Annotated in this window: 55 protein-coding genes and 1 riboswitch; of the genes, 31 read left to right on the top strand and 24 right to left on the bottom strand. The window is 56.4% G+C overall.

The features are described from left to right. Positions 1-114: 114 nt before the first annotated feature. The gene (locus tag INF68_RS03350) at positions 115-1,698 is read left to right on the top strand and encodes a phosphoethanolamine transferase (protein WP_126786558.1); all 1,584 of its coding nucleotides are present in this window, start codon (positions 115-117) and stop codon (positions 1,696-1,698) included. A 132-nt stretch (positions 1,699-1,830) separates the two neighbouring features. Here the strand turns inward: INF68_RS03350 and ompX are convergent, their stop codons facing one another. Next, positions 1,831-2,349, bottom strand: coding sequence for an outer membrane protein OmpX (ompX, locus tag INF68_RS03345; RefSeq protein WP_023310884.1), 519 nt, complete (start codon positions 2,347-2,349; stop codon positions 1,831-1,833). Positions 2,350-2,703: 354 nt separating this feature from the next. Between ompX and rhtA the strand changes: the two genes are divergently transcribed. The 6 genes from rhtA (at position 2,704) to ybiO (ending at position 9,302) form a co-directional block, all read left to right on the top strand. Then, a complete protein-coding gene (gene rhtA / locus INF68_RS03340; protein WP_023334998.1) occupies positions 2,704-3,591 on the top strand; it encodes a threonine/homoserine exporter RhtA in 888 nt (295 codons plus the stop codon). Positions 3,592-3,890: 299 nt separating this feature from the next. Continuing rightward, positions 3,891-4,394, top strand: a complete 504-nt coding sequence (gene dps / locus INF68_RS03335) for a DNA starvation/stationary phase protection protein Dps (protein WP_010428924.1) — start codon at positions 3,891-3,893, stop codon at positions 4,392-4,394. Between the two features lie 362 nt (positions 4,395-4,756). Beyond that, positions 4,757-5,500, top strand: a complete 744-nt coding sequence (gene glnH, locus INF68_RS03330; protein WP_023310880.1) for a glutamine ABC transporter substrate-binding protein GlnH — start codon at positions 4,757-4,759, stop codon at positions 5,498-5,500. An 84-nt stretch (positions 5,501-5,584) separates the two neighbouring features. Further along, complete coding sequence (glnP, locus tag INF68_RS03325) at positions 5,585-6,244, top strand: glutamine ABC transporter permease GlnP (protein ID WP_003858462.1); 660 nt, start codon at positions 5,585-5,587, stop codon at positions 6,242-6,244. Beyond that, positions 6,241-6,963: a glutamine ABC transporter ATP-binding protein GlnQ gene (glnQ, locus tag INF68_RS03320; RefSeq protein WP_023310879.1), complete on the top strand. Its 723-nt coding sequence runs from the start codon at positions 6,241-6,243 to the stop codon at positions 6,961-6,963. The genes glnP and glnQ overlap by 4 nt, the downstream gene beginning before the upstream one ends. A gap of 125 nt (positions 6,964-7,088) precedes the next feature. Next, positions 7,089-9,302, top strand: coding sequence for a mechanosensitive channel protein (gene ybiO, locus INF68_RS03315; RefSeq protein WP_126786557.1), 2,214 nt, complete (start codon positions 7,089-7,091; stop codon positions 9,300-9,302). A 48-nt stretch (positions 9,303-9,350) separates the two neighbouring features. Here the strand turns inward: ybiO and rlmF are convergent, their stop codons facing one another. Further along, the gene (gene rlmF, locus INF68_RS03310; RefSeq protein WP_185874189.1) at positions 9,351-10,262 is read right to left on the bottom strand and encodes a 23S rRNA (adenine(1618)-N(6))-methyltransferase RlmF; all 912 of its coding nucleotides are present in this window, start codon (positions 10,260-10,262) and stop codon (positions 9,351-9,353) included. Between the two features lie 243 nt (positions 10,263-10,505). Here rlmF and mcbA point away from each other — a divergent pair, with 243 nt between their 5' ends. From mcbA to ybiJ, 3 genes are all read left to right on the top strand, one after another. Next, positions 10,506-10,772 (top strand): DUF1471 family periplasmic protein McbA, encoded by a 267-nt coding sequence (gene mcbA / locus INF68_RS03305; protein ID WP_032661263.1) that lies wholly within the window; start codon positions 10,506-10,508, stop codon positions 10,770-10,772. Positions 10,773-10,894: 122 nt separating this feature from the next. Then, on the top strand, positions 10,895-11,161 hold the full coding sequence (locus INF68_RS03300) for a DksA/TraR family C4-type zinc finger protein (RefSeq protein ID WP_029739810.1): 267 nt from the start codon (positions 10,895-10,897) through the stop codon (positions 11,159-11,161). Positions 11,162-11,446: 285 nt separating this feature from the next. Beyond that, positions 11,447-11,707, top strand: coding sequence for a DUF1471 family protein YbiJ (gene ybiJ / locus INF68_RS03295; protein WP_023310874.1), 261 nt, complete (start codon positions 11,447-11,449; stop codon positions 11,705-11,707). A gap of 115 nt (positions 11,708-11,822) precedes the next feature. Here the strand turns inward: ybiJ and ybiB are convergent, their stop codons facing one another. Then, complete coding sequence (gene ybiB, locus INF68_RS03290; protein WP_126786555.1) at positions 11,823-12,785, bottom strand: DNA-binding protein YbiB; 963 nt, start codon at positions 12,783-12,785, stop codon at positions 11,823-11,825. A gap of 266 nt (positions 12,786-13,051) precedes the next feature. On the opposite strand from ybiB, the gene INF68_RS03285 reads away from it, so the two are divergent. The 5 genes from INF68_RS03285 to INF68_RS03265 all read left to right on the top strand — a co-directional run bounded on the left by INF68_RS03285 (position 13,052) and on the right by INF68_RS03265 (position 18,413). After that, on the top strand, positions 13,052-13,588 hold the full coding sequence (locus tag INF68_RS03285; protein WP_109846315.1) for a fimbrial protein: 537 nt from the start codon (positions 13,052-13,054) through the stop codon (positions 13,586-13,588). 68 nt (positions 13,589-13,656) lie between these two features. Next, positions 13,657-14,331 carry a molecular chaperone gene (locus tag INF68_RS03280; RefSeq protein WP_109846314.1) on the top strand — a complete coding sequence of 225 codons (675 nt, stop codon included), beginning with the start codon at positions 13,657-13,659 and terminating at the stop codon, positions 14,329-14,331. Positions 14,332-14,356: 25 nt separating this feature from the next. Continuing rightward, positions 14,357-16,900, top strand: coding sequence for a fimbria/pilus outer membrane usher protein (locus INF68_RS03275; RefSeq protein WP_126787460.1), 2,544 nt, complete (start codon positions 14,357-14,359; stop codon positions 16,898-16,900). Positions 16,901-16,920: 20 nt separating this feature from the next. After that, positions 16,921-17,913 (top strand): fimbrial protein, encoded by a 993-nt coding sequence (locus tag INF68_RS03270; protein ID WP_193525264.1) that lies wholly within the window; start codon positions 16,921-16,923, stop codon positions 17,911-17,913. Then, positions 17,910-18,413, top strand: coding sequence for a fimbrial protein (locus INF68_RS03265; RefSeq protein ID WP_126787459.1), 504 nt, complete (start codon positions 17,910-17,912; stop codon positions 18,411-18,413). The genes INF68_RS03270 and INF68_RS03265 overlap by 4 nt, the downstream gene beginning before the upstream one ends. Here INF68_RS03265 and dinG read toward each other — a convergent pair. Together dinG and rhlE are read right to left on the bottom strand one after the other, a co-directional pair. Continuing rightward, positions 18,400-20,577, bottom strand: a complete 2,178-nt coding sequence (gene dinG, locus INF68_RS03260) for an ATP-dependent DNA helicase DinG (protein ID WP_126787458.1) — start codon at positions 20,575-20,577, stop codon at positions 18,400-18,402. The two genes, INF68_RS03265 and dinG, sit on opposite strands and share 14 nt — an antisense overlap. 97 nt (positions 20,578-20,674) lie before the next feature. Beyond that, positions 20,675-22,060 carry an ATP-dependent RNA helicase RhlE gene (rhlE, locus tag INF68_RS03255; protein WP_109846310.1) on the bottom strand — a complete coding sequence of 462 codons (1,386 nt, stop codon included), beginning with the start codon at positions 22,058-22,060 and terminating at the stop codon, positions 20,675-20,677. Between the two features lie 207 nt (positions 22,061-22,267). Here rhlE and cecR point away from each other — a divergent pair, with 207 nt between their 5' ends. From cecR to INF68_RS03230, 5 genes are read left to right on the top strand one after another with little or no spacing between them, the layout of a single operon-like run. After that, complete coding sequence (cecR, locus tag INF68_RS03250; protein WP_109846309.1) at positions 22,268-22,945, top strand: transcriptional regulator CecR; 678 nt, start codon at positions 22,268-22,270, stop codon at positions 22,943-22,945. Continuing rightward, complete coding sequence (gene hlyD, locus INF68_RS03245) at positions 22,942-23,937, top strand: secretion protein HlyD (RefSeq protein WP_109846308.1); 996 nt, start codon at positions 22,942-22,944, stop codon at positions 23,935-23,937. Before cecR ends, hlyD begins: the two co-directional genes overlap by 4 nt. After that, positions 23,930-25,669, top strand: coding sequence for an ATP-binding cassette domain-containing protein (locus INF68_RS03240; RefSeq protein WP_126787457.1), 1,740 nt, complete (start codon positions 23,930-23,932; stop codon positions 25,667-25,669). The genes hlyD and INF68_RS03240 overlap by 8 nt, the downstream gene beginning before the upstream one ends. Beyond that, positions 25,659-26,792: an ABC transporter permease gene (locus tag INF68_RS03235; RefSeq protein WP_109846306.1), complete on the top strand. Its 1,134-nt coding sequence runs from the start codon at positions 25,659-25,661 to the stop codon at positions 26,790-26,792. Before INF68_RS03240 ends, INF68_RS03235 begins: the two co-directional genes overlap by 11 nt. A 9-nt stretch (positions 26,793-26,801) precedes the next feature. Beyond that, the gene (locus INF68_RS03230; protein WP_109846305.1) at positions 26,802-27,908 is read left to right on the top strand and encodes an ABC transporter permease; all 1,107 of its coding nucleotides are present in this window, start codon (positions 26,802-26,804) and stop codon (positions 27,906-27,908) included. Here INF68_RS03230 and INF68_RS03225 read toward each other — a convergent pair. Next, complete coding sequence (locus INF68_RS03225) at positions 27,870-28,280, bottom strand: YbhQ family protein (protein WP_014883088.1); 411 nt, start codon at positions 28,278-28,280, stop codon at positions 27,870-27,872. The two genes, INF68_RS03230 and INF68_RS03225, sit on opposite strands and share 39 nt — an antisense overlap. Before the next feature lie 133 nt (positions 28,281-28,413). Here INF68_RS03225 and INF68_RS03220 point away from each other — a divergent pair, with 133 nt between their 5' ends. From INF68_RS03220 to INF68_RS03210, 3 genes are read left to right on the top strand one after another with little or no spacing between them, the layout of a single operon-like run. Next, complete coding sequence (locus INF68_RS03220) at positions 28,414-29,175, top strand: endonuclease/exonuclease/phosphatase family protein (RefSeq protein ID WP_023334979.1); 762 nt, start codon at positions 28,414-28,416, stop codon at positions 29,173-29,175. Continuing rightward, positions 29,172-30,410: a cardiolipin synthase ClsB gene (gene clsB / locus INF68_RS03215; protein WP_126787456.1), complete on the top strand. Its 1,239-nt coding sequence runs from the start codon at positions 29,172-29,174 to the stop codon at positions 30,408-30,410. The genes INF68_RS03220 and clsB overlap by 4 nt, the downstream gene beginning before the upstream one ends. Then, positions 30,410-31,372: a YbhN family protein gene (locus tag INF68_RS03210; RefSeq protein ID WP_023310857.1), complete on the top strand. Its 963-nt coding sequence runs from the start codon at positions 30,410-30,412 to the stop codon at positions 31,370-31,372. Before clsB ends, INF68_RS03210 begins: the two co-directional genes overlap by 1 nt. Positions 31,373-31,477: 105 nt before the next feature. On the opposite strand, the gene INF68_RS03205 is transcribed toward INF68_RS03210, so the two are convergent. From INF68_RS03205 to moaA, 6 genes are all read right to left on the bottom strand, one after another. Then, positions 31,478-32,185: a Bax inhibitor-1/YccA family protein gene (locus tag INF68_RS03205; protein WP_109846303.1), complete on the bottom strand. Its 708-nt coding sequence runs from the start codon at positions 32,183-32,185 to the stop codon at positions 31,478-31,480. A 64-nt stretch (positions 32,186-32,249) separates the two neighbouring features. Then, the gene (gene moaE / locus INF68_RS03200; protein WP_029742165.1) at positions 32,250-32,702 is read right to left on the bottom strand and encodes a molybdopterin synthase catalytic subunit MoaE; all 453 of its coding nucleotides are present in this window, start codon (positions 32,700-32,702) and stop codon (positions 32,250-32,252) included. 1 nt (position 32,703) lies between these two features. Then, complete coding sequence (gene moaD, locus INF68_RS03195) at positions 32,704-32,949, bottom strand: molybdopterin synthase sulfur carrier subunit (RefSeq protein WP_025757247.1); 246 nt, start codon at positions 32,947-32,949, stop codon at positions 32,704-32,706. Beyond that, entirely contained in the window at positions 32,942-33,427 is a 486-nt protein-coding gene (gene moaC / locus INF68_RS03190) for a cyclic pyranopterin monophosphate synthase MoaC (protein ID WP_109846302.1), read from the bottom strand. The genes moaD and moaC overlap by 8 nt, the downstream gene beginning before the upstream one ends. A 3-nt stretch (positions 33,428-33,430) precedes the next feature. Further along, positions 33,431-33,943, bottom strand: coding sequence for a molybdenum cofactor biosynthesis protein B (moaB, locus tag INF68_RS03185; protein WP_047648328.1), 513 nt, complete (start codon positions 33,941-33,943; stop codon positions 33,431-33,433). A gap of 24 nt (positions 33,944-33,967) precedes the next feature. After that, positions 33,968-34,957 (bottom strand): GTP 3',8-cyclase MoaA, encoded by a 990-nt coding sequence (moaA, locus tag INF68_RS03180; RefSeq protein WP_126787455.1) that lies wholly within the window; start codon positions 34,955-34,957, stop codon positions 33,968-33,970. Continuing rightward, a riboswitch (molybdenum cofactor riboswitch) is annotated at positions 34,945-35,078 on the bottom strand. (Overlaps the previous gene by 13 nt.) A gap of 225 nt (positions 35,079-35,303) precedes the next feature. On the opposite strand from moaA, the gene yvcK reads away from it, so the two are divergent. Further along, positions 35,304-36,212 (top strand): uridine diphosphate-N-acetylglucosamine-binding protein YvcK, encoded by a 909-nt coding sequence (gene yvcK, locus INF68_RS03175; RefSeq protein WP_023310851.1) that lies wholly within the window; start codon positions 35,304-35,306, stop codon positions 36,210-36,212. Between the two features lie 72 nt (positions 36,213-36,284). Here yvcK and uvrB read toward each other — a convergent pair whose 3' ends face one another. Next, on the bottom strand, positions 36,285-38,300 hold the full coding sequence (uvrB, locus tag INF68_RS03170; protein WP_109846300.1) for an excinuclease ABC subunit UvrB: 2,016 nt from the start codon (positions 38,298-38,300) through the stop codon (positions 36,285-36,287). A 752-nt stretch (positions 38,301-39,052) separates the two neighbouring features. On the opposite strand from uvrB, the gene INF68_RS03165 reads away from it, so the two are divergent. Further along, the gene (locus INF68_RS03165) at positions 39,053-39,775 is read left to right on the top strand and encodes an ABC transporter ATP-binding protein (RefSeq protein ID WP_126787454.1); all 723 of its coding nucleotides are present in this window, start codon (positions 39,053-39,055) and stop codon (positions 39,773-39,775) included. On the opposite strand, the gene bioD is transcribed toward INF68_RS03165, so the two are convergent. From bioD to bioB, 4 genes are read right to left on the bottom strand one after another with little or no spacing between them, the layout of a single operon-like run. Then, positions 39,738-40,439 (bottom strand): dethiobiotin synthase, encoded by a 702-nt coding sequence (gene bioD, locus INF68_RS03160; protein WP_185874214.1) that lies wholly within the window; start codon positions 40,437-40,439, stop codon positions 39,738-39,740. The two genes, INF68_RS03165 and bioD, sit on opposite strands and share 38 nt — an antisense overlap. Continuing rightward, positions 40,432-41,187 (bottom strand): malonyl-ACP O-methyltransferase BioC, encoded by a 756-nt coding sequence (gene bioC / locus INF68_RS03155; RefSeq protein WP_126787452.1) that lies wholly within the window; start codon positions 41,185-41,187, stop codon positions 40,432-40,434. Before bioC ends, bioD begins: the two co-directional genes overlap by 8 nt. Continuing rightward, positions 41,171-42,328, bottom strand: coding sequence for an 8-amino-7-oxononanoate synthase (bioF, locus tag INF68_RS03150; RefSeq protein WP_126787451.1), 1,158 nt, complete (start codon positions 42,326-42,328; stop codon positions 41,171-41,173). Before bioF ends, bioC begins: the two co-directional genes overlap by 17 nt. Further along, positions 42,325-43,365, bottom strand: a complete 1,041-nt coding sequence (bioB, locus tag INF68_RS03145; RefSeq protein WP_033144975.1) for a biotin synthase BioB — start codon at positions 43,363-43,365, stop codon at positions 42,325-42,327. Before bioB ends, bioF begins: the two co-directional genes overlap by 4 nt. 68 nt (positions 43,366-43,433) lie before the next feature. On the opposite strand from bioB, the gene bioA reads away from it, so the two are divergent. Both bioA and INF68_RS03135 read left to right on the top strand, forming a co-directional pair. Then, complete coding sequence (gene bioA, locus INF68_RS03140; protein ID WP_126787450.1) at positions 43,434-44,741, top strand: adenosylmethionine--8-amino-7-oxononanoate transaminase; 1,308 nt, start codon at positions 43,434-43,436, stop codon at positions 44,739-44,741. Positions 44,742-44,789: 48 nt separating this feature from the next. Beyond that, on the top strand, positions 44,790-45,266 hold the full coding sequence (locus INF68_RS03135) for a kinase inhibitor (RefSeq protein ID WP_008501131.1): 477 nt from the start codon (positions 44,790-44,792) through the stop codon (positions 45,264-45,266). Between the two features lie 98 nt (positions 45,267-45,364). Here INF68_RS03135 and hutH read toward each other — a convergent pair whose 3' ends face one another. The 5 genes from hutH to hutI form a co-directional block, all read right to left on the bottom strand. Continuing rightward, a complete protein-coding gene (hutH, locus tag INF68_RS03130; protein WP_126787449.1) occupies positions 45,365-46,885 on the bottom strand; it encodes a histidine ammonia-lyase in 1,521 nt (506 codons plus the stop codon). Next, complete coding sequence (hutU, locus tag INF68_RS03125) at positions 46,885-48,570, bottom strand: urocanate hydratase (protein ID WP_126787448.1); 1,686 nt, start codon at positions 48,568-48,570, stop codon at positions 46,885-46,887. The genes hutH and hutU overlap by 1 nt, the downstream gene beginning before the upstream one ends. 127 nt (positions 48,571-48,697) lie before the next feature. Then, complete coding sequence (locus INF68_RS03120) at positions 48,698-49,432, bottom strand: histidine utilization repressor (RefSeq protein ID WP_023310841.1); 735 nt, start codon at positions 49,430-49,432, stop codon at positions 48,698-48,700. A gap of 19 nt (positions 49,433-49,451) precedes the next feature. After that, positions 49,452-50,390 (bottom strand): formimidoylglutamase, encoded by a 939-nt coding sequence (hutG, locus tag INF68_RS03115; protein ID WP_126787447.1) that lies wholly within the window; start codon positions 50,388-50,390, stop codon positions 49,452-49,454. Further along, complete coding sequence (gene hutI / locus INF68_RS03110; RefSeq protein ID WP_126787446.1) at positions 50,387-51,610, bottom strand: imidazolonepropionase; 1,224 nt, start codon at positions 51,608-51,610, stop codon at positions 50,387-50,389. Before hutI ends, hutG begins: the two co-directional genes overlap by 4 nt. Positions 51,611-51,836: 226 nt before the next feature. On the opposite strand from hutI, the gene INF68_RS03105 reads away from it, so the two are divergent. Beyond that, positions 51,837-53,120 (top strand): putative acyl-CoA thioester hydrolase, encoded by a 1,284-nt coding sequence (locus tag INF68_RS03105; protein WP_033144970.1) that lies wholly within the window; start codon positions 51,837-51,839, stop codon positions 53,118-53,120. Between the two features lie 77 nt (positions 53,121-53,197). Here the strand turns inward: INF68_RS03105 and pgl are convergent, their stop codons facing one another. Next, positions 53,198-54,193, bottom strand: a complete 996-nt coding sequence (pgl, locus tag INF68_RS03100; protein WP_109846289.1) for a 6-phosphogluconolactonase — start codon at positions 54,191-54,193, stop codon at positions 53,198-53,200. Between the two features lie 140 nt (positions 54,194-54,333). Between pgl and INF68_RS03095 the strand changes: the two genes are divergently transcribed. The 3 genes from INF68_RS03095 to INF68_RS03085 all read left to right on the top strand — a co-directional run bounded on the left by INF68_RS03095 (position 54,334) and on the right by INF68_RS03085 (position 56,428). Next, positions 54,334-54,555, top strand: a complete 222-nt coding sequence (locus INF68_RS03095) for an HAD-IIB family hydrolase (protein WP_370552415.1) — start codon at positions 54,334-54,336, stop codon at positions 54,553-54,555. A gap of 153 nt (positions 54,556-54,708) precedes the next feature. After that, a complete protein-coding gene (locus INF68_RS03090) occupies positions 54,709-55,545 on the top strand; it encodes a pyridoxal phosphatase (RefSeq protein WP_032674400.1) in 837 nt (278 codons plus the stop codon). A gap of 22 nt (positions 55,546-55,567) precedes the next feature. Further along, positions 55,568-56,428: a hypothetical protein gene (locus INF68_RS03085; protein ID WP_126787445.1), complete on the top strand. Its 861-nt coding sequence runs from the start codon at positions 55,568-55,570 to the stop codon at positions 56,426-56,428. 29 nt (positions 56,429-56,457) lie between these two features. Here the strand turns inward: INF68_RS03085 and INF68_RS03080 are convergent, their stop codons facing one another. Beyond that, positions 56,458-56,718 (bottom strand): hypothetical protein, encoded by a 261-nt coding sequence (locus INF68_RS03080; RefSeq protein ID WP_046852894.1) that lies wholly within the window; start codon positions 56,716-56,718, stop codon positions 56,458-56,460. Between the last annotated feature and the right edge of the window lie 74 nt (positions 56,719-56,792).

Below are 56,792 nucleotides of genomic sequence, written 5' to 3'. Positions count from 1 at the left end.
ACAATTTGCGGCTCGCTGAAGCGGACCCTCATTCCCTCTCCACGCACTGTCAGGCAGGTTATGACCCTTGACGCCAGGGTGAGCACATGGCGTTTTCATCCATGATAGTGACCTATGAATGTAACCCTGATAGATACCGTTGTGACCCGCAGCCGGGCCTTAAGCCCGTGGACGGGTTTTTACTTTTTGCAGTCATTACTGATTAACTTTGCGCTGGGTTATCCCTTTAGTTTGCTCTACGCGGTGGCTTTCACCTGCATTCTGCATGTGCTGTGGCGAACCGCACCGCGCGTGCAAAAAGCATTAATCGGCATCTGTTCGCTGGTCGCTGCACTCTATTTCCCGTTTGGCCAGGCTTACGGCGCGCCAAACTTTAATACCCTACTGGCGCTGCACTCGACCAATATGGAAGAGTCAACGGAGATCCTGACGATCTTCCCGTGGTACAGCTACGTGGTCGGGATCTTTATCTTCGCGTTGGGCGTTATCGCCATCCGCCGTCAGTCGGGCGAGAAAAAATCCTGGGGTAAGATCGAAATACTCTGTCTGGTGTTCAGCGTTGCCGTGGCGTTTGTCGCCCCCATCCAGAATATTCCCTGGGACGGTAAGCTCAGGCTCACCAATATCGGCTATCCGGTTTTCCGCTTCGTGAAGGACGTCGTTGTCAATAATAAAGAGGTTCTCGACGAGCAGGCGCGCATGGCTGAGCTTTCCAATATGAAAGACACCTGGAACGTGCTGGCCGTTAAGCCGAAGTATCACACCTATGTGGTGGTGATTGGGGAAAGCGCGCGTCGCGATGCAATGGGAGCCTTCGGCGGACACTGGGATAACACACCGTTTGCCAGTTCGGTTAAAGGCACGCTGTTCACCGATTATGTCGCGGCCAGCGGCTCGACGCAGAAATCGCTCGGCCTGACGCTTAACCGGGTCGTCGACGGCAAACCTCAGTATCAGGATAATTTTGTCACCCTGGCAAACCGCGCGGGTTATCAGACCTGGTGGTTCTCCAATCAGGGGCAAATTGGCGAATACGATACGGCCATCGCCAGTATCGCCAAACGTGCCGACGAAGTGCAGTTCCTGAAGAACGGCGACTTTGAAGCCGACAAAAATACCAAAGACGAAGCGCTGCTGAAAATGACGGCACAGGTCTTCGCCACTCCGCGCACCCAGCCTCAGCTGATCGTCCTGCACCTGATGGGGTCGCACCCGCAGGCCTGCGATCGGACGGGCGGGAAGTACGCGGAGTTCGTGCAGTCCAAAGAGACCTCATGCTATCTCTACACCATGACGCAAACCGACGACCTGCTGAGCAAGCTGTACGATCAGCTACGCAATACGGGCGACAGCTTCTCAATGGTCTATTTCTCGGATCACGGGCTGGCGTTTAAAGAGCGTGGTAAAGAGGTGCAGTACCTGGCGCACGATGACAAGTTCCAGCAGAACTTCCAGGTGCCGTTTATGGTGCTGTCGAGTGATGATAAAACGCATCGCGTGATTAAAGCGCGCCGTTCGGCAAATGATTTCCTGCAGTTCTTCTCGCAGTGGACGGGGATTACAGCCGAGCAGATAAAAACGGCTTACCCGTTTGTCTCTAACAAGAAAGCTCCCCCAGTATACGTTACCAACTTCAAGTTACAGAAAGTTGACTATAACCATCTGGGAACGGATATTTTCGATATTAAGAATAAGTAGCGGTCCGATACCCTGACCCACGGGGAGAGGGAACATCACTAAAAACGGCAACCTGGGGTTGCCGTTTTGCTTTTACTTCCCCAAAAAAAATCCGCCACATTGGGCGGATTTTTTATTAGCTCACCGGAGTGATTAGAAGCGGTAACCTACGCCCGCGATCCAGGTGCCAACGTCAACGTTGCGGATACGGCTCTGCTCATAGGAGAAGTCCAGAGCAACGTCCTGGATTGGGTTGAACTGCAGGCCTGCGCCATAGGAGAAGCCATAGTCGCTGTTGCTTGCAGTGCGGCTTTCGCTCTGGTTTTCAGTCTGCTGGAATTTACCGTAGCCAACACCTACAACACCGTAGATGCTCGCCCAGTCATTCAGACGGTAAGCTGGACCAGCGGTGATACCGTAGTACTGGCCTTTGTTGTATGCGCCGTTTTCAGAACGATCTTTCTCGGTGTAGGTGAAAGAACCGATCACGCCCAGTGGGTTGTTATCCTGCTCGTAGCGATACTTCAGGTTGAAACCGTTAGCTTTGTTCATCACGCCCTGATAGTCGCTCTGAGCGTAACCACCAGTAACAGTAGAAGTAGCAGCTACAGCGGTACCTGCGGAAACAGCCAGTACAGCGGCCAGTGCTGAAAGACATGCAATTTTTTTCATAACCACCTCAAATGTGCTTCAAGTAAGTCCGTAAGTTTTAAATATATCAAAAAAATTTGCGAAACTCTTTGTGATTCGTGATGTCTAATGAAACCTTTCCTGTAACAGAACGTTTCCAGCGTCAGCTATCTCTTTCAAATCACATGCAATTTTCACTACTAAATGCGCATAGTGCGCGCAAGCGCAGTTACATTCATCCAGATTATTCCTAATCTATCAGGCGATAAATCCACCAGCGCTTAACCATTTTACGGATTTCACGAGGTTTTTTTTCAACAGCACCTCAACCGTTGCCGCTTATTTCCTTTACACTGCAACCTTTACCTCATTTGACATAAGCTGACAGGAGAAAGGATGCCTGGGTTATCCCGCACGTCGTCGGTCTGGTTGCCGGTAGCAGTCATACTCATTGCCATGTTGTCCATTCAAAGCGGTGCTTCGCTTGCAAAATCACTTTTTCCGCTGGTCGGTGCGCCTGGTGTGACTGCCCTGCGTATCGTGCTGGGCACGGCGATACTGGTGGTCATTTTCAAACCCTGGCGTCTGCGCTTCAAAAAGGAGCAGCGTTTACCCCTGCTGTTTTATGGACTCTCCCTTGGGGCAATGAACTATCTGTTCTATCTCTCTATTCAGACGATACCGCTGGGGATCGCCGTCGCGTTGGAGTTTACCGGCCCGCTGGCTGTGGCGCTTTTCTCTTCGCGACGTCCGGTCGATTTTATCTGGGTCGTGTTAGCCGTTCTGGGTTTATGGTTCCTGCTGCCGCTGGGCCAGAGCGTCGCTGAGATCGATCTGACGGGTGCAGCCCTGGCGCTGGGTGCAGGCGCCTGCTGGGCTGTCTATATACTCACGGGCCAGCGTGCAGGAGAAGAGCACGGTCCGGCGACCGTCGCGTTAGGTTCCCTGATCGCAGCCATCGTCTTCGTGCCTATCGGCATGGCGCAGGCGACCGAATCTATCTGGCAATGGTCCGTCATGCCCATAGGACTGGCGGTCGCGATTCTCTCTACCGCACTCCCCTATTCTCTGGAGATGATTGCCCTTACGCGTCTGCCGACGCGCATATTTGGCACGCTGATGAGCATGGAGCCTGCGTTAGCCGCCATTTCCGGGATGGTGTTTCTCGGCGAAACCCTCACGTTGACCCAGACGCTGGCGCTCTGCTCGATTATCGCGGCATCAATGGGCTCGACGCTCACCATGCGCCCTGAACCTAAAGTTGAGAAAGTTGATATCAGCTAAGGCCATATATTCTGCATGGCTTCCACGCCATGCAGAATAAAGGCCAGAAAGACAGACGTTATAATTTCTTACACACTTTGCGCTAATTTCGAAATATCCCTCTGCGTTTACATCCCCAACCAGCAATTAAGATTGATCTGTATCAATTTAAAAATTACCCATTAATTTCAACAAATTAAATTCTCAATCCACTTCTCGCTATTAAACCGATAGGCACAGCCAAACCGCAGAGAAAAAATCCGGTGCTATACTTAGTTCCGTAATTACCTGGGACATAAACATCAAGAGGATATGAAATTATGAGTACCGCTAAACTGGTGAAAACGAAAGCGTCTAATCTGCTTTATACCCGTAACGATGTATCGGATAGCGACAAAAAGGCGACCATTGAGTTGCTGAATCGCCAGGTGATCCAGTTCATCGATCTTTCGCTGATCACCAAACAGGCCCACTGGAATATGCGCGGTGCAAACTTTATTGCCGTTCATGAAATGCTGGATGGCTTCCGCACAGCACTGGTTACCCACCTCGATACGATGGCTGAACGTGCCGTTCAGTTAGGCGGCGTGGCGCTGGGTACCACGCAGGTGATCAACAGCAAAACGCCACTGAAGAGTTATCCGCTGGATATCCATACCGTTCAGGATCACCTTAAAGAGCTGGCGGACCGCTATGCGATTGTGGCCAATGACGTGCGCAAAGCGATTGGCGAAGCCAAAGACGAAGATACCGCAGACATTTTCACCGCCGCGTCCCGCGACCTGGATCAGTTCCTGTGGTTTATCGAATCTAACATCGAATAATTCATATGAATTTTCTATCAAACCCTCGCCCTCCGGTGAGGGTTTTGCACTTCTATGGTGCACAATTTTTCCCTGCACACCTGCAAAAGTGAACGAAATGTAATAATCACCTCACACAACCGTTAACGGAAGATTGTTTTTTCGTCAGAATTTACGCTAAATATCTCCCCGTCAGTTGAGCCAAACGAAGTGCACCAAAACGGTGCTCCAGTTTGGTGCAATAACACCTCATTGCCCCATTTATTGTGCAATGCATGACATCATCCCCTTTGCAAAACAATAGCTTGTAAAGTTGGCACGATTTTTTCATTGTGCCACCTGTTCTCGCAGGGGATCGCCCCGTGGATATAAAAGGAAATGCTATGAAGTCTGTATTAAAAGTTTCACTGGCTGCACTTACCCTGGCTTTTGCAGTGTCCTCTCAGGCTGCCGACAAACTAGTTGTGGCGACCGACACGGCGTTCGTTCCGTTTGAATTCAAACAGGGGGATAAATACGTTGGTTTTGATGTGGATCTGTGGGCCGCTGTCGCAAAAGAACTCAAGCTGGATTACACCCTGAAGCCTATGGACTTCAGCGGCATCATCCCGGCACTGCAAACCAAAAACGTTGATCTGGCACTGGCAGGCATCACCATTACTGATGAACGTAAAAAAGCGATCGACTTCTCTGACGGCTACTACAAAAGCGGCCTGCTGGTCATGGTCAAAGCCGATAATAACGACGTAAAAAGCGTGAAAGATCTCGACGGCAAAGTGGTGGCAGTGAAGAGCGGCACCGGTTCTGTTGATTACGCGAAAGCAAATATCAAAACCAAAGACCTCCGTCAGTTCCCGAACATCGACAACGCGTACATGGAACTCGGCACCAACCGTGCTGACGCTGTTCTGCACGACACACCTAACATCCTGTACTTCATTAAGACAGCCGGTAACGGCAAGTTCAAAGCCGTTGGCGAGTCTCTGGAAGCGCAGCAGTACGGTATCGCATTCCCGAAAGGCAGCGACGACCTGCGCACGAAAGTTAACGGCGCGCTGAAAACGCTGAAAGAGAACGGCACCTATAACGAAATCTACAAAAAATGGTTCGGTACCGAGCCTAAATAATAAGACGTAAAAATGACGTTCACTCGGGGGCGACCTTTCGCCCCTGCTATTTTTGAAACACGGTAACAGTAACAGGAAATTATCATGCAGTTTGACTGGAGCGCCATCTGGCCTGCCATTCCACTCTTGCTTGAAGGCGCTAAAATGACCCTGTGGATTTCGGTCCTGGGTCTGGTTGGTGGGTTGATTATCGGACTTGTCGCCGGTTTCGCCCGCACCTACGGCGGCTGGATCGCAAACCACATCGCACTGGTTTTCATCGAAGTGATCCGCGGCACGCCAATTGTCGTGCAGGTCATGTTCATCTACTTCGCCCTGCCTATGGCGTTCACCGACCTGCGCATCGACCCGTTCAGCGCGGCCGTCGTCACCATTATGATCAACTCAGGCGCCTACATTGCGGAAATCACCCGCGGTGCGGTGCTGTCGATTCATAAAGGTTTCAGTGAAGCCGGTCTGGCGCTAGGTCTTTCTCGTCGCGAAACGATCCGCCACGTTATTCTGCCGCTGGCGCTGCGTCGCATGCTGCCGCCGCTCGGTAACCAGTGGATCATCAGCATTAAAGATACGTCGCTGTTCATTGTTATCGGCGTGGCAGAGCTGACCCGTCAGGGGCAGGAGATCATTGCTGGCAACTTCCGCGCGCTGGAAATCTGGAGTGCGGTAGCCGTTGTCTACCTGATCATTACTCTGGTTCTGAGCTTCGTTCTGCGTCGTCTTGAAAGAAGGATGAAAATCCTGTGATTGAATTTAAAAACGTTTCCAAGCACTTTGGCCCAACCCAGGTGCTGCACAATATCGATCTCAACATCAAACAGGGTGAAGTGGTGGTGATTATTGGGCCATCCGGCTCCGGTAAATCCACCCTGCTGCGCTGCATCAACAAGCTGGAAGAGATCACCAGCGGCGATCTGATCGTCGACGGCCTGAAGGTAAACGACCCAAAAGTGGACGACCGTCTGATTCGTCAGGAAGCGGGCATGGTGTTCCAGCAGTTCTACCTGTTCCCGCACCTCACGGCGCTGGAAAACGTGATGTTTGGCCCACTGCGCGTGCGCGGTGCCAGCAAAGCGGCGGCGGAAGCGCTGGCAAAAGATCTGCTGGCGAAAGTCGGCCTGGCAGAACGTGCGCACCACTACCCTTCCGAGCTGTCCGGCGGTCAACAACAGCGTGTGGCGATTGCCCGCGCTCTGGCTGTCAAACCGAAAATGATGCTGTTTGATGAGCCTACGTCCGCACTCGACCCGGAGCTGCGCCACGAGGTGCTGAAAGTCATGCAGGATCTGGCGGAAGAAGGGATGACGATGGTTATCGTGACCCACGAAATCGGCTTTGCTGAAAAAGTGGCGTCCCGCCTGATCTTTATTGATAAAGGCCGTATCGCGGAAGACGGTAACCCGCAGGAGCTGATTGCGAACCCGCCGAGCCAGCGTTTGCAGGAGTTCCTGCAGCACGTATCCTGATTGTTCGCTTCAAACGTAAGCCGGGCATGCCCGGCTTTTTTACGCCAGATTGTTCCCAAAAATCCCCCTCCTCGCCCCGACTTCTATACTTATCATTTTGTTCGACATTTTCACCGGAGGACGCCGTGCCGTGGATCCTGCTGCTGTTGATTAGCCTGTTTAGTGCGCCATCGTTCGCCGTCGCGATCCCTGGAGTGACCACCGGGAACACCGCTACCCAGCAAAGTACGCCGCCTCCGGAACCCGATGTTGAACAGAAAAAAGCCGCCTACAGCGCGCTTGCCGACGTCCTTGAGAACGACACCTCCCGGCAGGAACTCATTGGCCAGCTACGCAAAGCCGCCGCCACGCCGCCGCAGGAGTCGGTGCCAACCCTCACCCCTCCGCAGGCTGAGGAGCAAAAAACGGTGCTGGAAAACGTCACCGACGTGAGCCGTCACTATGGGGAAGCGCTCTCCTCGCGCTTCGCTCAGCTTTACCGCAACCTGATTGGCTCCCCGCATAAGCCATTTAACCCGCAAACGTTTACCGCCGCCGCCACGCAGTTCCTGATGCTGGCGGGGGCGGTGTTTCTTTTTTACTGGCTGGTGCGCCTGTGCGCGTGGCCGCTGTACCGCAAAATGGGGCAATGGGGACGCAGAAAGAATCAGCATAAAAGCAGCTGGCTGCACCTGCCGTTGATGATCGCCTCCGCGTTCATCATCGATTTACTGCTGCTGGCGTTGACGCTGTTTTTAGGCCAGATGCTGGCCGACAGGCTGAATGCCGGCAACAAAACCATCGCCTTCCAGCAGTCGCTTTTCCTGAATGCCTTTGCCCTGATTGAGTTCTTCAAGGCGCTGCTGCGGTTACTCTTTTGTCCGCACGTGCCGGAACTGCGCCCGTTTTCCATTCGGGATGAGAGCGCGAAGTACTGGGCGCTGCGTCTGAGCGTGCTCAGCGGGCTGATAGGCTACGGCCTGCTGGTTGCCGTGCCGATCATCTCCAACCAGGTGAACGTCCAGTTTGGCGCGCTGGCAAACGTGCTGATCATGATCTGCATTACCGTCTGGTCGCTGTACCTTATCTTCCACAATAAAAAAACCATTACCCAAAGCCTGCTGAATCTGGCCGATCGCTCCCTCTCGTTCTTTAGCCTCTTTATTCGCGCGTTCGCCCTGGTGTGGCACTGGCTGGCAAGCGCTTACTTCATCGTGCTGTGCTTCTTCTCGCTGTTTGACCCGGGCAATAGCCTGAAATTTATGATGGGGGCGACGTTCAAAAGCCTGGCCATTATCGGCATCGCGGCGTTTGTATCGGGGCTGCTGTCGCGCTGGATCTCGAAAACCATCACCCTGTCGCCGCAGGTCCAGCGTAATTACCCGGAACTGCAAAAACGGGTAAACGGCTGGATGTCGGTATCGCTCAAGGTGGCGCGTATTCTCACCGTCTGCGTGGCGATTATGCTGCTCCTGAATGCCTGGAGCCTGTTTGATTTCTGGAACTGGCTGCACAACGGTGCGGGTGAAAAAACGGTCGATATCCTGATTCGCATCGCGCTGATTTTGTTCTTCTCCGCCGTCGGCTGGACGCTGCTGGCGAGCCTTATTGAGAACCGTCTGGTATCGGATATTCACGGCAGGCCCCTGCCCAGCGCGCGGGCAAGAACGCTGTTAACCCTGTTCCGCAACGCGCTGGCGGTGATTATCAGCACCATCACCATCATGATCGTGCTGTCGGAAATCGGCGTGAATATCGCCCCGCTGCTGGCGGGTGCCGGTGCCCTGGGGCTGGCCATCTCCTTCGGCTCACAAACGCTGGTGAAGGATATTATTACCGGTATCTTCATTCAGTTTGAAAACGGGATGAACACGGGCGATCTGGTGACCATCGGGCCGTTAACCGGCACCGTGGAGAGGATGTCCATCCGCTCGGTTGGCGTGCGTCAGGACACCGGGGCGTACCACATCATTCCCTGGTCTTCGATCACCACCTTCGCCAACTTTGTGCGCGGCATTGGTTCCGTTGTGGCGAACTACGATGTGGATCGCCACGAGGATGCGGATAAAGCGAAGCAGGCGCTGCGCGATGCGGTAGAAGAACTGATGGAGATGGAGGATATTCGCGGGCTGGTGATCGGAGAGCCGTCATTTGCCGGCATCGTCGGGCTGTCGAACACGGCATTTACCCTGCGCGTGTCGTTCACCACCCAGCCGCTGAAGCAGTGGACGGTGCGCTTTGCGCTCGACAGCATGGTGAAAAAACACTTTGATCTGGCGAACGTGCGGATGCCCGTGCAGACGTATCAGGTATTGCCGCCGCCCGCATCGCCGCTCCCTCCGCAGGAGCCGACGCTGTAACCTGGTTGCCGGGTAGCGGCTTCGCCTTACCCGGCCTACGACAGGGTGCTATTTGCGACGTTTGCTATTGTCCATAAACGTCCAGGCGATAAAGCGGCTCTGTTTCTGGCCCTGCGCCATCTCTTTTTTCACCACTTTTACGGCGCCCGCTTCGGTCAGCGCACGGTAGAGCGGGGGCAGATTATCTCCCCGGGAAACCAGCGTCGTGAACCACTTCACCTGGCGGCCAAACTGCTTGCTTTCATCAATCATGCGCAGGATAAACGCCACTTCCCCCCCTTCGCACCAGAGCTCCTGCTGCTGTCCGCCGAAGTTCAGCGCGGCATCTTCAGCCTGACCCAGGTTACGGCGCTTGCGCTCGCTGCCCGCACGGGCCGATGCCGCCGAATCATGGAACGGCGGGTTGCACATCGTGGCGTCATAGCTTTCGTTTTTGTGAATAATGCCGTTGAAGATCGACGCCGCGTCTTTCTGACGACGCAGGCGAATAGCGCGGCTCAATCCCGGGTTAGCGCTGATAATCGCCTGGGCGCTGGCAAAGGCCTCGTCACCGATTTCGCTTCCGGTAAAGCGCCACTGATATTCATGCGCCCCGATCAGCGGGTAAATCAGGTTCGCCCCGGTGCCAATATCCAGAATGGTGGCCAGCTGTGGAACGACACCCTCATTGCCTTCGGCAAGGAGGTCGGCAAGGTGATGAACGTAGTCAGCGCGGCCCGGCACAGGTGGACAGAGAAAGCCTTCCGGGATATCCCAGTGAGCTACACCGTAAAAATGCGCCAGCAGGGCTTTGTTCAGCATTTTCACCGCCTGCGGGTCAGCAAAGTTGACCGAGGGTTCACCCGCAGGGGTCTGAACAAGATAGTCCTGCAGCGGCGGACAGCTCAGGCATAACGCGTTCATGTCGTAGCGGCTGCGGTGGCGATTTCGCGGGTGCAATCCCGGCTTTTGGGCAGTCATGGCATTCTCCTTTAAACAGCGGCGTAAGATACCCTTTGCTGGCCCAGCGGTAAATCTTTCTCTGCGGCTTTCAAAAAATCGCCATAAATCAAACACCTTTATGTCTATGATCCGTCAGCGAATTGTCAATTTATATCGTTCAAAAAATAAGCAGATCATCATCAAATATTTGCGCTAAGTCACACTCGTCGGGCTTCTAAACTTAAAGGGAATCACCTGTTGTTTCCTCATGAGGATGTGATTATGAAAAAGTACCTGACCCTTGCTGTTATCGCAGCCGCCCTGGCGACCGCGTCCTTCTCTGCCATGGCCGTTCAGTCACTGACCCAAAGTACCGATACGAGCCAGCTACGTCCTGCAGGCACCGTTTCGGTAAGCCGTGCCAGTAACCTTGACGATCTACAGGCTAAGCTCGCCGAAAAAGCCCGTCAGGAAGGTGCAAAAGGATTCGTAGTGAACTCCGCTGGCGGAGATAACCATATGTACGGCACTGCGACTATCTATAAATAACCTGTCTCTACAGCAAGACTGCATCTGCCCAACGGGTGCAGTTCTCTTCTCCCCTCGCCTTGATTGTTCATTTTTTAACCCCATAGTAAACGTATGGCCTAAACCGATTTCAGGAGGACGCTATGGCTTCCGGCTGGGCAAATGACGACGCTGTTAACGAACAGATCAACAGTACAATTGAAGATGCGGTTGCGCGTGCCCGCGGTGAAATTCCGCGCGGTGAAAGCCTAACGGAATGCGAGGAATGCGGAGAACCCATTCCGGAGGCGCGCCGAAAAGCCATTCCCGGCGTGCGGCTTTGTATCACGTGCCAGCAGCATAAAGATTCAAAAAATGCATCACACTCAGGATATAATCGCAGAGGTTCGAAAGACAGCCAGTTACGTTGACTTTGCTTTACCAAAGCTAACCGAGCGCGCGCGTTCCTTTACGCTCACGGTTTTTAGCCATACGCGTAGCAAAACGTGCCCTTCGTATCGCTTCTGTAAAGCGCATCCGCAAGAAGTGTAAAGGGGTGCTTTGAATTTATTAATATTCAATAAGTTATTTGTCATTCAATTTTTTTGAGCAACCACGTCAATTCTCTTCGATTTTATCACTCGCAAAAAACCGTGATACTTATCACATCGACGGAACATCGTCCCCTTAACAGAAACACCTGCGAGAGATTAATTATGAAAACCATCAAATATGCTGTAGCTGCTGTTGCCCTGTCCGCTCTGTCTTTCGGCGCTTTCGCTGTCGAGCCTGTCTCTTCTACTCAGGCACAGAACATGAACAAAGTCGGTGTGGTGAGTGCTGATGGCGCAACCACCCTGGACGGTCTGGAAGCCAAACTGGCAGAGAAAGCCGCTGCTGCCGGTGCAAGCGGATACACCATTACCTCCGCTAACGGCAATAACAAGCTGAGCGGTACCGCGGTTATCTACAAATAATCGCCTGAACGAATGCTGTCCCCTCGCCATACCCTCTGGTGAGCTGCTCCACCCTCATTGACCCTGTTGTTGTTACCCTTGCTTGCCCGTCCGCCACTGGACGGGCTTTTTTTGTCTAAAACGCCTGTGCCACGCGTTCAAGGCCGGCCTGGACGGATTCCACTTCTCCAGTTGCCAGCAAACAGCAGGCCATCTGCAGCTTAATCGAATGCGGAACAGGAACATTTCCGGCAAGACACTGCTCAATCCAGTGGGCTGTGGTATGGGGATCTTTTGCCTCAGGCAATATCACACCGCTATTCTCTTCCCCGCGTTCCAGAACGGCGCGCGTTCCGGCAGAATCGATCAGCATCACCTGCGGACAGCGCTGCGGGTTCGCATAAACCTCGCCCTCCGTGCCGTGCATCAGTAACGCCCTTCCGCCAATTGCCTCAAAGAACTGCCCCACGCGCGCCACGTATTCCGGATGCGAAACGCTGGAAAGACGCAGGGCGGCATCTTCGCCAAACGGCGTGGCCAGTTTCGCCAGCGTGTGCGCGCTATTGCGCACGCCCATGCGCCAGCGTATATCGAGCTGCTTTTCCAGCGGCGGACAGAGCGTGCCGACCGGGATATAAACAGGCTGATGGCCATCCAGCTTCGCCTGCGCCTGACCGGCATGACGCGTTGGCTCGATGCCCAGCATCCCGAAAATGGTCTCCGTCAGCACGCGGGTGGGATCTTCGCTTACACCGTGCACCACCACCGGGAACCCTAGCTTGTGTAACAGGATAGCGAGCAGCGGGGTTAAGTTTGCCTGCTTGCGCGCGCCGTTGTAGCTCGGGATCACGATCGGCATCGGTTTTGCCACCGGCGGCGTTAAGCACAGCGTTTGCGCCTGCATGGCTTCATAGAACCCGCGCATCTCTGCTTCACCTTCGCCTTTGATACGCAGCGCGATCAGAATGCCCCCCATCTCCAGGTCGGGGACGTCGCCCTCCAGCATGCGGGTATAAAGCGCACGCGCGGTTTCATGGTCCAGATCGCGGGCATGATTTTTCCCGCGCCCTACCTCTTTGATAATTTTACGATAATCCACGACATTTCTCCTTACAGCAGGTTATCAACAATATAGCCCTGATGATAACGCCGCTGTTAGTTTTTTTGCCCATCCTGCGGTTTTTTATAATCAATTGTTTTGGTAAGAAAAATTATTTTGCAAGAATTAATTGAATTATTTGGAAGCCACGCGGGATCTTTCCCTGTCTGAGTTTTCTGATTAAATAGCCGGCGGTGAGTAGTTGAGACATAACTTCGAATAATGCGGGATGCAAAGGTCGAAAGGAGAAACATACAGGTTTAAATATGAAAAAAGTCACTTTAGGTTTATTCATTGCTGCCGCTATGGGATGCTCTGCATCTTCTTTCGCGGCATCCACCGGTGAAGGGCAAATTAACTTCACAGGTGAAATTATCGATTCCGCCTGTCAGGTGGTTAACGGCATAAGCAGTCCGCTGAATATTGCGCTGGGCAAAGTCTCCAAAACAGCATTTACTGGCGCAGGCTCTACCAGCACCTTAACGAAATTTGATATTCAGTTAAAAGACTGCCCGGAAACGGTCACGTCTGCAGCCATCAACTTCGGTGGTACGCCAGATGCGGATAATAACACCACGCTGGCCTTGACCCCGGGTGCGGCGACGGCAACTGGCGTGGCGATTCAGCTGGTTGATTCTTCCGACCAGCCAGTCAGTTTATATACGCCTTCAAAGCAATATCCTTTAGCTGCTGGCACGACGGTAAATCATCTGGAGTTTGGCGCACGTTATATTCAGACTCAGGAATCGATCACTGCCGGACAGGCTAACTCTGCGTCTACTTTTACAGTTATTTATAACTGATACGATCAATAAGGAGATATTAACCTTCACGTAAAGGTTAATATCTCCTCTTTCTTTGAGACAGATTTATGCGACACCGTTATTTATTAAGCGCACTTTTACTGACCGCAGTAACAGCCCATGCAGGTGTGATTATTAATGGCACCCGACTGGTTTATCAGGGAGAGAAAAAAGAGTCTTCGATTGGGATTTCCAATCCGGATGATATTGACTATCTGGTACAGTCCGGGGTGGATACCGGTTTGAAAAGAGGCGGTAAAGCGCCATTTCTGATTACCCCGCCTCTGTTCCGTCTGAACGCTAAAGAAGATAACGTGTTACGTGTGGTGCGCACCGGCGGAAATATGCCAGAAGATCGCGAGTCGTTATACTGGTTAAATATTAAAGCCATTCCTTCTTCACGTCATGAAGAGGGCGTTAATACATTACAAATAGCCATCAACACCCGTATTAAATTGCTGTATCGCCCTGCATCGATTAAAGGCAAACCCGAAGAAGTGGCAGATAAACTGGAATGGCACCGCGAAGGTAATGATCTGGTGGTCAACAACCCCACGCCTTTCTATATGAATTTCCAGAGCGTAACGCTGAACGGCCAAAAAGTGGCAAAAGCCACCTGGGCTGTGCCAGAAACCTCTACCCGCTTTGCCCTTCCGGCAAATATGAACGGTAACACCGTGAGCTGGTCGGTCATTAACGATTACGGAAGCATCAGTAAAACCTGGTCTGCATCCATTCGTTAATACTCTATTCGACGCCTGGATAATCATGTACAGCACAACTAAGCCGCTATTACGTCGACTGCGTGAAATGCTGCCCACTTTTTGTGGGATAGCGGTGACATGCTGCGCGCTGCAGGCCCACGCTGATGATTATTTTAACCCTGCCCTGCTGGATATTGATAATCCAGAGCAGGCAAAGACCGATCTCTCTGTTTATGAAAAAGGTCCCGGTCAGGCGCCAGGCAAATATCAGGTCACGATGTTCGTCAATAACAATAAAATCGACACCCGTGACGTCCTTTTTACATTACAAAAAGATGCGCAGGGAGATAATTCCCTGCAGCCATGCCTGAGTCTGGATGAATTAACGCATCTGGGCATCAAAACCAAAGATTATCCAAAGCTGGCGGCAAAAGGGGAATGCGCGGATCTTAGCGCAATCCCTTCGGCCTCGGCGACTTTCCGCATCAAAAACCAGCAACTACTGCTAAGTATTCCCCAGTCGGCGCTGGGCCAGGTGCCCCGTGGCTATATAGATCCGAAAGAGTATGACGAAGGGATCACCGCGGGCATCCTGAACTATAGCGTTAACGTCAGCCAAAGCCACGCCCGCCAGCATGGGAAAGCGGACAACAGCAGCCAGTTTATTAACCTGCGGCCCGGTTTTAACACCGGTGCCTGGCGCGTGCGTAATTACAGCACCTGGAACCACAATTCGGATGGCGGTCAGGACGACGGCAAGCTGACCCCGGTTTATACCTATGCCCAGCGCGATATCGTGGGGCTCAAGAGCGAACTGACCGTGGGGCAGAGCAGCACCCAGGCCGACGTTTTCGACAGTGTCTCTTACACTGGCGCACAGCTGGCTACCGAAAGCGACATGCTGCCCGACAGCGAGCGCGGTTATGCCCCGGTGGTACGCGGTACGGCGCACAGTAACGCCCAGGTGGTGGTTCGTCAGAATGGCTACGTTATCTATCAAAACACCGTCGCTCCCGGCGCGTTTGAGATTAACGATCTCTACCCCACCGGCAGCAGCGGCGATCTGAACGTCACGGTAAAAGAGACCGACGGCAGCGAGAGTCATTTCGTGGTGCCGTTTGCCTCCGTGCCGGTGCTGCAGCGGGAAAAACACCTGAAGTACAGCATCGCTGCAGGGCGCTACCGTTCATACGATAAAGAGATTGAGAAGACCCCTTTCGCCCAGGGCAGCGCCATCTATGGTCTGTCACATGGCGTCACCGTTTACGGCGGTACGCAGCAGAGTTCGCATTACCACTCCGCCGCGCTCGGCGCAGGGAAAAACTTTGGTGACCTCGGCGCGTTCTCCTTAGACGTTACCCGCGCCAAAGCGTTACTGGAAAAGCGCAAAACCAGCAATGGGCAATCCCTTCGTCTGCGCTACAGCAAAAATATTACCGCGACCGGCACTAACTTTTCCCTGGCGGGTTATCGCTACAACAGCAAAGGCTTTTACACCCTGCAGGACACCATGGAGTCCCGGACCAGTGCAAACGACTGGTCCGCTCCACAGCAGCGCCGCGCACGGGCGGAGACCACCGTCGACCAGAGGCTTGGCGACAAGTGGGGTTCGGTGACGCTCAGCCTGGTGAAGGAGAGTTACTGGAGCCAGAGTCAGGATATGACCTCCCTGAGCGTTAACTACAACAATAGCTGGCACGGCGTGAGCTATAGCCTGAGCTACAGCGTCAATAAAAACAGCGACGACATGGACGAGGACGGTAAATCCATCAGCTATGACCGACAAATCGGCCTCAACGTGTCGGTTCCGCTCGACCGCTGGCTGCCTAACACCTGGGCAAATTACAGCCTGAACAACAGTAAAGACGGCACCACCCACAACCTTGGCCTGAATGGTACCGCGCTGGAGGGAGACAAGCTGAGCTGGAACGTTCAGCAGGGCCTGGACAGCGCCAATAACAACACATCCACAAGTATGAATGCGGATTACAAAGGCACCTACGGTGAAGTGCAAGGTGGCATAAGCCAGGACAGCCATCAGCATACCGTGAACGCCGGGATCCAGGGCGGCATCGTCGCCCACTCTGACGGCGTCACCTTTGGTCAGACCTTGGGCGAAACCGTGGTGCTGATTAAAGCGCCGGGAACACACGGCACGCACGTTGCCAACCAGACGGGCGTGGAAACGGACTATCGCGGCTATACGCTGGTGCCCTTTGTCACACCGTGGCGCCACAACCCAATTTCGCTGGATACCGAGACGCTGCCAGAAGATGCCGACGTGACACACGCCTCGCAGACGGTGACACCAACACGCGGCGCGATAGTTCGCGCCAGCTTCGATACTCGCGTGGGCAACCGCGTCTTAATGACGCTGGCCTGGAAAGACAAACCGCTGCCCTTTGGCGCAACGGTCACCACGGAAGATAAGAGCATTGAATTTATTGTCGGCAATGACGGACAGGTGTATCTCACCGGCCTGCCGCAGCAGGGACGCCTTTTCATTTCCTGGGGCAAGGAGGCGAACGAACGGTGCGTCGCCGATTACGCCCTAATGCAGGAAAAGGACGACACCAACATTATTAACGCTGCCGCGCAGTGCCACTGATTAACTCCGGACAGACCATGATGCAGATAGCAAAATCGTTTTTCTTACTTATCGTTCTGGCGACCGCCGCGCTCTTTATGCCGCACGCGAAAGCTTCTTGCCAATCGCCGAATCTGCCCGCGCTACTTTCATTAGCGTCGATTTCGGTCCCCACCAGCCTGCCCGTGGGGTCCACCATTCCGGGAACTGAACGCGCTGTCCACATATCGGGAAACTGTTACTACGCGCCGGATGCGGGTCAGCCAATCATCGCGTGCTACAACGGCTTTGGCAAAGAGATCCCCGGGCTCCCCGGCGTCTATGAAACAGGCGTTGCGGGTGTCGGCATCTCGCTAAGAAATGATAAAGGACAGCGCGTGACCGGCGCGGCGGACCAGGTTTGTTCGGCGAACACCCCCGTAGGCCAGGTCTCCGGTACGATAAACAGCTACAGTACAATCCCGTTTAGCTTTGACGTGATGCTGGAACTGGTAAAAACCAGCGAAACCGTGGCTTCTGGCGCACTTACGATGAGCAATACGCAATTTAACCTTGCAGTTGGACGCATTGAGGCCCTCGGTGACCCTAACACCCTCTCTTACTCAGGCAATGTTCAGGTAAAAGCGGTGACCTGCACGGTGTCACCCAAATCCCTGACCATCACGCTGGGTGATTTTCCGGTGAGCCGCTTTACCGGGGCAGGAAGCGTGGTTTCCCAATCGGTATTTATTATCGGCATGCTCTGCGATCGGGATGTACAGCCTGAAATGATGATCGCCAGCGCCAATGGCTATGAAACGAATTTTCCCGGTGTGATCAAATTAACGCCGGAAAGCGGCGTGGCGACCGGGGTGGGGGTAAAAATGCTCTTTAACGGTCAGCCACCTGTTTTTGGTCAATACATGGATACATATGCCGCCAGCGCAAACATTCAGGCGCATTACCCCTTCAGCGTCTCCTATCAACAAACCAGCGCGGAGGTGACGCCTGGCCCGGCTAACGCCGTCGCAACCATTACGGTGGCCTACAAATGAAAACGTTATTGACGGTTTTACTGCTTGGACTCACCTGCCAGAGCCTGGCGGAAGAGATTCAGCTCGATATTCGCGGAAACATTTACGCCAACGCCTGCCAGGTAGACAGCACCAGCCAGAACCTGACGATCGATCTGGGCCAGGCGAATGTCAGCGATTTTAAGGGTGTAGGTGATACAGGCACGTGGAAATCGTTTGACCTCACCCTGTCGAAATGTCCGACCACCGCCGTACAGGCCTCCGCCACCTTTCACGGCCAGTCGGACAGCGCCTATCCGATCACATTTGCTAACACCGGCACGGCGAAAGGGCTGGCGCTGGAGCTTGCCGCCCCTCAGGACCAGATCATGATTGCGCCGGGAGTAAGCGTTAACCGGGTCATTAACCAGCAGGAACACACCGTCGATTTCCCACTGGCCGCCCGCTATTACACCACCTCGATGCCCGTTACCGCAGGCACCTTCAGCAGCGTGGTGCAGGTGACCTTTACCTATCAGTAGGACCGCGCCTCTTAGCATGGAAGCTCTTTCTACGCCCGGCAGCCTGTTTTGCCGGGTGTTTTTTTATCTCCGGCACCTCCGGCTGTTCAATGGGGAAAACCGGTAATGCATTCAGCAACCGCTGGCCGTAATTTTTCGTCAGCAGACGCTTATCGTAAATCACCACCTCGCCCCAGCAGCCGTGGCTACGAATCAAGCGCCCGACCTGCTGAATCAGGTTAAACGACGCCGCAGGCAAACTCTGCACCTCAAACGGATAGCGGTTGAGGCTTTTCAGCCATTCCCCTTCGGTGATCACTACCGGGCTGTCGATGGGCGGGAAGGCGATTTTATGGATATGCACCTGCGTCAGGTAGTCCCCTTTCAAATCCAGACCTTCAGCAAACGACTGTAAACCCACCAGCACGCTGCGCTCGCCGTTATCAATGCGCTTGCGATGGGTTTCCACCAGCCGGTAGCGCGGCTGATCGCCCTGCACCAGCAGGAGCAAACGCAAATCGGTGACGTGTTCGAGGAAGCGCTGCATCGCCCGCCCGCTGGCAAACAGCACCAGCATACCGGGGTACTTTTTACTCTCGACCTGCTCGCGGAAGTAGGCCGCCATTTCGGCGATGTGCTGCTCCTCGTTGTCGATGAGCGGCTCGAATTTCATGCGCGGAATGACCAGCTTGCCCTGCTCGCAGTGGTTAAACGGCGAGTCCAGCGCCACGAAACGGTCGCCCGCTTTCTCTTTGAGCCCGCTCATCTCCTGCAAACGAGAAAAACTGTTCAGGGAGCGCAGCGTGGCAGAGGTGACCACCACGTGCGGCACGCTGCGCCAGATCAGCTTTTCCAGCTGATCTGCCACGCGGATGCCCACGCAGTGGAAAAAGAGATGAACCTGCCCGTCCCGCACTTCGCGAGTGGCCCATTTGGTGACCGGCGCGCCGGACGCCTGCGCCATCGAGGCCAGCCGCCAGAGCTTGCTTTGCGCTTCAAACATCCCCAGCGCGCGGTTCATCTGCAGCAGAACGCGGTGCAGACGTACCACGTCATGCGAGCCGGTTTTCTCGCTGAGATCGTTTAAGAACATCTCCGCCAGCCCGCGCAGCTTTTCCAGATGCTTCGCCAGCTGCTGGCAGATCTCCATCACCTCTTCCGGCAGTTCGCCCATGGCAAAGCGGTGTTCGGCTTCCTGGGTTACCGGAAGATAAAGATTCAGGATGTTGTTCAGGGATGAAATGAGGCTATAGACCTCTTCACAGTGGTCGCTCAGCCGCTCCGGCACCGCCAGCGGCGGCGTAGTTTTCGGGCGGAACTGCTCCATGCAGGTCGCCACCAGCTTGCAGAAGAGATCCAGCTGCAGGCGGAACCACGGAGCGGTAATTTCCGCGCTCATCTCCAGCGCGTCACGCGCCACGTCCGGCAGATGATGACCTTCATCAAGCACCAGCAGCAGGTTTTTAGGCTCCGGCAGCACCGCTTCGCTCTCCAGCGCCGCCATCACCAGCGCGTGGTTGGCGACCACTACCTCCGCCTCCTGAATCTCACGCCGGGCGACAAAGAACGGGCATTCGCGGTAGTAGTGGCAGTTGCGGTTCAGGCAGCTGGCTTTGTCGGTGCTGAGCCTGCGCCACAGATCGTCGCTGATGGCCTGGCTGGTGTGATCCCGCAGGCCGTCCCACTTATAGCCGTCGAGCTCGACTTTGAGTTTTGCACACTGCTCCTGCTCGGCCTTATTGTTTGGCGTCAGCTCGTCATCCAGAAACGCGAGCAGATCCTGCTGATTCGGCTCGCTGCTGGCAAGCGCCGCCAGGTTACGCGGGCACACGTAACGCCCGCGCCCAAAGGCTGCCGTAAACCGCAGGTCGGGGATAATTTTGCGCAGCAGCGGTAAATCTTTGCTGAAGATCTGATCCTGCAGCGCCACGTTGGCGGTGCTGACCACCAGCGTTTTGTCCTCTTCCCGCGCAATCGCGATGCCGGGAATGAGATACGACAAGGTTTTCCCGACGCCGGTCGGGGCTTCAATCGCCAGATGTCGGCCGTCGTCCCCGGCGAGCGTTTTTGCCACGTCGGCAATCATCTGCCGCTGCGGCGCTCGGGGGATAAAATCGGGGATCTGCTGCTGTAGCGCCTTATACCATGCGCCAATTTGCGCCTTAAGCGCAGCGGTTAAAGCCATTGGAAAACCTGAAATACTGTATAAACAGCCACTATTGTGGCACTTTCTCTTCGCTGCCGCAAAAAGAAAAGCCCGGCTTTACGACCGGGCTTCCAGATTACTGCGGGTTAGCAGGCTTGCGCGGGCGGCGTCGACGCTGCCCTTCCCCTGCCGGTTTCCCTTCGCCGCTGCGCCACGGGCTTTCACCCGCCGGTTTGCTGTCGTTGTTGCGACGCGGCGGTTTGCCGGATGATTTCGGCGCGCCGCCTTCGGCACGACGCGGCTGCTGACCGCGACCGCCGCCGCCCTGACCGCGTCCACCGCCGCCCTGACGACCGTTCTGAATCGGCTCGGCTTTGATCGACGGATCCACTTCGTAACCCGGGGTTTCGATGCGCGGGATCTCTTTCTTCAGCAGGCGTTCGATGTCGCGCAGCAGCTTGTGCTCGTCCACGCAGACCAGAGAAAGCGCTTCACCGGTTGCCGCCGCGCGGCCGGTACGACCGATACGGTGAACGTAATCTTCCGGCACGTTTGGCAGCTCGTAGTTCACCACGTGCGGCAGCTCTTCAATGTCGAGGCCACGGGCAGCGATGTCGGTCGCCACCAGCACGCGGATGTCGCCGGATTTGAAGTCTGCCAGCGCACGGGTACGCGCGCCCTGGCTCTTGTTACCGTGGATCGCCGCGCTGCGGATGCCGTCTTTATTCAGCTGTTCCGCCAGGTGGTTGGCACCGTGCTTGGTGCGGGTAAAGACCAGCACCTGCTGCCAGTTACCCTGGCCGATCATCTGGGAGAGCAGTTCCCGCTTGCGCTTTTTATCCACAAAGTGAACGTGCTGCGTCACCTGCTCAGAGGCGGTGTTGCGACGCGCCACTTCCACTTCCAGCGGGTTATGCAGCAGCTTTTCCGCCAGCGCCTTGATCTCGTCGGAGAAGGTCGCGGAGAAGAGCAGGTTCTGACGACGCGCAGGCAGCTTGGCCAGCACGCGGCGAATGTCGTGAATAAAGCCCATGTCGAGCATGCGGTCGGCTTCGTCCAGCACCAGAATTTCAACCTGGTCCAGCTTAACCGCGTTCTGATGCTCCAGATCCAGCAGGCGGCCTGGGGTAGCAACCAAAACGTCAACGCCGCCGCGCAGCTTCATCATCTGCGGGTTGATGCTGACTCCGCCGAAGACCACCAGCGAGCGAATGTTGAGGTAGCGGCTGTACTCACGCACGTTCTCACCAATCTGGGCTGCCAGTTCGCGGGTTGGGGTCAGGATAAGGGCACGAACCGGACGACGGCCTTTGGCGTGCGGCTGGTTTTTTACCAGCAGCTCTAACAGCGGCAGCGTAAAGCCCGCGGTTTTACCGGTGCCGGTCTGGGCGCTGGCCATCAGGTCACGGCCCTGCAGGACGGCAGGAATAGCCTGTTGCTGGATTGGGGTTGGCTCAACGTAGCCCTGTTCTGCGATCGCGCGCAGAATTTCCGGGTTCAGGCCAAGGGAATCAAAAGACATAAAAACTCCGAACCGCCCCGACCATCACAGGTGTAGTTTTCAGGGAGATATAACGAATAGGGGAGGACAAAAACCACAATGTCGCGAAGGGGCGGAGTGTAGCAGCTTTTGTGACGTAGCGCATAAAATATCCCTCAGCGTTCCCTCGACGTTAGCGTGATTCAGGCATAATCTTAATCAATCGATTGATTAATTCTTAATGCCACCATGAATACGACACCCACAACAACCAAAGGTGAACAGGCCAAAAATCAGCTTATCGCCGCCGCGCTGGCGCAGTTTGGTGAGTACGGGCTGCATGCGACCACGCGCGATATTGCCGCGCTGGCCGGGCAGAACATTGCGGCTATTACCTACTATTTTGGCTCAAAAGAGGATTTATACCTCGCCTGCGCCGAGTGGATCGCCGATTTTATCGGCACGCAGTTTCACCCGCACGTTGAGGAAGCCACCGCGCTGCTCGGCCAGCCGTCGCCCGATCGCGCCGCCGTTCGCCAGCTTATTCTCAACGCCTGCCACGATATGATCCGCCTGCTGACGCACGACGATACGCTCAACCTGAGCAAGTTTATCTCCCGGGAGCAGCTCTCCCCGACAGTCGCCTACCAGCGGGTACACGATCGGGTGATTGAGCCAATGCACTCGTACCTGACCCGGCTGATCGCCGCCTATACCGGTCGGGACGCCAGTGATACCGAGACAGTTTTGCATACCCACGCCCTGCTGGGTGAAATTCTTGCCTTCCGTCTGGGCAGGGAAACCATCCTGTTACGCACCGGCTGGACACAATTTGATGAGGATAAAGCCGCGCAGATTGGCCAGGTCATCGCCTGTCACGTCGATCTGATCCTGCAAGGCTTAACGCAAAGGAGCCTGAAGTCATGAAAAAACCTGTCGCCATCATTCTGGTGGTTGTTGTTTTGTTTGCCGCCGGAGTCGGTGGATGGCTGTGGTATCAGAGCCATCAGGATAAAGGCCTGACGCTGTACGGTAACGTGGATATTCGTACGGTGAACATGAGCTTCCGCGTAGGCGGACGTCTCGCCTCGCTGAACGTGGACGAAGGCGATGCCATTAAAAGCGGGCAGACGCTGGGGATGCTGGATAAAGCGCCCTATGAAAATGCGCTGCTGCAGGCCAAAGCGGGCGTGTCCGTCGCCCAGGCGCAGTATGACCTGATGCTGGCAGGGTATCGCGACGAAGAGATTGCCCAGGCCGCCGCCGCCGTTAAGCAGGCGCAAGCCGCCTATGACTACGCGCAGAACTTCTACGCGCGCCAGCAGGGGTTGTGGAAAAGCCGCACCATTTCCGCTAACGATCTGGAAAATGCGCGCTCGTCCCGCGACCAGGCGCAGGCCACGCTGAAGTCCGCGCAGGATAAATTAAGCCAGTACCACACCGGTAACCGCCCCCAGGATATCGCCCAGGCGAAAGCCAGCCTTGAACAGGCGCAGGCGCAGCTGGCTCAGGCAGAGCTTGATCTGCACGACACCACCTTAATCGCGCCGTCTGACGGCACGCTGATGACCCGCGCCGTGGAGCCGGGCAGCATGCTCAGCGCCGGCAGCACCGTCTTAACGCTCTCCCTGACCCGCCCGGTCTGGGTACGCGCCTACGTTGATGAGCCAAACCTCGGCCAGATGCAGCCGGGCCGCGAGCTGCTGCTCTATACCGACGGCCGCCCGGACAAGCCTTATCACGGCAAGGTGGGCTTTGTCTCCCCTACCGCCGAATTCACGCCGAAAACCGTTGAAACACCGGACCTGCGTACCGACCTCGTGTATCGCCTGCGCATCATCGTCACCGATGCGGACGACGCGCTGCGTCAGGGCATGCCCGTCACCGTAAAAGTAGACAACGGGGAACGACATGAATGACGCGGTTATTCAGCTCAACAATCTGGTCAAACGCTTCGCGGGAATGGACAAACCGGCCGTCGCGCCGCTGAACTGCACCATTCAGAAAGGCTATGTGACCGGGCTGGTCGGTCCGGACGGCGCGGGGAAAACTACCCTGATGCGGATGCTGGCGGGGCTGCTGAAGCCGGATGAAGGAAGCGCCAGCGTGCTTGGTCTTGACCCGATCGAGGACGACGGCGCGCTTCACGCCATGCTCGGCTATATGCCGCAGAAGTTTGGCCTGTATGAAGACCTGACGGTGATGGAAAACCTGAACCTGTACGCCGACCTGCGCAGCGTCACCGGCGAAACGCGGCAGAAAACCTTCGCGCGCCTGCTGGAGTTTACCTCCCTCGGCCCGTTCACCGATCGGCTGGCGGGCAAGCTCTCCGGCGGGATGAAGCAGAAGCTAGGGCTGGCCTGCACGCTGGTCGGCGAGCCGAAAGTGCTGCTGCTGGACGAGCCCGGCGTCGGCGTAGACCCGATTTCGCGCCGTGAACTGTGGCAGATGGTGCACGAGCTGGCGGGCGACGGAATGCTGATCCTCTGGAGCACCTCCTACCTCGACGAAGCGGAACAGTGTCGGGACGTGCTGCTGATGAACGAAGGCGAACTGCTTTATCAGGGCGAGCCGACGACGCTGACGCAGAGCATGGCCGGGCGCAGCTTCCTGTTGCACAGCCCGCAGGAGTCCAACCGCAGGCTGCTGCAGCGGGTGCTCAGGCTGCCGCAGGTCAGCGACGGGATGATCCAGGGCCGCTCGGTGCGCATTATTCTCAAAAAAGAGGCCACCGCCGACGAGATTCGCCGAGCGCCCGGCATGCCTGAGATCGAGATGGAAGAGACCGCGCCGCGCTTTGAGGACGCGTTTATCGACCTGCTGGGCGGCGCGGGTACGTCAGAGTCGCCGCTTGCCGCCATTCTGCACACGGTGGAAGGCACGCCGGGCGAGACGGTGATTGAAGCCAAATCCCTCACCAAAAAGTTCGGGGATTTCGCCGCCACCGATAACGTCAATTTCGCGGTTAAACGCGGGGAGATTTTTGGCCTGCTCGGGCCGAACGGCGCGGGAAAATCGACCACCTTTAAGATGATGTGCGGCCTGCTGGTGCCGACGTCCGGCAAGGCGCTGGTGCTGAATATGGACCTGAAGGTCAGCTCCGGCAAGGCGCGCCAGCATCTCGGGTATATGGCGCAGAAGTTTTCGCTGTATGGCAACCTGACGGTCGAGCAGAATCTGCGCTTTTTCTCCGGCGTGTACGGCCTGCGCGGGCGCGCGCAGAACGAGAAAATCCGCCGCATGAGCGACGCCTTCGCCTTAACCAACATTGCCTCCCACGCCACCGACGAGCTGCCGCTCGGCTTTAAGCAGCGGCTGGCGCTGGCCTGCTCGCTGATGCACGAGCCGGATATTCTGTTTCTTGATGAGCCGACTTCAGGCGTTGACCCCATTACCCGCCGCGAGTTCTGGCTGCACATCAACAGCATGGTGGAAAAAGGGGTGACCGTGATGGTGACCACCCACTTCATGGACGAGGCGGAGTACTGCGACCGCATCGGGCTGGTGTATCGCGGCAAGCTGATTGCCCACGGCACCCCGGACGACCTGAAAAACCAGGCCGCCGATGATGAAGTTCCGGACCCGACCATGGAGCAGGCGTTTATCACCCTCATCCACGACTGGGATAGGGAGAATGCCCATGAGCAGTAATGCCATTTCCTGGCGAAGGGTGCGCGCGCTGTGCATTAAAGAGACGCGGCAGATCGTGCGTGACCCCAGCAGCTGGCTGATTGCGGTGGTGATCCCCCTGCTGCTGCTGTTTATCTTTGGCTACGGCATTAACCTGGACTCCAGCAAGCTGCGGGTCGGGATTTTGCTGGAGCAGCAGAGTGAAGATGCGCTGGACTTTACTCACGCCATGACCGGATCGCCCTACATTGACGCCACCATCAGCGATAACAGGCAGGAGTTGATTCAGAAAATGCAGGCCGGGAAAATTCGCGGTCTGATCGTCATTCCGGTGGATTTCGCCGCCAATATGGCGCGGGCGAATGCCGATGCGCCGATCCAGGTGATTACCGACGGCAGCGAGCCGAACACCGCCAACTTCGTGCAGGGCTACGCGGAGGGAATCTGGCAGCTCTGGCAGATGCAGCGCGCGGAAGATCGGGGTGAAGAATTTAAACCGCTCATCGACGTGCAGACGCGCTACTGGTTTAACCCCGCCGCCATCAGTCAGCACTTTATTATTCCGGGCGCGGTGACGATTATCATGACGGTGATTGGCGCGATCCTGACCTCGCTGGTGATCGCCCGCGAGTGGGAGCGCGGGACCATGGAGGCACTGCTTTCTACCGAAGTGACGCGGGTCGAGCTACTGCTGTGTAAGCTCATCCCCTACTATTTCCTCGGCATGCTGGCGATGCTGCTCTGCATGCTTGTCTCGGTCTTTATCCTCGGCGTGCCGTATCGCGGCTCGCTGGTGGTGCTGTTTTTTATCACCAGCCTGTTTTTACTCAGCACGCTGGGCATGGGGCTGCTCATCTCCACCATCACTCGCAACCAGTTCAACGCCGCGCAGGTGGCCCTCAACGCCGCCTTTTTACCGTCGATTATGCTGTCCGGGTTTATCTTCCAGATAGACAGTATGCCTGCGGTGATCCGCGCCGTGACCTATGTTATTCCGGCGCGCTACTTTGTGAGCACGCTGCAAAGCCTGTTCCTGGCGGGGAATATTCCGGTGGTGCTGATCGTCAACACGCTGTTTTTAATGGCGTCAGCATTGATGTTTATTGGGTTGACGTGGATGAAAACCAAACGGCGGTTAGATTAAGGAGCGAACATGTTTCACCGATTATGGACGTTGATACGCAAAGAGCTGCAATCCCTGCTGCGCGAGCCGCAAACCCGCGCCATTCTGGTCTTACCGGTGCTGATCCAGGTTTTACTGTTCCCGTTTGCCGCCACCCTTGAGGTGACCAACGCCACCATTGCCATTTACAACGAAGATAACGGCAAACATTCCGTCGAGCTGACGCAGCGCTTTGCCCGTGCAAAAGCTTTTACCCACATCCTGCTGCTGAAAAGCCCGCAGGAGATCCAGCCCACCATTGACACGCAAAAAGCGCTGCTGCTGGTGCGGTTCCCGGCGGATTTCTCCCGCAATCTGGATACCTTCCAGACCGCGCCGATGCAGCTGATCCTCGACGGGCGTAACTCCAACAGCGCCCAGATCGCGGCCAACTACCTGCAACAGGTGGTCAAGGATTACCAGCAGGAGCTGATGGCGGGCAAACCGAAGCCCAACAACAGCGAGCTGGTGGTGCGTAACTGGTACAACCCGAATCTGGACTACAAGTGGTTCGTGGTACCGTCGCTGATCGCCATGATCACCACTATCGGGGTGATGATCGTGACTTCCCTGTCCGTCGCCCGCGAGCGTGAACAGGGCACGCTGGACCAGCTGCTGGTCTCCCCGCTCGCCACCTGGCAAATTTTCGTCGGCAAAGCGGTCCCGGCGCTGATCGTCGCGACGTTCCAGGCCACCATCGTGCTGGGAGTGGGGATTTGGGCCTATCAGATCCCGTTCGCCGGTTCGCTGGCACTGTTTTACTTCACTATGGTGATTTACGGGCTGTCGCTGGTGGGGTTTGGACTGCTGATCTCGGCGCTCTGCTCGACGCAACAGCAGGCTTTTATCGGGGTGTTCGTCTTTATGATGCCCGCAATTTTGCTCTCGGGTTATGTTTCGCCCGTCGAGAACATGCCGGTGTGGCTACAGGATCTGACATGGGTAAACCCGATTCGTCACTTTACGGACATCACCAAGCAAATCTATCTGAAGGATGCGAGTCTGGATATTGTCTGGGGAAGTTTGTGGCCGCTACTGGTCATAGCGGCCACGACGGGCTCAGTGGCGTACGCGATGTTTAGACGCAACATTGCGTAGCTTTTTCTCTTTGGTCAGCAGCGAGACCACCGCAGGCCCTGCGAGGATAGCCAGACCGGCCAGGGCCAGCAGCAGGTTGTTTTGCAGCACGCGCGACAGCAGCCAAAGCACGATCATCGCCGCGCCAAAATACCAGGTGGTGGTGAGCTCTTCGAGCACATCACCCACCTCGCGCCAGCGCGCTTCATGGTGGCGCTGTAAAAACAGCATCGACAGCACGGTGACGCCATAAAGGACGCATAGCCCCAGGCCAACACGCACCAGCGTGCCGCTCATCCAGCCCATCACCAGTACGGCCACGACCAGTAAATGCAACATTATCTGCCAGCAACTCAGGCCAGTTGCGACACGAACACGTTGTTGCCACTTCATGGCTTCTCTCCTGAAGGATTTTTCTCTGCTTAATCAGACTACCGCACTTTACGGAAAATTCCGTAACGCCGCATCTTTTTGTGACGACGACTACACTTTATTTTCATTGGGATAGTCACTCAGGAAGGAGCTTATGACTCAAAAAATGCAGCATTTCTCGCTTAAGGTGCTGACGATAAACATTCATAAGGGCTTCACAGCATTTAATCGCCGCTTCATTTTACCGGAGCTGCGCGACGCGGTACGCACCGTCAGCGCGGATATTGTCTGCCTGCAGGAGGTGATGGGCGCACACGAAGTGCATCCGCTCCACTTTGAGAACTGGCCCGACACGCCGCACTATGAATTTCTGGCCGACACCATGTGGAGTGATTACGCCTACGGCCGCAACGCGGTCTATCCGGAAGGACATCACGGAAACGCGGTACTGTCCCGTTACCCCATTGAACATTATGAAAACCGCGACGTTTCCGTCGGGGAAAGCGAAAAACGCGGCCTGCTTTACTGCCGCATTACGCCGCCAGACCTCGAGCGACCTGTCCATGTCGGCTGTGTTCATCTGGGCCTTCGCGAAGCCCATCGTCAGGCACAGCTGAAAATGCTGGCCGAATGGGCCAACGCCCTTCCCGAAGGTGAACCGGTAGTGGTGGCGGGCGATTTCAACGACTGGCGACAGCGGGCAAACCATCCGTTGAAAGTGGATGCCGGGCTGGAAGAGATTTTTACTCGCGCCAACGGCAGGCCTGCGCGCACCTTCCCGGTCCGTTTCCCGCTGCTTCGGCTTGACCGCATCTACGTGAAAAATGCCCACGCAAGCAGCCCGACCGCCCTGGCGCTCCTTAACTGGCGGCATCTTTCCGACCATGCCCCGCTCAGCGCGGAGATCCACCTATGAAATGTTCCTGGCAGGAAGGCAACCGAATCACGCTTCTGGTCAATGGGGACGAGTATTATCCGGCCGTGTTTAAAGCGATTGACCATGCACAGCAGAAGGTGATCCTCGAAACCTTTATCTGGTTCGAAGACGACGTCGGCAAGCAGCTGCATAGCGTGCTGCTGCGCGCCGCCCGGCGCGGCGTCAAAATTGAAGTATTGCTTGATGGCTATGGCTCGCCGGATCTCAGCGATGCGTTTGTGAATGAGTTGACCTCCGCGGGCGTGGTGTTCCGCTACTACGATCCCGGCCCTCGCCTGTTCGGCATGCGTACCAATCTTTTCCGCCGGATGCACCGCAAAATTGTGGTGGTGGATGAGACGGTGGCGTTTGTCGGCGGCATTAACTACTCCGCTGAGCATATGTCCGACTACGGCCCGGAGGCGAAGCAGGACTACGCCATTCGCATTGAAGGCCCCGTGGTGCAGGACATTTTGCTCTTTGAGCTGGAGAACCTGCCGGGTAAAGAGGCCGTTCGCCGCTGGTGGAGACGCCGCCATCGCCCGGAAGAGAACCGGAAGCCCGGCGAAGCGCAGGCCCTTTTCGTCTGGCGGGATAACGGCGAGCACCGGGACGACATTGAACGTCATTATCTCAAGATGCTCGCCAACGCGAAGCGCGAAGTGATTATTGCTAACGCCTACTTTTTCCCGGGCTATCGTCTGCTGCACGCCATGCGCAATGCGGCCCGACGCGGGGTACGCGTGAAGCTAATTGTGCAGGGCGAGCCGGATATGCCGATTGTCAAAGTGGGCGCACGCCTGCTGTATAACTATCTGGTGAAGGGCGGCGTACAGATCTACGAATATCGCCGCCGGCCGCTGCACGGCAAAGTGGCGCTGATGGACGATCACTGGGCCACCGTGGGTTCGAGTAATCTCGATCCGCTGAGCCTGTCGCTGAATCTCGAAGCCAACCTGATCATTCACGACCGCCAGTTTAATCAGACTCTGCGGGATAACCTGCAGGCGTTGATCGTTAACGACTGCGTGCGCGTGGATGAGTCCATGGTCCCTAAACGTACCTGGTGGAACCTGGGCATCAGCGTGGTGGTGTTCCACTTTCTGCGCCATTTCCCGGCGATGGTCGGCTGGCTGCCGGCGCATACGCCGAAGCTAGCGCAGGTGGATCCGCCGGTACAACCCGAAATGGAAACCCAGGACCGTATTGAAGCGGAAGACGGAGGCAAACCCTGATGTCGAAATCGCATCCGCGCTGGCGGCTGGCAAAAAAGATCCTGACCTGGCTGTTTTTTATTGCGGTCGCGGTTCTGCTGGTGGTCTACGCGCAGAAAGTTGACTGGGAGGAGGTGTGGAAAGTCATCCGCAACTATAACCGGATGGTGCTGCTGGGCGCTGTGGGGCTGGTTATTGTCAGCTACCTGATGTACGGCTGCTATGACCTGCTGGGCCGCGCCTACTGCGGCCACAAGCTGGCCAAACGTCAGGTGATGCTGGTGTCGTTTATCTGCTACGCCTTTAACCTGACGCTGAGCACCTGGGTCGGCGGCATTGGCATGCGCTATCGCCTTTACTCGCGGCTCGGCCTGCCGGGCGGGACCATCACGCGCATTTTCTCGTTAAGCATCACCACCAACTGGCTGGGCTATATTCTGCTCGGCGGCGTGATCTTCACTATCGGCGTGGTGCAGCTACCCGCGCACTGGTATATCGATGAGGCCACGCTGCGCATTCTGGGCATCGTACTGCTGCTCATCATCGCCGTGTATCTATGGGCCTGCGCCTTTGCTAAACGCCGCCATATGACCATCAAGGGGCAAAAGCTGGTATTGCCCTCATGGAAGTTTGCAGTGCTGCAAATGGCCGTCTCCAGCGCCAACTGGATGGCGATGGGGGCCATTATCTGGCTGCTGATTGGCGAGGACGTGAATTACTTCTTCGTGCTGGGCGTGCTGCTGGTGAGCAGCATTGCGGGCGTAATTGTGCATATCCCGGCGGGGATCGGCGTGCTGGAGGCGGTCTTTATCGCGTTGCTGGCCGGGGAGCATGTCTCTCAGGGAACGATTATCGCCGCCCTGCTGGCGTACCGCATGCTGTATTACTTCCTGCCGCTGGCGCTGGCAACGGTATGTTATCTGGTGCTGGAGAGTCGGGCGAAAAAGCTGAGAGCGAAGAACGAGAAGGCGTTAGCGAAATAAAAGCAAAACGGCAATCTTGTTGCCGTTTTTAGTGTTTGTTCCCTCTCCCGTGGGAGAGGGTCAGGGTGAGGGCACCAGACCGCACCGCCACCCGGCAAAACAACCTTAGCGACGATTGCCTAAAATCCGCAGCAGCATCAGGAACAGGTTGATGAAGTCCAGATACAGCGTCAGCGCGCCCAGAATCGCGTATTTGCGCAGGTGTGAACTGTCGCGTACGTCGATCTGCTCGCCGATGTTTTTCAGTTTCTGGGTGTCATACGCCGTCAACCCAACGAAGATCACCACCCCGATGTAGGTCACGGCCCACATCAGCGCGTCGCTCTTCAGCCACAGGTTCACCAGTGACGCCAGCACAATCCCAATCAGCCCCATAAACAGCATGCTGCCGAAGCCGCTCAGATCGCGCTTCGTGGTGTAACCGTAGAGACTCATCGCACCGAACATCCCGCCGGTGACCACAAACGTGCTGGCGATGGAGGAGTAGGTGTAGACGATGAAAATGCTGGAAAGCGTCAGCCCCGTTAGCGCCGAATAGAGCATAAACAGCGTGGTTGCCATTCCGGCACTGAGCTTTTGCACCAGACCAGAAAGCACAAATACCAGCGCCAGCTGCGCGATAATCAGCCCAAAGAAGGTAATTTTGCTGGAGAAGATAAACATCATCAGTTCAGGCGTGTTCGCCGCATACCACGCGATAAACGCGGTAAGCAGCAGGCCAACCGTCATCCAGCCGTACACCTGAGCCATATACGTCTGCAGGCCGCTACGGGTCTGCTGTACTATTGAATCGGAACGCGGAAATCGGTCCATGATTCACTCCTGATTAAGATTAAGTAGACACACAAGTTAAGATTAACACATCCACGTAAACCGACTACCAACGGCTGGCGGCTTGTTTATCGCTGTCGCGAGATTCTACCCAGCGGTCACCTTCCGGTGTGGCTTCGCGCTTCCAGAACGGCGCTTTGGTTTTGAGGTAATCCATAATGAACTCCCCTGCCGCAAACGCGCTGCTGCGGTGCGCGCTGGTCACCCCGACGAAGACAATCTCTTCGCCAGGCCACATCTCGCCGATGCGATGAATAACCGTGACGCGGCCAAGCGGCCAGCGGCCCCGTGCCTCGTCAACAATCTCCGCCAGCGATTTCTCGGTCATCCCCGGATAGTGCTCCAGCGTCAGCGCCTTCACGCTGTCACCGAGATTGTGGTTGCGCACTTTGCCGGTGAAGGTGACGACCGCGCCGTCTTCATCGCGTTCCGCCAGCCAGCTGTATTCGGTCCCCACGTTAAAACGCTCGGGACTCACCAGAATTCGGGTTTCAGCCATCTTAGCCCCCCGTAACCGGCGGGAAGAAGGCCACTTCATCTCCTGCCTTCAGCGGATGGGTGAACTCCACCAGCGTCTGGTTAACGGCGGCCAGCAGCTTGCCTTCGTCCAGCGCCAGCGCCCAGCGGTCGCTTTGTGCCGCCAGATGCGCGCGCAGGGCCGCAACGTTTTCGAAGGACGCGTCCAGCGTCAGGCTGTCGGTATTCACCAGCTCGCGCACCTGCGCAAAAAAGAGCACCTTAATCATGGCTGTCCACCTTAAAATCACCGGATTTGCCGCCGCTTTTTGCCAGCAGGCGAACCGGGCCAATCACCATATCTTTCTGCACCGCTTTGCACATGTCGTAGATGGTCAGCGCGGCAACTGAGGCCGCCGTCAGCGCCTCCATCTCCACGCCGGTTTTGCCGGTTAAGCGGCAAAGTGACTCAATGCGCACGCGATTATGCTCCGGCTGTGCCTGCAGGTTCACTTCCACCTTGCTCAGCATCAGCGGATGGCACAGCGGAATGAGATCCCAGGTCCGTTTGGCGGCCTGAATACCGGCGATGCGGGCGGTGGCAAAGACGTCGCCCTTGTGATGGCTGCCGTCGATAATCATCGCCAGGGTCTCCGGCAGCATGGTGACGAACGCTTCCGCGCGCGCCTCGCGCATCGTTTCCGCTTTGGCCGAGACGTCCACCATATGCGCTTCGCCGGCGGCGTTAATGTGGGTCAGTTGTGACATAGCTTATTTCTTTAAATGGGGATGGAAATTACACGGACGGGTACGGGCGTCCAGCTGCGGGGCAATGATGTTTTCCCACGCGGTGCGGCAGGCTTTGGTCGAGCCCGGCATAGCGAAAATCAGGGTTTTGTTCGCCACCCCGGCAACGGCGCGCGACTGGAGCGTGGAGGTACCAATCTCTTCAAAGGAGAGCATGCGGAACACTTCGCCGAAGCCTTCTACCTCGCGGTCGAAAAGCGGGATCAGAGCTTCGGGGGCCTGATCGCCTGTGGTAAAGCCGGTGCCGCCGGTAATCAGCACCACCTGTACTTCATCACTCGCAATCCACTGCGAAACCTGAGCGCGAATGGCGTAGCGGTTCTCCTTCACGATCGCTTTATCGACGATGTGATGCCCCGCGTCATGGGCTGCCTCGCGCAGCCAGTGGCCGGAGGTATCATCCTCTTCGCCCCGGCGGTCGGAAACGGTAAGGATAGCAATGCGTGTCGGGATAAATTCTGCGCTTACCTGACTCATCTTCTGATTCCTTCTTAAGCCTGATTACCCGCCGATATAAGACAGGTTCTGAGTAATACCGGTATTGCCCTGATGCAGGAAGTGGGTCTGTTTTTTATGCGTCAGCGCGTCAGAAATGCGTGCTTCAAGCGCGCCCTGCTGCGCATCATCTTCCAGCAGATCGCGAAGGTCCACGCCGCCGTCGCCGAACAGGCAAAGATGGAGCTTGCCAACGGAGGAGACGCGCAGGCGGTTGCAGCTGGCGCAGAAGTCTTTCTCATAGGGCATGATAAGCCCAATCTCACCCTCATAATCCGGGTGACAGAAGACCTGCGCCGGGCCGTCGCTGCGCTGGCGGATCTGGTGGATCCAGCCGCGTTTCAGCAGCTCGTCGCGCAGCACCATGCCGGAGATGTGATGGCGACGGAACAGTTCGCTGCCCTCGCCGGTTTCCATCAGCTCGATAAAACGCAGCTGAATGGGGCGGGATTGGATCCACGCCAGGAAGGTGTCCAGCTGATGGTGGTTCACATCACGCATCAGTACCGTGTTGACTTTGACTTTTTCGAAGCCCGCCGTGAACGCGGCGTCGATGCCGTCCATGACCAGCTGAAATTTATCCTGGCCGGTAATGGAGTGGAACTGACGGGCGTCAAGGGTATCGACGCTGACGTTGATCGCCGTCAGCCCCGCATCGCGCCAGTTCGCCACGTCACGCGCCATGCGGTAACCGTTGGTGGTCACGGCAATCTGGCGGATGCGTTCGTTTTCACGCACGGCGGCAATGATGTCGGGGAAATCGCGGCGCAGAGAGGGTTCGCCGCCGGTCAGACGCACTTTTTCGGTGCCGAGCTCAGAGAAGGCGCGCGTGACGCGGCGCACTTCATCCACGGAGAGAAAGCCGTTATTGGTGACACTGCCCGGTTTGTAGCCATCGGGCAGGCAGTAGGTGCAACGGAAGTTGCACACATCGGTAATCGACAGACGTAAGTAATAAAACTTACGCGCGAAAGCATCAGTAAGTTGTGAAGCCATGTACACCTTTCCAGATCGGGAGGCACAGTCATTTCTTTCTGTACCCTGGTGGCAAATTCGCCACGGCCAGAGCGCCATATCTTTCGACACAGGCACAAGGGCTAGAGTGTATGTTTTCAATTTTGAAAACGTGGTTAGGGCGATAGTAGCGCGGAAATTCTGACGACGCCATTATCGCTTCACGCTATATAATTATCTATATAGCGAATCGATCCTGCATTTTCGCTACAGAATACCTAAAAACCGCATTTTCACATTGATATACGTCATTTTGCATCGGGTGAGGCATCGTCTTTTAGGGGTAGTTAGGTTACTGTTACGCGATCGAACGTGATAAGGAATACGTATGCGCAATCGCACTTTTGCGGATCTTGACCGAGTGGTCGCTCTTGGCGGAGGACACGGCTTAGGCCGGGTTATGTCCTCTTTATCGTCACTCGGCTCAAGGCTGACAGGGATAGTAACTACCACCGACAACGGCGGCTCAACCGGGCGCATTCGACGTGCCGAAGGCGGCATTGCCTGGGGAGACATGCGCAACTGCCTGAACCAGTTAATTACCGAGCCGAGCGTCGCGTCGGCGATGTTTGAGTACCGTTTTGGCGGTAATGGCGAACTTTCCGGACATAACCTCGGAAATTTGATGTTAAAGGCGCTCGATCACCTGAGCGTAAGGCCTCTGGAAGCCATTAATTTAATCCGTAATCTGCTCAAAGTGGACGCATTCCTGATCCCCATGTCAGAACAACCGGTAGACTTGATGGCCATCGACGCTGAAGGGCATGAAGTTTACGGCGAGGTGAATATTGACCAGCTCATTCTGCCACCCACGGAGTTAATGACCTATCCGAGCGTGCCCGCCACGCGAGAAGCGGTGGAGGCCATCGGGGAAGCGGATCTTATCCTGATCGGTCCAGGCAGTTTTTATACCAGCCTGATGCCAATTCTACTGGTGAAAGAGCTGGCGCAGGCGCTGCGCCGCACCCCTGCCCCGATGGTTTACATCGGTAACCTGGGACGTGAACTTAGTCCGGCGGCGGCGAGCCTGTCGCTGGCAGATAAACTTGAATTAATGGAGCAGTACGTCGGTAAAAAAATTATCGACGGCGTCGTGGTCGGGCCGAAGGTGGATGTGTCGGGTATTGGCGACCGCGTGGTGGTGCAGGAGCCGCTGGAAGCGAGTGACATTAAGTATCGCCATGACCGTCACCTGCTGCGCGAGGCGCTGGAGAAGGCGATTCAGGCGCTGGGTTAGGTTCGTTTTGTGCGGCCTGATGCCCTCACCCCGGCCCTCTCCCACAGGGAGAGGGAGAAAACAACGCTTTACTCACGATGCCGCAATGAAAAGATCCCGCAGTTGATGAAGCTGGTCGCGGATCTGCGCCGCCTCTTCGAACTCAAGGTTCTGCGCGTGCTGCATCATCTGCCCTTCCAGCTCGTGGATTTTCTGCTGCAGCGCTTTCGGCGTCAGCACGACGGTATCTTCTTCCACCACTGAACGCGCCTTGCCGCGGCCTTTCGCTTTGGTTTTGGCGATGTTCTGACCCAGCGCCAGAATATCCACGACCTTCTTGTTCAGCCCCTGCGGCGTGATGCCGTGCTCTTCGTTGTAGCGCTGCTGTTTCTCGCGGCGGCGCTCCGTTTCGCCAATCGCTTTCGCCATCGACGGGGTGATTTTGTCACCGTACAGAATCGCTTTCCCGTTGACGTTACGCGCGGCGCGGCCAATGGTCTGGATCAGCGAACGCTCGGAACGCAGGAAACCCTCTTTGTCCGCATCCAGAATCGCCACCAGCGAGACTTCCGGCATATCCAGACCTTCTCGCAGCAGGTTGATCCCCACCAGCACGTCAAACTCACCCAGACGCAGATCGCGGATAATCTCCATGCGCTCCACGGTGTCGATATCCGAATGCAGATAGCGCACCTTCTCGCCGTGCTCTTCGAGATACTCGGTGAGGTCTTCCGCCATACGCTTGGTGAGCGTGGTCACCAGCACGCGCTCGTTGATGGCGGAACGGGCGCGAATTTCAGAGAGCAGATCGTCCACCTGCGTAGCCACCGGACGCACCTCGATAATCGGGTCGAGCAGGCCCGTTGGACGCACAACCTGATCGACAACGTCTTCACCGGATTTCTCCAGCTCGTAGTTGCCCGGCGTGGCCGAGACGTAAATGGTTTGCGGCGCTAATGCCTCAAATTCTTCAAACTTCATCGGACGGTTATCCAGCGCCGACGGCAGGCGGAAGCCGTACTCCACCAGCGTCTCTTTACGCGCCCGGTCACCGCGGTACATCCCGCCGATCTGCGGGATCGTGACGTGGGATTCGTCGATCACCAGCAAACCGTCTGCCGGCAGGTAATCAAACAGCGTCGGCGGCGGCTCGCCCGGCCCGCGCCCGGAGAGGAAGCGCGAGTAGTTTTCAATGCCGGAGCAGTAGCCCAGCTCGTTCATCATCTCAAGGTCAAACTGGGTACGCTGGCTCAGGCGCTGCTCTTCCAGCAGCTTATTGTTCGCCAGCAGCACCTTACGGCGCTCGGCCAGCTCCACTTTGATCTCTTCCATCGCCTGCACGATACGCTCGCGCGGCGTCACGTAGTGCGTTTTCGGGTAGATGGTGAAGCGCTGGATCACTGATTCAATGTGTCCGGTCAGCGGGTCGAAGAGCGACAGGCGTTCAACCTCTTCGTCAAACAGCTCGACGCGCAGCGCCATATCGTCCGATTCCGCCGGGAAGATGTCGATCACCTCACCGCGTACGCGGAAGGTGCCGCGCTGGAACGCCTGATCGTTACGGGCATACTGCAGCTCCGCCAGACGGCGAACGATCGCGCGCTGGTCGATGATCATCCCCTGCGTCAGGTGCAGCATCATCTTGAGATAGAGATCGGGATCGCCCAGACCGTAGATCGCGGAAACCGACGCGACGACGACCACATCGCGACGCTCCAGAAGCGCCTTCGTGGCCGACAGACGCATCTGCTCGATGTGTTCGTTCACCGAGGCATCCTTCTCGATGAAGGTGTCAGAGCTCGGTACGTAGGCTTCAGGCTGGTAGTAATCGTAGTAGGAGACGAAATACTCCACCGCGTTTTCCGGGAAGAACTCTTTCATCTCGCCGTAAAGCTGCGCGGCCAGGGTTTTGTTGGGTGCCAGCACCATCGTTGGGCGCTGGAGATCCGCAATCACGTTGGCGATGGTGAACGTTTTACCCGAGCCGGTTACCCCCAGCAGCGTCTGGTGCGCCAGCCCGTCTTCCAGCCCCTCTTCCAGACGACGGATCGCCTCAGGCTGATCGCCAGATGGACGGAAAGCAGAATTCAATTTGAACGGTTTACTCATGGGCGACAACCTGATGACGTTATAAGCGGCAGGTGAGTAATTTTACTCGTTGTTGCCAGGAATGCCAGTAAAAAACACTGGATGAAAAACCAGTAGCATGTCAGGATATTTAGCATAGCGCCTGAATGATTAGCGCGATAGCGGCCAAAATTTGGACTGTGACAATATAAAACACCAGTCAGGTCAGGTTATCCCCAGAACTTTTTCTTTTTTAACATTTGTCAAGCCAGGTAATGATAGTTTTGTGGCAACGGGTGACACTTTAATGACGGGAATTGCTTTTATCTAAGCAATTAAATAATAAACGATATTTTCTAAAGCCGCGTTTCGCGCCAATTTGGGCGTAAGCCGCGTCTTCTCTCGCTTATCGCGTGTTTTCTAACTCTAATGCACATGGTTATCCACAGGAATAGTGGATAACTGCTTCCAGCCCATGCAGACTGGCGCTCGGCAAATTCCCGGTTTTTCCCACGAGACGGCAGTAAAAAATTTTTATAGCTATTTTTTGATGATTAACAGTTGCGTCATTCATAACCAACCGATGGGATCTTGCTCACATTTTCATCATTTCGGGTTCTGCACCACAACTCACCACCTCCAGCACCGTCGATGTGCAATTCCCTTTTTTCACAGCCCCTATCTGGTGACTTATTCCTAAAAAAGCCGTTTTTTTGAGCACTTTTCGGTTTCTGGCAGGGGTTTTGCAGATTCAAACATGAGCCTCACCTACACACATTTTTAAGGAGAAAAAGATGTTGAGTCTGCGTGCTGTGAATCAGTTTTACGGAAGCCAACATACGCTATGGAACGTGAATTTGGATTTTCCGCAAGGGATGTGTACAGGCGTCGTTGGCCTGCCGGGGATGGGGAAAACCACCCTCATGAATTGCATCGCCGGGAGAGTGCCCGTTGAAAGCGGCAGCATCATCTGGCACGAGGCGGGCGCGCCGCCGCGCGACTTGCTTAACCTGCCGCCAGAACAGCGCTCAGGACCGGGGATAGGCTATGTCCCTCAGGACAGGCGGATCTTCTCCCAGTTAACGATTGAGGAGAATCTGCATATCGCCATGCGGGCGATGGGGAAACCCAAGCCGGAGGCGAAAAGTGACGTTTACGACCTGTTTCCGGCGCTCTACACATTGCGACAGACCCGTGCGAACACGCTCTCTCCGGACGACCAGTACCAGCTGGCGCTGGCTAATGCGCTGGTGAACCGTCCGCACCTGCTGATCCTCGATGAGCCCCTGCACGGCGCAGGACACAGCTTCGCCCAGAAGCTGGGGCAGCTGCTGGTGCGCTTAAACCGGGAGTTAGGTATGACGGTGCTGCTAGCTGAGCAGCAGCTGTCGTTTATACGCCGGGTTGCGGACCGTTTCTGCATGCTCTATCGCGGGCGTAACGTGGCGCAGGGCCACGTTAACGAGCTGGATGACGAGCTTATCGCGCACTGGATGTCGCGGGAAGCAAGACGCTGAGATCGAGATAACGCCCGGTGTCGGCATTTTCCACGCCGTCAGCAAGCCAGGGAATTTCCCCGAGGCACGGGGCGGGAAGTACGCGCCTGAGCGTCGCCAGATACTCCTGGTGTCGTTTCCCCGGCGCAACCACGTCGTTGGCTATCCAGCCCGCCAGCGTCAGCCCGGCGTGCTGTACGGCCTGCGCGGTCAACATGGCGTGATTGATGCAGCCCAGCCTGACGCCGACGACCAGAATGACGGGAAGCTGCTCGGCCTGCACCCAGTCAGCAAACGTCTGCGCGTCCGAAAGCGGCGTAAACCAGCCGCCTGCACCTTCCACCAGCACCCAGTCGGCCTGGCTTTCCAGCGCCCGTAACCCGGCTGACAGCACGGTGAAATCAATCGGACGACCTTCGTCAGCGCTGATGATGTGCGGCGAGGTCGGCTCGGCAAAGGTGTACGGATTCACCGCTGAATAGGCAAGCTCACGCGTGCTGTTACGCTGGAGCGCCAGCGCGTCGGTATTGCGTAACCCTTCCGCCGTCATCTCGCTGCCGGAAGCAACCGGCTTATATCCGGCGGTGTTTTTCCCAAGCTTTCGCGCCGCCTGCAGCAGCGCCGAGCTGGCCACCGTTTTTCCCACTTCCGTATCCGTTCCGGTGACAAAATAACGTTCACTCACGTTCGATAATCCCATGAAAAAGTTGATAAGAGAGCGGGAAATGTCCCCGCTGCTGCGGCCAGGCCAGCTCCAGACGCTGCAGCTGTCCCCGGGTCAGCGGTTTTTTCTCCCGCCCGGCGTGCAGGTGCGTGGCCCCGATGCCCTTCAGCGAGCGCATCGCGCTCAACGCATTCCTAAAATTGAGGGTGATGGTCTGCACCGTGCTGCGATAGCGCCAGCCTGCCAGCGCCTGCGTCACCTGCTCTTGCGATAAAAAGCGGTTAGCGTGCGGCTGCTCATCCACCGCTTTCCACGCCTGGTTCAGCTCCGGCAGCGAACTTTCCAGCAGGGTGGTAAAGGCCACCTTCCCGCCCGGTCGCGCCACGCGATAAAGCTCGCGTAAGGCCTGCGGCAGGCTGCTGCACCACTGAACCGCCAGATGACTCCAGACCAGATCGAACTGCGCATCCGCCAGCGGGATCGCCTCGATATCGGCCAGCAGATAGCGATCCGCTGCCTGCCGCTGACTCGCCTCGTCGAGCATCTGCTCTGAGAGGTCGATAGCCGTGACCTGGCTTCCCGTCCCGCGCCAGTAGCGGCTGTTGCTGCCGGGACCACAGCCGGCGTCCAGCACCTGCGGAAAGCGGTTGTCGCCAAGCGCGACCAGAAGCCCCTGCGCGCTCTGACGCTGCAGCTCATCGTGCTGCGAATAGCTCTGCGCGGCCCGGCCAAATGCCGCCGCGACGGCCTGCTTATTCACCGGCGTCATGGAGCGCCTCCAGCAGCGTCTGGATATCCCGAGCGTCATGCGCCGCCGTCAGGGTTAAACGCAGCCGCGCGGTACCCGGCGGGACCGTTGGCGGGCGAATGGCTGTAACCCACATGCCTCGCTCGCGCAGCGCCTGTGCCAGCGCCAGCGCGCGGCCGTTTTCGCCGACAATCACCGGCTGGATGGCGCTTTGCGAATCGGGGCTGTGGAAGGGCAGCGCCGCTAGCCCCTTGCGGAAGCGGGAGATATGCTCTGCCAGCCGCTGGCGACGTTCATCCCCTTCTGCGCTGCGGATCACCGCCAGCGACGCAGACAGCGCCACGGCCTGCGCCGGAGGCATGCTGGTGCTGTAGATCAGGTGCCGGGCAAACTGCAGCAGATAGTCGGCGACGGACTCGCTGCACAGCACGGCGGCGCCGCTGACGCCAAAGCCTTTGCCGAAGGTGACAATCAGCAGCTCCGGCTTTACGTTTTGCTGATGCGCGCTGCCGCGACCTTCGCCACCCATTACGCCAATGCCGTGGGCATCGTCAACCAGCAGCCAGGCGTTTTGCCGTTTTGCGGCCTCGTGCAGCGCGGCAAGCGGCGCGCTGTCGCCGTCCATGCTGAACACCCCTTCGGTGACCGCCAGCTGCTGTCCGTCGCAGGGTTTATCCAGCAGCGCGGCGAGTTGCCCCGCATCGTTATGGGCAAAACGGCGCAGCTGCGCCGGGCTTAAATTTGCCGCCTCCAGCAGCGAGGCGTGGCTCAGGCGGTCGGCGACAATCCGGTCCTCTTTTCCCATCAGGGCGGTAATGACCGCCTGGTTGGCGGCAAAGCCGGAGATAAACAGCAGCGCGCGCGGGTAGCCGAGCCAGTCGGCAAGCGCCTCTTCCAGCGCCTGATGCGCGGTGGTGTAGCCGCTAACGTGTCCCGAGCCGCCGCTGCCCACGCCAAACCGCTCCGCACCCTGCTGCCAGGCGCGGATGATGGACGGATGCTGGCTCAGCCCGAGATAGTCGTTGCTGGAGAAATTACAAAACTGCCTCCCCTCGCGGGTAAGAAAACGGCCCGCGCCGTTTTCCACCACCCTGCGAACGCGAAACGCCTCTGCCGCCCGGCGTTCGTCCAGCGCGGTATTAATGCGTGCCTGCCAGGTCATACGGCTGCCGCGTTGTAGAACTGGTCGGTGTCGGCGTTGAAAATCTGCTGCTCCAGCTGCTGCTGTTGCTCGTTATCGCCCGTCAGCACCTCGGTCTGATGCGGGTTAAGCCCCAGCTTGCGGAACAGCTGAACGTCTTTGTCCTCTTCCGGGTTCGGCGTGGTCAGCAGCTTGCAGCCGTAGAAGATGGAGTTGGCTCCGGCCATAAAGCACATCGCCTGGGTCTGCTCGTTCATCTGCTCGCGACCGGCTGAGAGGCGCACGAAAGAGGTCGGCATCATGATGCGCGCCACCGCGATGGTGCGAATAAAATCAAACGCATCCACGTCGTCGTTATCCGCCAGCGGCGTTCCCTTAACCTTTACCAGCATGTTGATCGGCACGCTTTCCGGCGGGGTCGGCAGGTTTGCCAGCTGCAGCAGCAGGCCCGCGCGGTCTTTCACCGTTTCGCCTAAGCCGACAATACCGCCCGAGCAGACCTTGATCCCCGCGTCGCGCACTTTATCCAGCGTGTCCAGACGCTCCTGATAGGTCCGTGTGGTGATGATGTTGCCGTAAAATTCCGGCGAGGTGTCGAGGTTATGGTTGTAGTAATCCAGCCCTGCGGCGGAGAGGCGCTGCGCCTGCTCCTCGTTCAGCGTGCCGAGCGTCATACAGGCTTCGAGGCCCATCTCCTTCACGCCCTTCACCATCTGCTCCAGATACGGCATGTCGCGGTCGTGCGGGTTTTTCCACGCCGCGCCCATGCAGAAGCGGGTCGAGCCGGCGTTTTTCGCCTTGCGGGCGGAGTCGAGCACCTGCTCCACTTCCATCAGCCGTTCGGACTCCAGGCCGGTTTTGTAGCGCGCGCTCTGCGGGCAATATTTGCAGTCTTCAGGACAGGCACCGGTTTTGATCGACAGCAGCGTGCTGACCTGAACATGGCGCGGATCGAAGTGCTGACGATGCACCTGTTGGGCTTCGAACATCAGCTCAAGGAAAGGTTTGTTGAATAATTCAGTGACTTGCGACATCGTCCAGCGTGCGTGGTGAGCCATCGGGCTTCTCCAAAGGGTTTTGTTAATTTTCGGTTCGGTTTATACTCGTAAACCTAAAACTTTTCAAAATGGTTTACAAGTCGATTATGACCCAGGACGATCTCGCCTTCGACAAGCAGCATATCTGGCACCCTTACACCTCCACTACCCGCCCTCTTCCCGTTTATCCGGTGGCCTCAGCCCACGGCTGCGAGCTGCACCTCGCCAGCGGCGAACAGCTCGTTGACGGGATGTCTTCGTGGTGGGCGGCCATTCACGGGTACAACCACCCGCGTCTGAATGCGGCGATGAAGGCCCAGATTGACCAGATGTCGCACGTGATGTTTGGCGGAATCACCCATCAGCCTGCGGTGGATTTATGCCGTCGCCTGGTGGCGATGACGCCTGAATCGCTGGAGTGCGTGTTCCTGGCCGATTCCGGCTCCGTGGCGGTGGAAGTGGCGATGAAAATGGCGCTGCAGTACTGGCACGCGAAGGGTGAAACGCGCCAGCGCTTCCTCACCTTCCGCAACGGCTATCACGGGGATACCTTCGGGGCGATGTCGGTGTGCGATCCGGACAACTCGATGCACAGCCTGTGGAAAGGCTATCTGCCGGAAAACCTGTTCGCCCCGGCCCCGCAGAGCCGTTTCGACGGCGAGTGGAACGAGATGGACATGGTCGGCTTCGCGCGGCTGATGGCGGCGCATCGCCATGAAATCGCCGCCGTGATCCTGGAGCCGATTGTGCAGGGCGCAGGCGGAATGCGGATGTACCATCCGGAATGGCTGAGGCGTATTCGCAAGATGTGCGACCGCGAGGGCATTCTGCTGATTGCCGATGAGATCGCCACCGGCTTTGGCCGCACCGGCAGGCTGTTTGCCTGCGAGCATGCAGGCATTGCGCCGGATATTCTGTGTCTGGGTAAAGCGCTGACCGGCGGCACCATGACGCTCTCCGCCACGCTCACGACCCGTCAGGTTGCCGACACCATCAGCGACGGCGAGGCGGGCTGCTTTATGCATGGCCCGACGTTTATGGGCAACCCGCTGGCCTGCGCCGTCGCAAGCGAAAGCCTCGCCATTCTGGAGAGCGGCGAGTGGCAGACGCAGGTTGCGGCGATTGAGGCGCAGCTGAAAGAGGAGCTGAGCGCCGCCTCGGATGCGAATTTCGTGGCAGACGTGCGCGTGCTGGGCGCCATCGGCGTGATTGAAACCACCCATCCGGTGAATATGGCGGCGCTGCAGCGCTTCTTTGTGGACCAGGGCGTCTGGGTGCGGCCTTTCGGCAAGCTTATCTACCTGATGCCGCCGTACAGCATTACGCCAGAGCAGCTGCGTAAATTAACCGACGCGGTTGTAACAGCCGTTAACATTCCCGCGCATTTCACGATGTAACCCTATGCATTACACTTGCTGAACGAGCGAGCAACGAGGGTAAACCGTATGAAAATCATCAGTAAAGATCTGCGCGACGGTGAAAAACTGCCGGAACGCCACGTATTCAACGGCATGGGGTATCAGGGAGACAACATCTCCCCGCACCTGGCGTGGGACGAGGTTCCGGCCGGAACCAAAAGCTTTGTCGTGACCTGCTACGACCCGGATGCGCCTACCGGCTCCGGCTGGTGGCACTGGATTGTGGCGAACCTGCCTGCCGACACGCGCGTCCTGCCGCAGGGTTCCGGTTCAGACCTGGTTGCCCTGCCTGAAGGTGCCATTCAGACGCGCACCGATTTTGGTAAAGCGGGCTACGGCGGCGCGGCGCCGCCAAAAGGGGAAACCCACCGCTATATCTTCACGGTGCACGCCCTGGATGTGGAGAAGATTGAGGTCGATGAAGGGGCGAGCGGCGCGATGGTGGGCTTTAACGTGCATTTCCATTCGCTGGGTAGCGCGTCGATTACGGCGATGTATTCATAACAGTGCGGGCTGATGCCCTCACCCCGGCCCTCTCCCACAGGGAGAGGGAGAAAACCGGGCAATTCCCTCTCCCTGTGGGAGAGGGTTCAGGCAAAAAATCACAGCACTGAAGGTAGCAATCCTACAAGGCTTCCCTCTTCCAGAAGCTGCATCGCCTTATCAATATCCGGCGCAAAGAAGCGGTCATCATCGTAGTGCGATACGTGCTCGCGCAGCACATGACGCGCCTGCTCCAGCAGCGGGCTGGATTTTAGCCCTTCACGCAGATCGACACCCTGACATGCCGCCAGCCACTCCACCGCCAGCACGCCGCGGGTGTTGGAGGCCATTTCCCACAGACGACGCCCGGCAGCCGGCGCCATCGAAACGTGATCTTCCTGGTTCGCTGACGTTGGCAGGCTGTCCACGCTGTGCGGGTGCGACAGGGCTTTGTTCTCGCTCGCCAGCGCCGCCGCGGTCACCTGGGCAATCATAAAGCCCGAGTTGACCCCGCCGTTACGCACCAGGAACGGCGGCAGCTGGGACATATGTTTATCCATCATCAGCGCGATGCGGCGCTCGGACAACGCGCCAACTTCGGCAATCGCCAGGGCGATATTATCCGCCGCCATTGCCACCGGCTCGGCGTGGAAGTTGCCCCCGGAGACCACCTCGTTTTCCTGGGCGAACACCAGCGGATTGTCGGACACCGCGTTGGCCTCCACCAGCAGCACTTCTGCCGCCTGGCGCAGCTGCGTCAGGCACGCGCCCATCACCTGCGGCTGGCAGCGCAGGGAATAGGGATCCTGCACCTTCTCGCAGTTGTGGTGTGAATCGGCAATTTCGCTGGTGTCGGTAAGCACGTGACGGTACATCGCGGCGGCATCAATCTGCCCGCGCTGACCGCGCACCTCGTGGATGCGGGCATCGAACGGTCGACGCGAGCCCAGCACGGCTTCGGTGGTCAGCGCACCGCACACCACCGCTGAGGCAAACAGATCTTCCGCTTCAAACAGGCCGCGCAGCGCGAAAGCGGTCGATGCCTGGGTACCGTTCAGCAGCGCCAGCCCCTCTTTCGCCGCCAGGGTTATCGGGTTTAACCCGGCTTTTTTCAGCGCCTCTTTCGCAGGAAGCCACTCGCCCTGCCAGCGCGCTTTGCCTTCCCCCAGCAGGAGCAGCGACATGTGCGCCAGCGGCGCAAGATCGCCGGAGGCACCGACGGAACCTTTTGCCGGGATCCACGGATAGACTTCCGCATTGACCAGCGCCATCAGCGCCTGAATCACGCTCAGGCGAATGCCGGAGAAGCCGCGGGCCAGGCTGTTGATTTTGAGCACCATCATCAGACGGACAATCTCATCCTCCAGCGGCTGACCCACGCCCGCCGCATGTGACAGCACCAGCGAACGCTGTAAGTTTTCCAGATCGTGTGTCGCGATGCGGGTCTGCGCCAGCAGGCCAAAGCCGGTGTTAATCCCGTAGGCGGTGCGCCCTTCGGCAACGATGGCTTCGACGCAGGCGACGCTGTCGTTAATGGCGGCGTGGGCACTTTCATCCAGCGACAGGGTGACCGGCTTGCACCAGACGTTACGCAGCTGCTTGAGCGTCAGCGAGCCGGGAGTGAGAGTTAATGCGTTCATTAATGCTTTCCTTGTGTGGCAGGGATCATCGGCAGGTTAAGGCCCTGCTCTTTGGCACAGTCAATGGCAATCTCATAACCCGCATCCGCGTGACGCATCACGCCGGTGGCCGGGTCGTTGTGCAGCACGCGAGCGATACGCGCGGCGGCTTCATCGGTTCCGTCGCAGACGATGACCATCCCGGAATGCTGGGAGAAGCCCATCCCCACGCCGCCGCCGTGGTGCAGCGACACCCAGGTCGCGCCGCTGGCGGTATTCAGCAGGGCGTTCAGCAGCGGCCAGTCGGAGACCGCATCCGAGCCGTCGCGCATGGCTTCGGTTTCGCGGTTCGGGCTAGCAACGGAGCCGGAGTCCAGGTGATCGCGGCCGATGACGATCGGCGCGGAGACTTCACCGCTGCGCACCATTTCGTTGAAGGCGAGGCCGAGTTTTTGACGCCACTCCAGCCCTACCCAGCAGATACGCGCCGGCAGGCCCTGGAAGTTGATGCGCTCGCGGGCCATGTCCAGCCAGTGGTGAAGATGCTCGTCATCGGCGACGATCTCCTTCACTTTGGCGTCGGTTTTGTAGATATCCTCCGGGTCGCCGGACAGGGCAACCCAGCGGAACGGGCCGATACCGCGGCAGAACAGCGGGCGAATATAGGCAGGAACGAAGCCCGGGAAGTCGAACGCGTTATTCACGCCCATCTCTTTCGCCATCTGGCGGATGTTGTTGCCGTAGTCAAAGGTCGGAATGCCCATCTGGCTGAAGGCCAGCATGGCGGAGACGTGTTCCGCCATAGAGCGTTTCGCGGCAAGCACCGTGCCTTCCGGGTCGGTTTCCGCTTTTTGCTGATATTCTTCCCATGTCCAGCCTTTTGGCAGGTAACCGTGCAGCGGGTCATGGGCGCTGGTCTGGTCGGTGACCAGATCCGGACGTACGCCGCGGGCGACGAGCTGCGGGAGAATGTCCGCCGCGTTGCCGCACAGGGCAATCGACACCGCTTTGCCTTCGGAGCTGTATTTTTTGATACGCGCCAGCGCATCGTCCAGATCGGTTGCCTGCTCATCGACGTAGCGGGTGCGCAGACGGAAATCAATGCGGCTCTGCTGGCACTCAACGTTGAGCGAGCACGCGCCGGCAAGCGTGGCGGCCAGCGGCTGCGCGCCGCCCATGCCGCCGAGACCCGCGGTCAATACCCAGCGGCCTTTCAGCGAGCCGTTATAGTGCTGGCGACCGGCTTCCACGAAGGTCTCGTAGGTGCCCTGCACGATCCCCTGGCTGCCGATGTAGATCCAGCTCCCCGCGGTCATCTGGCCATACATCGCCAGCCCTTTTGCGTCCAGTTCGTTGAAGTGTTCCCAGGTGGCCCAGTGCGGCACGAGGTTAGAGTTAGCGATCAGCACGCGCGGCGCGTTTTTGTGCGTTTTGAACACGCCAACCGGCTTGCCGGACTGCACCAGCAGGGTTTCGTCGTGTTCGAGTTCGGTCAGGGATTTTACAATTGCGTCATAGCATTCCCAGTTGCGCGCGGCGCGGCCTATGCCGCCGTAGACCACCAGCTCGTGGGGGTTCTCAGCCACCTCAGGGTCGAGGTTGTTCATCAACATGCGCAGCGGGGCTTCGGTGAGCCAGCTTTTGGCGGTAAGCGTGGTGCCGCGCGCGGCGCGGACGTCCTGCTGGCGGTATTTACCTGACGACATTGTGTGCTCCTCATAGGGGACAGATGATGCATTTAGATATACTTGTATAGACAAGCACACACAAGGTCAGATTTAACAAAAAAGATACAATTTTGTTATATTGCGTTAGCGATCACGCTTGTAAAACTTATGACATGAAGTGGCCCTGCAGCCGGTAGCGATTCCCCGGGAAAAGCAGTCGGGCATGCGACACAATGTGCGACGAGGACCAGGTTCGGCGGCGGATCAGCAGGCACGGATCGTGCTCTTTAATGCGCAGCCTTTCGCACTCCTGCGGCGTGGCGCGCACGGCCTCCACAATGTGCTCCCCTTCCGTCAGCGGTGCGACGAGCGAGAGATAGGCATGCGGCGTGGTCTGGGTGTAATCCTGGTTCAGATAGTCCGGTATCCGCTCAGCGTTAACGCAGCGATCTTCAATCTGCACCGGAATGTCGTTTTCGAAATGCACCATCACGGAGTGGAAAATGCGGCTTCCCTCCTTGACGTTAAGCTCCGTAGCCTGCTCGGCGCTGGCCTGGGTCTCTTCGAGCACCAGCACCTCACAGCGGTGCTGATGATTACGCGCGGCTATCTCGTCCGCAATGCTGCGGATTTCAAACAGCGCCGACTGTCCTTTCGGTTCCGCCACAAACGTCCCCACGCCCTGCAGGCGCACCAGAAGCCCTTCGTCGGTCAGCTCGCGCAGCGCCCGGTTGACGGTCATCCGGCTAAAACCAAACTGCGCCACCAGCTCGGCCTCGGAAGGAATGCGATCGTGCGGCCGCCAGACGCCGGTAGCGATTTTTTCGCTAATTGCCTGCTTCACCTTTTCATAGAAAGGCGCGGGAGGGCTCGACTGCGGCAGAGGTGAGCGTGAAAACATCGTGACTCCTTGAATAGTGTTATGCCCACCAGTGAGCAATTTGCCAGGCCAGGCGGGCGGCGAGCTTAGCGCCCTGCCCGTCCCGATCGTACTGCGGGTTAAACTCTACCAGATCGGCGGCCCGTAGCTTACCGCTACGGCAGATTTGTTCGATAACCGGGAGAAGATCCAGCGCCGGTATGCCTAGCGCAGCCGGTGCGGACACGGCTGGCATTTCGCTGGCGGGCAGGACGTCCAGGTCGATCGTCAGATAGATACGATCGGCCTGCGCCAGCACCCTTTCCAGGGCGGATAGCGCATCGCGCCTGAAATGGAGATCTTCCACCAGCGTGACGTTCAGGCGTTCGGCCTCATCCCACAGCGCCAGCGTGTTCGCCGCCCGGCTCACGCCAAGGCAGGCGTAGTGAAATTCCCGCCCGCGCTCATCGCAGTAGCGCGCCAGCTGGCGAAACGGGGTGCCGGATGTGGCCCGGTCGGCCTTGCGCAGATCGAGATGGGCATCAAGGTTGATAATGACAACCCGCTCGCTCGGGAAGGCATCCAGCACGCCGCGACCGTGCGCCCACGCGGTTTCGTGTCCGCCACCAAACACCAGCGTCCGCATCCCGGACTGCTGACAGGCGGTGACGGCATCGCTTAACGCCTGCTGTGCCGCTTCCAGCTCGCCGCCTTCAACGTACACCGAGCCCATATCGGCCAGCCGGTCATGCCCCTGATGGCTTGCCATATTTGCCAGAGCTTTTCGCAGCATATCCGGTGCCTGCACGGCGCCGGGCCTGCCCTGATTGCGTTTTACCCCTTCATCACATTCAAAGCCTATCAGCGCGATGCCGGATGAAAGCGGCGTGAACTGGCCCTGCTGCTTTATCGTCTGGAAAATGCGCTTTGCACTGCTGGCCTCGGCGCTGTCGTCGCGCCCCTGCCAGACGGTTTCGGCTACGGGCCGCCATAATCTCATACTGCCTCCCCACGGAAAATACGTTGATAGAGCGGGTTGCGTCCCGGCTCGTAGACCATCTCTACCGGATGATGAGCATCCCAGACGACGAAATCAGCGACAAACCCTGCCCGCAGCTGCCCATGGGTTGCGCCACGGCCCAGCGCCTGCGCGGCATGGCGCGTTACGCCAGCCCAGGCTTCTTCCGGGGTCAGGCCAAACTGGACGCAGGCCATGTTCATCGCCAGGTGCAGGCTCGCAAACGGGCTGGTGCCGGGGTTATAGTCGGTGGCGACCGCCATCGGCACGCCCTGTTTTCTGAGCTGTTCAACCGGCGGACGCTGGCGCTCCTGAAGAAAATAGAACGCGCCCGGCAACAGGACCGCAACCGTGCCGCTTTCCGCCATCGCCTGAACGCCTGCGTCGTCAAGATATTCGATATGATCGGCGGAGAGTCCCTTATACCGGCTGACCAGCGCCGCACCGCCCTGATTCGACAGCTGCTCGACGTGCCCTTTCACCGGAATACCGAGCGCGGCGGCGGCCTTGAAGAGGCGCTCGGTTTGCGACGGGGTAAAGCCGACGTTTTCACAAAACACGTCGACTGCTTCATATAACTCTTTTTGCCACAGCGTGGGCAGTATCTGCTCGCAGACCAGCGTGAGGTAGGCATCCGGATCCTGCCGGTATTCCGGCGGAACCGCATGGGCCGCCAGCAGCGTTGGGCTGATATCGATCGGATTATTGAGGCCCAGCTGGCGGGCAACCTGCAGCATCTTCTCTTCGGCCTCGGCGTTGAGCCCGTATCCCGATTTGATTTCAACGGTCGTCACGCCTTCATTCATGAGACGCTGGAGCCGCTGCTGCGCCAGTTTCAGCAAGGTTTCGGCTGAGCTGCTGCGCGTCGCCGTCACGGTAGCGTTAATCCCGCCCCCCTGGGCGCTAATGGTTTGATAAGAGACGCCGTTCAGACGCTGCTCCCACTCCGCCGCGCGGTCGCCGCCAAATACCAGGTGGGTATGGCAGTCAATCAGGCCAGGCGTGACCAGACGTCCCTGAAGATCGACACAGTGACGGTGTCCGGAAGGAATGTCAGATTCAGGGATCGCGGCCAGAATAGTGTGGCCGCGCACGACCAGGGCGTGTTGCACTTTCAGTCCATAAGGCGCAGGTACGTCCGGCGCCATCGTAGCCAGTCGCGCATTTCGCCATATTACATCGTCGGGATGAATCTGCTGCATGGGGCATTCCACTTGTCTTAGGTTGTATAGACATTTATTTGCATCCACCGTCTACTGTCAACCGCCTTGACTGAAAATGTTATTTATTTGTGATCACCTACCTGCCGCTCCGGGGCTAAAAATGCAACTTTTACCCTTTTTATCTTCCCGTTTCGCTCAACTTAGTATAAAAAAGCATGCTATTTCGTCTATCCCGTTTAAGACTTGCATACCCAGGAGCTCTACCTTGAACATTTCCAGGATTTCCCGTCTGGCGTTAGCACTCGCCTTTGGCGTGACCTTATCCGCATGCAGTTCAACACCACCGGATCAACGTCCTTCTGAGCAGGTTGCGCCCGGTACCGCCTCCCGCCCGATTTTGTCCGCTGATGAAGCGAAGAACTTCGATCGTGCGCACTACTTCTCGGCGATGGATCCTAACGCTGCGCCGTGGACACCGTCTTCTATTAACCTGCCTAAACAGCCTGACTTCGTGGTTGGCCCGGCGGGTGCGCAGGGCGTAACGCATACTTCTATTCAGGCTGCGGTTGATGCTGCTATCACTAAACACAGCGCGTCTCGCCAGTACATCGCGATCCTGCCGGGTGAATATGAAGGCACTGTGTATGTTCCGGCGGCCCCTGGCAGCATTACGCTTTACGGTCTGGGCGAAAAAGCGATCGACGTAAAAATTGGCCTGGCGATCGATTCCGAAATCGACAGCAACACCTGGCGTCACCTGGTGAACCCGGCCGGTAAATATATGCCGGGCAAACCGGCGTGGTATATGTTTGATAACTGCCAGAGCAAGCGTTCCGCCACCATTGGCGTGATGTGCTCGGCGGTGTTCTGGTCTCAGAATAACGGTCTGCAGCTGCAGAACCTGACCATTCAGAATACCCTGGGCGACAGCGTTGATGCCGGCAGCCACCAGGCCGTTGCGCTGCGTAGCGATGGCGATAAGGTGCAGATTAATAACGTCAACATTCTGGGCCGTCAGAACACCTTCTTCGTAACCAACAGCGGCGTGCAGAACACCCTGCAGAATAATCGCCTGACCCGTACTCTGGTGACCAACAGCTACGTTGAAGGTGACGTGGATCTGGTGTCCGGTCGCGGCGCGGTGGTGTTTGATAATACCGATTTCCGCGTGGTGAACTCACGCACTCAGCAGGAAGGTTACGTGTTTGCTCCGGCAACCCAGTCTAACCTCTTCTACGGCTTCCTGGCCGTGAACAGCCGCTTTAACGCTGCCGGTGACGGCGTGGCGCAACTGGGACGCTCCCTGGACGTGGACTCTGCGACCAACGGCCAGGTCGTGATCCGCGACAGCGTGATCAACGAAGGCTTCAATATGGCGAAGCCGTGGGCTGATGCCGCGATCTCCAAACGTCCATTCTCCGGCAATACCGGCGCGGTGGATGATAAAGGGAACGTTCAGCGCAACCTGAACGACGCTAACTTCAACCGCATGTGGGAATATAACAACCGCGGTCTGGGTAGCAAAGTGGTAGCTGAGCCGAAGCAGTAAGCTGTTTTGCCCGGTGGCGCTGCGTTTACCGGGCATAAAAAAACCTCGCATTCGCGAGGTTTTTTGTTTTTAGCCGCTTAGTGAGCGTTGACCACGACCCACATTGGCCCCTGGCCTACGGCGTAACGTCCTTTCTCTTCCAGCAGCCCCTGCTCGCCTTTAATTTCATACAGCGCGATGTGGTGGGATTTCTGCCCCGCCGCAATCAGGTATTTACCGCTGTGATCGATATTAAAGCCGCGCGGCTGGGTTTCCGTTGGCTGGAACCCTTCAATCGCCAGCACGCTGCCGTCTTCAGAGACGCTAAAGACGGTAATCAGGCTGGAGGTACGGTCACAGGCGTACAGATGGCGACCATTTGGCGTAATGTGGATATCCGCCGCCCAGCGGGTATCGGAGAAATCAGACGGCATCATGTCCAGCGTCTGCACGCACTCAATCTGACCGTTAGGATCTTTCAGCTCCCATACGTTCACGGAGCTGTTCAGCTCATTGACCACGTAGGCGTACTGCTGGTTCGGATGGAAGACCATATGGCGCGGGCCGGCACCTTCAACGGTAGTCACTTCGGCAGGATTCTGCGCCACCAGATGACCATCGTCGCTCAGGGTGAACAGGCAGATACGATCCTGCTTCAGCGCAGGCACCCACAGCGTGCGGTTATCCGGAGAGATATTCGCCGAGTGGCAGCCTTCAAGTCCTTCCACCACATCCACGGTTTCGACCGGAATACCCTCTTCCAGACGCGTTACGCTGACGCAGCCCGCGTTATACGAGCCGCTGAAGACAAAGTTGCCTTTACGATCGGTCGAGATATGGGTTGGGCTGCCCGGCAACGGGGCTTCGGCAGTGTACGTCAGCGCGCCATCGTCCGGAGAAATGCGATAGGCCAGCACGCGGAACTCCGGGCGTACACCCACGTACAAGAAACGTTTATCCGGGCTGATGACCATCGGTTGCACCTGGCCTGGCACATCAACAACCTGAACCAGCGTGAGTGTCCCTTCGGTATTTAAACGCCAGACGTGGATCTGCTGGCTTTCAGGACTGGCGGTATAAACGGTTTGTTTCATGAATATTCACTCCTCACTGCGCATGAAAGTAGTTAACTTTTGACGGTGAATGCTGAATTGTCGACAGGAGTTTTGAAGCGTTCGCCTCTCGGTGTACCATCCCATCAAAACGTAAATTCAATATTAACCCGGGAAAACAGATGACCTCGCGTGTGATTGCTCTGGATTTAGACGGTACCTTACTGACGCCGCAAAAAACCCTTCTCCCCTCCTCCCTTGAGGCGCTAAAACGCGCGCAGGAAGTGGGATATCAACTCCTTATCGTAACGGGTCGACATCACGTTGCCATTCACCCTTTTTATCAGGCACTGGCGTTAGATACACCTGCAATTTGTTGTAATGGCACTTATTTGAGTGTGTGACGCTTATTACAACATTTTCACCAATCCAGGGCAATACGCCAGTATCCAACGTTGTTCCAGTGCTCAACAAGACTCTCTTCACCTTGTTTCGTCGTAGCCGCAAAGCGGTGTACTATCGGAAAAACTACATACCAAAATCAGGTGAATCACTACATGGACTATCAGGTAATCGCCCTTGATCTGGACGGCACTTTATTGACGCCAGAAAAAACTATTTTACCAGCCTCATTAACTGCCCTACAGAATGCCCGTAAATCAGGGGCAAAGGTTGTCATAGTTACCGGACGGCACTTTGTAGCCATCCATCCTTTTTATCAGGCATTAGCACTGAATACACCAGCTATATGTTGTAACGGTGCTTTATTGTACGATTACGCCGAAAAAAGAGTTATTGCCTCAGACCCATTACAACCAGAACAAGCTACTCAATTAGTAAACCTACTTGATAGTTACAATGTTCATAGTCTGATGTATGCCGATGATGCCATGTTTTATCAAAATCCAACGGGGCATATTATCCGTACAGAAAATTGGGCTAAATCTCTTCCAGAGTCACAACGTCCAGTATTCAAACAAGTACCCTCTCTGAGTGAAGCCTCTCAAAATGTTGATGCTATATGGAAATTCGCCCTTACTGATTCTGATACTGAAAAACTACATCGCTTTGGTCAGATCGTAGAGCGTGAGCTTGGCCTTGCTTGTGAATGGTCTTGGCACGACCAAGTAGACATAGCACAAGCCGGAAACAGTAAGGGTAAACGCCTGGCACAATGGGTAGAATCGCAAGGCTTATCTATGAGCCAGGTTATGGCCTTTGGTGATAATTTCAACGATCTAAGTATGCTGGAGACTGCTGGCCTGGGTGTTGCTATGGGTAACGCTGTTGATGAAGTGAAAGCGTGTGCTGATTTAGTAATAGGTAACAATACAGAAACTGGAATTGCTGATGTATTAAACCAGTACTTTTCAGTAGAAAAAATTACAGCGTGAAACTGAAACAGGGATGTTCGATATGATAAAATTCACACCTGAAAATGGAATGCGAACTTATATTGATGAACAGTTAGCTCAGTTTGGTTTTCAATATGATGATAGCTTAACAACAATTGAAAATTTAAAAGCTGTTTTCGCCTTACAAAGAAGAATACCAAGCGATAAAAGAAGATTAGTAATCGAACTACCAGGAATTCAAGTACCTGAAGAAACAGAAAAGGCATATGAATCCATCAAGAGGAAACTTACCCTTGGGTTAACAATAAATCCGCATCTTTCCTTGAGTACAACAAAATACATTTACAACGACCTACTATTAAACTCTTGGAATATTCATCACCTACATCTTTCTGAAGAACCCGTTAAAAATGGATTCTTTAAGCGAACAGGTCCTGTTTTATTTTGTATGTTTTTTGAAAACGCCGTCATTTTCATAGACATTATGCCTCATGGAAGAGGATATTCTGATGTTTGGGTAAATGAAAATCTGATAAAAAAAATTCATAAGTATCTTCCTGAATCTATAGAGCACTTTAGAGTGAAAGGTATAACAGGACATAATTTAGATACTAAACAACGCATGGCATTACGAAATGCTCATTGTAACTATGCTATGCAAATGGAAGATGGAACTGTTTATCAACTATTTGGAACTATGACTAATGGTGATAGTTTCCATGACGTACGTAGATTAATGTATATTCAAAGAATGGTAGACTATTACTCTCAGATAGTCCAAACCAATCAGAAAGAAATCAGGCAGTCATTAAATTTAAAAGAAACAGAAAGTTTAGAATTGACGATAGCTTTTCATGATAACGATGTAAAACTTTATGCTAATCAGCAAAACGTCATGATTAATATAAATACTCCCAAATGAAAATGGCCTCGGTTAAGAGGCCTACATAATCACTTCCCTAAATCAAGAAAAGACTTTGGAGGCTTACTGATAATCATTTGTACACCATCTTTCGTAGACTTAAGTGATTTCATTAACTTTCTAGCCGCATCAGGTAGTTTACTATGCTTGACAACCAGATAACCTCCCCTGACTTTTTTAATGACACCATCTCTTTCAAGTTGTTCAAAGTCGATCGCTGCGTACTCTTTTGCTTGTGCCACTATTGTACTTAACATCTCTTCTTTGGATACATCATTTTCATTTTTCATAATAGCCTCGAAGCTCATTTATACTTTTTTAGATTATCAGCATAGTCTATGAGTTATCAAGAGACATACTGAAA

This window comes from Enterobacter cloacae complex sp. P16RS2, assembly GCF_014982155.1.
GTDB classification, from domain to species: Bacteria; Pseudomonadota; Gammaproteobacteria; order Enterobacterales; family Enterobacteriaceae; genus Enterobacter; species Enterobacter cloacae_M.
Note: the sequence above shows the minus strand (reverse complement) of the source record. Positions and strands in the feature narration are given on the sequence as shown.

Bases quoted from the DNA above. Each gene is read 5' to 3' on its own strand.
- INF68_RS03350 (WP_126786558.1), top strand. From the start codon at position 115: ATGAATGTAACCCTGATAGATACCGTTGTGACCCGCAGCCGGGCCTTA.
- ompX (WP_023310884.1), bottom strand. From the start codon at position 2,349: ATGAAAAAAATTGCATGTCTTTCAGCACTGGCCGCTGTACTGGCTGTT.
- rhtA (WP_023334998.1), top strand. From the start codon at position 2,704: ATGCCTGGGTTATCCCGCACGTCGTCGGTCTGGTTGCCGGTAGCAGTC.
- dps (WP_010428924.1), top strand. From the start codon at position 3,891: ATGAGTACCGCTAAACTGGTGAAAACGAAAGCGTCTAATCTGCTTTAT.
- glnH (WP_023310880.1), top strand. From the start codon at position 4,757: ATGAAGTCTGTATTAAAAGTTTCACTGGCTGCACTTACCCTGGCTTTT.
- glnP (WP_003858462.1), top strand. From the start codon at position 5,585: ATGCAGTTTGACTGGAGCGCCATCTGGCCTGCCATTCCACTCTTGCTT.
- rlmF (WP_185874189.1), bottom strand. From the start codon at position 10,262: ATGACTGCCCAAAAGCCGGGATTGCACCCGCGAAATCGCCACCGCAGC.
- mcbA (WP_032661263.1), top strand. From the start codon at position 10,506: ATGAAAAAGTACCTGACCCTTGCTGTTATCGCAGCCGCCCTGGCGACC.
- INF68_RS03300 (WP_029739810.1), top strand. From the start codon at position 10,895: ATGGCTTCCGGCTGGGCAAATGACGACGCTGTTAACGAACAGATCAAC.
- ybiJ (WP_023310874.1), top strand. From the start codon at position 11,447: ATGAAAACCATCAAATATGCTGTAGCTGCTGTTGCCCTGTCCGCTCTG.
- INF68_RS03285 (WP_109846315.1), top strand. From the start codon at position 13,052: ATGAAAAAAGTCACTTTAGGTTTATTCATTGCTGCCGCTATGGGATGC.
- INF68_RS03280 (WP_109846314.1), top strand. From the start codon at position 13,657: ATGCGACACCGTTATTTATTAAGCGCACTTTTACTGACCGCAGTAACA.
- INF68_RS03275 (WP_126787460.1), top strand. From the start codon at position 14,357: ATGTACAGCACAACTAAGCCGCTATTACGTCGACTGCGTGAAATGCTG.
- INF68_RS03270 (WP_193525264.1), top strand. From the start codon at position 16,921: ATGCAGATAGCAAAATCGTTTTTCTTACTTATCGTTCTGGCGACCGCC.
- INF68_RS03265 (WP_126787459.1), top strand. From the start codon at position 17,910: ATGAAAACGTTATTGACGGTTTTACTGCTTGGACTCACCTGCCAGAGC.
- dinG (WP_126787458.1), bottom strand. From the start codon at position 20,577: ATGGCTTTAACCGCTGCGCTTAAGGCGCAAATTGGCGCATGGTATAAG.
- rhlE (WP_109846310.1), bottom strand. From the start codon at position 22,060: ATGTCTTTTGATTCCCTTGGCCTGAACCCGGAAATTCTGCGCGCGATC.
- cecR (WP_109846309.1), top strand. From the start codon at position 22,268: ATGAATACGACACCCACAACAACCAAAGGTGAACAGGCCAAAAATCAG.
- hlyD (WP_109846308.1), top strand. From the start codon at position 22,942: ATGAAAAAACCTGTCGCCATCATTCTGGTGGTTGTTGTTTTGTTTGCC.
- INF68_RS03240 (WP_126787457.1), top strand. From the start codon at position 23,930: ATGAATGACGCGGTTATTCAGCTCAACAATCTGGTCAAACGCTTCGCG.
- INF68_RS03235 (WP_109846306.1), top strand. From the start codon at position 25,659: ATGAGCAGTAATGCCATTTCCTGGCGAAGGGTGCGCGCGCTGTGCATT.
- INF68_RS03230 (WP_109846305.1), top strand. From the start codon at position 26,802: ATGTTTCACCGATTATGGACGTTGATACGCAAAGAGCTGCAATCCCTG.
- INF68_RS03225 (WP_014883088.1), bottom strand. From the start codon at position 28,280: ATGAAGTGGCAACAACGTGTTCGTGTCGCAACTGGCCTGAGTTGCTGG.
- INF68_RS03220 (WP_023334979.1), top strand. From the start codon at position 28,414: ATGACTCAAAAAATGCAGCATTTCTCGCTTAAGGTGCTGACGATAAAC.
- clsB (WP_126787456.1), top strand. From the start codon at position 29,172: ATGAAATGTTCCTGGCAGGAAGGCAACCGAATCACGCTTCTGGTCAAT.
- INF68_RS03210 (WP_023310857.1), top strand. From the start codon at position 30,410: ATGTCGAAATCGCATCCGCGCTGGCGGCTGGCAAAAAAGATCCTGACC.
- INF68_RS03205 (WP_109846303.1), bottom strand. From the start codon at position 32,185: ATGGACCGATTTCCGCGTTCCGATTCAATAGTACAGCAGACCCGTAGC.
- moaE (WP_029742165.1), bottom strand. From the start codon at position 32,702: ATGGCTGAAACCCGAATTCTGGTGAGTCCCGAGCGTTTTAACGTGGGG.
- moaD (WP_025757247.1), bottom strand. From the start codon at position 32,949: ATGATTAAGGTGCTCTTTTTTGCGCAGGTGCGCGAGCTGGTGAATACC.
- moaC (WP_109846302.1), bottom strand. From the start codon at position 33,427: ATGTCACAACTGACCCACATTAACGCCGCCGGCGAAGCGCATATGGTG.
- moaB (WP_047648328.1), bottom strand. From the start codon at position 33,943: ATGAGTCAGGTAAGCGCAGAATTTATCCCGACACGCATTGCTATCCTT.
- moaA (WP_126787455.1), bottom strand. From the start codon at position 34,957: ATGGCTTCACAACTTACTGATGCTTTCGCGCGTAAGTTTTATTACTTA.
- yvcK (WP_023310851.1), top strand. From the start codon at position 35,304: ATGCGCAATCGCACTTTTGCGGATCTTGACCGAGTGGTCGCTCTTGGC.
- uvrB (WP_109846300.1), bottom strand. From the start codon at position 38,300: ATGAGTAAACCGTTCAAATTGAATTCTGCTTTCCGTCCATCTGGCGAT.
- INF68_RS03165 (WP_126787454.1), top strand. From the start codon at position 39,053: ATGTTGAGTCTGCGTGCTGTGAATCAGTTTTACGGAAGCCAACATACG.
- bioC (WP_126787452.1), bottom strand. From the start codon at position 41,187: ATGACGCCGGTGAATAAGCAGGCCGTCGCGGCGGCATTTGGCCGGGCC.
- bioF (WP_126787451.1), bottom strand. From the start codon at position 42,328: ATGACCTGGCAGGCACGCATTAATACCGCGCTGGACGAACGCCGGGCG.
- bioB (WP_033144975.1), bottom strand. From the start codon at position 43,365: ATGGCTCACCACGCACGCTGGACGATGTCGCAAGTCACTGAATTATTC.
- bioA (WP_126787450.1), top strand. From the start codon at position 43,434: ATGGTTTACAAGTCGATTATGACCCAGGACGATCTCGCCTTCGACAAG.
- INF68_RS03135 (WP_008501131.1), top strand. From the start codon at position 44,790: ATGAAAATCATCAGTAAAGATCTGCGCGACGGTGAAAAACTGCCGGAA.
- hutH (WP_126787449.1), bottom strand. From the start codon at position 46,885: ATGAACGCATTAACTCTCACTCCCGGCTCGCTGACGCTCAAGCAGCTG.
- hutU (WP_126787448.1), bottom strand. From the start codon at position 48,570: ATGTCGTCAGGTAAATACCGCCAGCAGGACGTCCGCGCCGCGCGCGGC.
- INF68_RS03120 (WP_023310841.1), bottom strand. From the start codon at position 49,432: ATGTTTTCACGCTCACCTCTGCCGCAGTCGAGCCCTCCCGCGCCTTTC.
- hutG (WP_126787447.1), bottom strand. From the start codon at position 50,390: ATGAGATTATGGCGGCCCGTAGCCGAAACCGTCTGGCAGGGGCGCGAC.
- hutI (WP_126787446.1), bottom strand. From the start codon at position 51,610: ATGCAGCAGATTCATCCCGACGATGTAATATGGCGAAATGCGCGACTG.
- pgl (WP_109846289.1), bottom strand. From the start codon at position 54,193: ATGAAACAAACCGTTTATACCGCCAGTCCTGAAAGCCAGCAGATCCAC.
- INF68_RS03095 (WP_370552415.1), top strand. From the start codon at position 54,334: ATGACCTCGCGTGTGATTGCTCTGGATTTAGACGGTACCTTACTGACG.
- INF68_RS03090 (WP_032674400.1), top strand. From the start codon at position 54,709: ATGGACTATCAGGTAATCGCCCTTGATCTGGACGGCACTTTATTGACG.
- INF68_RS03085 (WP_126787445.1), top strand. From the start codon at position 55,568: ATGATAAAATTCACACCTGAAAATGGAATGCGAACTTATATTGATGAA.
- INF68_RS03080 (WP_046852894.1), bottom strand. From the start codon at position 56,718: ATGAAAAATGAAAATGATGTATCCAAAGAAGAGATGTTAAGTACAATA.